The sequence below is a fragment of the bacterium genome (assembly GCA_029210965.1).
Lineage (GTDB): Bacteria > BMS3Abin14 > BMS3Abin14 > BMS3Abin14 > BMS3Abin14 > JALHUC01.
In genome coordinates this window covers 1-57,671 of the sequence record JARGFZ010000011.1, presented here as the reverse complement: position 1 = coordinate 57,671, position 57,671 = coordinate 1, and the positions used below count along the sequence as shown (strand labels likewise).

General features: G+C 53.4%; 49 protein-coding genes, 1 tRNA gene, 1 pseudogene and 1 riboswitch (1 of these 52 running past the window's edge). Of the genes and pseudogenes, 21 read left to right on the top strand and 30 right to left on the bottom strand.

Annotation, left to right across the window (positions count from 1 at the left end):
* From P1S59_06500 to P1S59_06450, 11 genes and pseudogenes are all read right to left on the bottom strand, one after another.
* Nucleotides 1-1,503 carry the 5' portion of a dihydroxyacetone kinase subunit DhaK gene (locus tag P1S59_06500; GenBank protein MDF1525899.1) on the bottom strand. 117 nt of this gene lie to the left of the window's left edge, so 1,503 of the gene's 1,620 nt are visible here — the first part of the coding sequence; its start codon is at nt 1,501-1,503; its stop codon lies beyond the left edge, outside the window.
* A 10-nt stretch (nt 1,504-1,513) separates the two neighbouring features.
* Complete coding sequence (locus tag P1S59_06495) at nt 1,514-2,512, bottom strand: ABC transporter ATP-binding protein (protein MDF1525898.1); 999 nt, start codon at nt 2,510-2,512, stop codon at nt 1,514-1,516.
* Nucleotides 2,505-3,602, bottom strand: coding sequence for an ABC transporter ATP-binding protein (locus tag P1S59_06490; protein ID MDF1525897.1), 1,098 nt, complete (start codon nt 3,600-3,602; stop codon nt 2,505-2,507). The genes P1S59_06495 and P1S59_06490 overlap by 8 nt, the downstream gene beginning before the upstream one ends.
* 3 nt (nt 3,603-3,605) lie before the next feature.
* Nucleotides 3,606-3,806 carry a hypothetical protein gene (locus P1S59_06485; GenBank protein ID MDF1525896.1) on the bottom strand — a complete coding sequence of 67 codons (201 nt, stop codon included), beginning with the start codon at nt 3,804-3,806 and terminating at the stop codon, nt 3,606-3,608.
* Nucleotides 3,803-4,744 (bottom strand): carbohydrate ABC transporter permease, encoded by a 942-nt coding sequence (locus P1S59_06480; GenBank protein ID MDF1525895.1) that lies wholly within the window; start codon nt 4,742-4,744, stop codon nt 3,803-3,805. The genes P1S59_06485 and P1S59_06480 overlap by 4 nt, the downstream gene beginning before the upstream one ends.
* Complete coding sequence (locus P1S59_06475; protein ID MDF1525894.1) at nt 4,741-5,688, bottom strand: sugar ABC transporter permease; 948 nt, start codon at nt 5,686-5,688, stop codon at nt 4,741-4,743. Before P1S59_06475 ends, P1S59_06480 begins: the two co-directional genes overlap by 4 nt.
* Nucleotides 5,689-5,800: 112 nt before the next feature.
* Complete coding sequence (locus P1S59_06470) at nt 5,801-7,123, bottom strand: extracellular solute-binding protein (GenBank protein ID MDF1525893.1); 1,323 nt, start codon at nt 7,121-7,123, stop codon at nt 5,801-5,803.
* Between the two features lie 185 nt (nt 7,124-7,308).
* Complete coding sequence (locus tag P1S59_06465; GenBank protein MDF1525892.1) at nt 7,309-8,361, bottom strand: LacI family DNA-binding transcriptional regulator; 1,053 nt, start codon at nt 8,359-8,361, stop codon at nt 7,309-7,311.
* Nucleotides 8,362-8,650: 289 nt separating this feature from the next.
* A complete protein-coding gene (locus P1S59_06460) occupies nt 8,651-8,998 on the bottom strand; it encodes a GTP-binding protein EngB (GenBank protein ID MDF1525891.1) in 348 nt (115 codons plus the stop codon).
* Nucleotides 8,999-9,124: pseudogene (locus tag P1S59_06455) on the bottom strand (ATP-binding protein).
* 19 nt (nt 9,125-9,143) lie between these two features.
* Nucleotides 9,144-9,455, bottom strand: a complete 312-nt coding sequence (locus P1S59_06450; GenBank protein ID MDF1525890.1) for a hypothetical protein — start codon at nt 9,453-9,455, stop codon at nt 9,144-9,146.
* 92 nt (nt 9,456-9,547) lie between these two features.
* On the opposite strand from P1S59_06450, the gene P1S59_06445 reads away from it, so the two are divergent.
* Entirely contained in the window at nt 9,548-10,327 is a 780-nt protein-coding gene (locus P1S59_06445) for a lysophospholipid acyltransferase family protein (GenBank protein MDF1525889.1), read from the top strand.
* A gap of 374 nt (nt 10,328-10,701) precedes the next feature.
* Here the strand turns inward: P1S59_06445 and P1S59_06440 are convergent, their stop codons facing one another.
* The gene (locus P1S59_06440) at nt 10,702-11,016 is read right to left on the bottom strand and encodes a GIY-YIG nuclease family protein (protein ID MDF1525888.1); all 315 of its coding nucleotides are present in this window, start codon (nt 11,014-11,016) and stop codon (nt 10,702-10,704) included.
* 559 nt (nt 11,017-11,575) lie between these two features.
* On the opposite strand from P1S59_06440, the gene P1S59_06435 reads away from it, so the two are divergent.
* Nucleotides 11,576-12,508, top strand: a complete 933-nt coding sequence (locus tag P1S59_06435) for a reverse transcriptase domain-containing protein (protein MDF1525887.1) — start codon at nt 11,576-11,578, stop codon at nt 12,506-12,508.
* Nucleotides 12,509-12,664: 156 nt separating this feature from the next.
* Nucleotides 12,665-12,961: a group II intron maturase-specific domain-containing protein gene (locus P1S59_06430; protein MDF1525886.1), complete on the top strand. Its 297-nt coding sequence runs from the start codon at nt 12,665-12,667 to the stop codon at nt 12,959-12,961.
* Nucleotides 12,962-13,297: 336 nt separating this feature from the next.
* Here P1S59_06430 and P1S59_06425 read toward each other — a convergent pair whose 3' ends face one another.
* The 7 genes from P1S59_06425 to P1S59_06395 all read right to left on the bottom strand — a co-directional run bounded on the left by P1S59_06425 (nt 13,298) and on the right by P1S59_06395 (nt 22,353).
* Nucleotides 13,298-14,758 carry a sodium:proton antiporter gene (locus tag P1S59_06425; protein ID MDF1525885.1) on the bottom strand — a complete coding sequence of 487 codons (1,461 nt, stop codon included), beginning with the start codon at nt 14,756-14,758 and terminating at the stop codon, nt 13,298-13,300.
* Nucleotides 14,759-14,869: 111 nt separating this feature from the next.
* A riboswitch (Fluoride riboswitch) is annotated at nt 14,870-14,931 on the bottom strand.
* Between the two features lie 64 nt (nt 14,932-14,995).
* Entirely contained in the window at nt 14,996-16,105 is a 1,110-nt protein-coding gene (locus P1S59_06420; GenBank protein ID MDF1525884.1) for a response regulator, read from the bottom strand.
* A gap of 314 nt (nt 16,106-16,419) precedes the next feature.
* Complete coding sequence (locus P1S59_06415) at nt 16,420-17,601, bottom strand: M20 family metallopeptidase (protein MDF1525883.1); 1,182 nt, start codon at nt 17,599-17,601, stop codon at nt 16,420-16,422.
* A gap of 249 nt (nt 17,602-17,850) precedes the next feature.
* A complete protein-coding gene (locus P1S59_06410; GenBank protein ID MDF1525882.1) occupies nt 17,851-18,579 on the bottom strand; it encodes a hypothetical protein in 729 nt (242 codons plus the stop codon).
* Between the two features lie 425 nt (nt 18,580-19,004).
* Entirely contained in the window at nt 19,005-20,921 is a 1,917-nt protein-coding gene (locus tag P1S59_06405) for an ATP-binding protein (GenBank protein ID MDF1525881.1), read from the bottom strand.
* Nucleotides 20,922-21,039: 118 nt separating this feature from the next.
* The gene (locus P1S59_06400; GenBank protein ID MDF1525880.1) at nt 21,040-21,273 is read right to left on the bottom strand and encodes a hypothetical protein; all 234 of its coding nucleotides are present in this window, start codon (nt 21,271-21,273) and stop codon (nt 21,040-21,042) included.
* 21 nt (nt 21,274-21,294) lie between these two features.
* Complete coding sequence (locus tag P1S59_06395; GenBank protein ID MDF1525879.1) at nt 21,295-22,353, bottom strand: hypothetical protein; 1,059 nt, start codon at nt 22,351-22,353, stop codon at nt 21,295-21,297.
* A gap of 330 nt (nt 22,354-22,683) precedes the next feature.
* Here P1S59_06395 and P1S59_06390 point away from each other — a divergent pair, with 330 nt between their 5' ends.
* Nucleotides 22,684-23,652 carry a diguanylate cyclase gene (locus tag P1S59_06390; GenBank protein ID MDF1525878.1) on the top strand — a complete coding sequence of 323 codons (969 nt, stop codon included), beginning with the start codon at nt 22,684-22,686 and terminating at the stop codon, nt 23,650-23,652.
* Between the two features lie 812 nt (nt 23,653-24,464).
* Here the strand turns inward: P1S59_06390 and P1S59_06385 are convergent.
* Nucleotides 24,465-24,665, bottom strand: coding sequence for a hypothetical protein (locus tag P1S59_06385; protein MDF1525877.1), 201 nt, complete (start codon nt 24,663-24,665; stop codon nt 24,465-24,467).
* A gap of 31 nt (nt 24,666-24,696) precedes the next feature.
* Between P1S59_06385 and P1S59_06380 the strand changes: the two genes are divergently transcribed.
* Nucleotides 24,697-25,080, top strand: coding sequence for a response regulator (locus tag P1S59_06380; protein MDF1525876.1), 384 nt, complete (start codon nt 24,697-24,699; stop codon nt 25,078-25,080).
* Nucleotides 25,081-25,460: 380 nt separating this feature from the next.
* On the opposite strand, the gene tkt is transcribed toward P1S59_06380, so the two are convergent.
* The 3 genes from tkt to P1S59_06365 all read right to left on the bottom strand — a co-directional run bounded on the left by tkt (nt 25,461) and on the right by P1S59_06365 (nt 30,781).
* Nucleotides 25,461-27,452, bottom strand: a complete 1,992-nt coding sequence (gene tkt, locus P1S59_06375; GenBank protein MDF1525875.1) for a transketolase — start codon at nt 27,450-27,452, stop codon at nt 25,461-25,463.
* A gap of 402 nt (nt 27,453-27,854) precedes the next feature.
* Nucleotides 27,855-28,664: a DUF3047 domain-containing protein gene (locus P1S59_06370; protein MDF1525874.1), complete on the bottom strand. Its 810-nt coding sequence runs from the start codon at nt 28,662-28,664 to the stop codon at nt 27,855-27,857.
* Nucleotides 28,665-28,672: 8 nt separating this feature from the next.
* Complete coding sequence (locus P1S59_06365; protein MDF1525873.1) at nt 28,673-30,781, bottom strand: thioredoxin domain-containing protein; 2,109 nt, start codon at nt 30,779-30,781, stop codon at nt 28,673-28,675.
* A 541-nt stretch (nt 30,782-31,322) separates the two neighbouring features.
* Between P1S59_06365 and ccsA the strand changes: the two genes are divergently transcribed.
* The 4 genes from ccsA (at nt 31,323) to P1S59_06345 (ending at nt 35,003) form a co-directional block, all read left to right on the top strand.
* A complete protein-coding gene (gene ccsA, locus P1S59_06360; GenBank protein ID MDF1525872.1) occupies nt 31,323-32,111 on the top strand; it encodes a cytochrome c biogenesis protein CcsA in 789 nt (262 codons plus the stop codon).
* Nucleotides 32,112-32,251: 140 nt separating this feature from the next.
* Entirely contained in the window at nt 32,252-33,310 is a 1,059-nt protein-coding gene (locus P1S59_06355; protein MDF1525871.1) for a cytochrome c biogenesis protein ResB, read from the top strand.
* Nucleotides 33,311-33,643: 333 nt separating this feature from the next.
* Nucleotides 33,644-34,306: a GMP/IMP nucleotidase gene (gene yrfG, locus P1S59_06350; protein ID MDF1525870.1), complete on the top strand. Its 663-nt coding sequence runs from the start codon at nt 33,644-33,646 to the stop codon at nt 34,304-34,306.
* A 124-nt stretch (nt 34,307-34,430) separates the two neighbouring features.
* Nucleotides 34,431-35,003 (top strand): hypothetical protein, encoded by a 573-nt coding sequence (locus P1S59_06345; GenBank protein MDF1525869.1) that lies wholly within the window; start codon nt 34,431-34,433, stop codon nt 35,001-35,003.
* A gap of 258 nt (nt 35,004-35,261) precedes the next feature.
* Here P1S59_06345 and P1S59_06340 read toward each other — a convergent pair whose 3' ends face one another.
* Nucleotides 35,262-36,035 (bottom strand): hypothetical protein, encoded by a 774-nt coding sequence (locus P1S59_06340; GenBank protein MDF1525868.1) that lies wholly within the window; start codon nt 36,033-36,035, stop codon nt 35,262-35,264.
* A 464-nt stretch (nt 36,036-36,499) separates the two neighbouring features.
* On the opposite strand from P1S59_06340, the gene P1S59_06335 reads away from it, so the two are divergent.
* The 3 genes from P1S59_06335 to P1S59_06325 all read left to right on the top strand — a co-directional run bounded on the left by P1S59_06335 (nt 36,500) and on the right by P1S59_06325 (nt 39,548).
* Nucleotides 36,500-37,627: a glycosyltransferase family 2 protein gene (locus tag P1S59_06335; GenBank protein MDF1525867.1), complete on the top strand. Its 1,128-nt coding sequence runs from the start codon at nt 36,500-36,502 to the stop codon at nt 37,625-37,627.
* Between the two features lie 1,244 nt (nt 37,628-38,871).
* Nucleotides 38,872-39,264: a fibronectin type III domain-containing protein gene (locus tag P1S59_06330; protein MDF1525866.1), complete on the top strand. Its 393-nt coding sequence runs from the start codon at nt 38,872-38,874 to the stop codon at nt 39,262-39,264.
* 104 nt (nt 39,265-39,368) lie between these two features.
* Nucleotides 39,369-39,548, top strand: coding sequence for a hypothetical protein (locus tag P1S59_06325; protein ID MDF1525865.1), 180 nt, complete (start codon nt 39,369-39,371; stop codon nt 39,546-39,548).
* A gap of 636 nt (nt 39,549-40,184) precedes the next feature.
* Here the strand turns inward: P1S59_06325 and P1S59_06320 are convergent.
* The 3 genes from P1S59_06320 to P1S59_06310 all read right to left on the bottom strand — a co-directional run bounded on the left by P1S59_06320 (nt 40,185) and on the right by P1S59_06310 (nt 43,654).
* A complete protein-coding gene (locus P1S59_06320) occupies nt 40,185-40,520 on the bottom strand; it encodes a winged helix-turn-helix domain-containing protein (GenBank protein ID MDF1525864.1) in 336 nt (111 codons plus the stop codon).
* A 140-nt stretch (nt 40,521-40,660) separates the two neighbouring features.
* Nucleotides 40,661-42,025 (bottom strand): tetrathionate reductase family octaheme c-type cytochrome, encoded by a 1,365-nt coding sequence (locus P1S59_06315; protein ID MDF1525863.1) that lies wholly within the window; start codon nt 42,023-42,025, stop codon nt 40,661-40,663.
* 645 nt (nt 42,026-42,670) lie between these two features.
* On the bottom strand, nt 42,671-43,654 hold the full coding sequence (locus P1S59_06310) for a KamA family radical SAM protein (GenBank protein ID MDF1525862.1): 984 nt from the start codon (nt 43,652-43,654) through the stop codon (nt 42,671-42,673).
* Nucleotides 43,655-44,118: 464 nt separating this feature from the next.
* On the opposite strand from P1S59_06310, the gene P1S59_06305 reads away from it, so the two are divergent.
* Nucleotides 44,119-44,679 (top strand): class I SAM-dependent methyltransferase, encoded by a 561-nt coding sequence (locus P1S59_06305; protein ID MDF1525861.1) that lies wholly within the window; start codon nt 44,119-44,121, stop codon nt 44,677-44,679.
* A gap of 263 nt (nt 44,680-44,942) precedes the next feature.
* Here P1S59_06305 and P1S59_06300 read toward each other — a convergent pair whose 3' ends face one another.
* Both P1S59_06300 and P1S59_06295 read right to left on the bottom strand, forming a co-directional pair.
* A complete protein-coding gene (locus P1S59_06300) occupies nt 44,943-45,341 on the bottom strand; it encodes a hypothetical protein (GenBank protein ID MDF1525860.1) in 399 nt (132 codons plus the stop codon).
* A gap of 484 nt (nt 45,342-45,825) precedes the next feature.
* Nucleotides 45,826-45,912: transfer RNA gene (locus P1S59_06295), tRNA-Leu, on the bottom strand.
* Nucleotides 45,913-46,629: 717 nt separating this feature from the next.
* On the opposite strand from P1S59_06295, the gene P1S59_06290 reads away from it, so the two are divergent.
* The 8 genes from P1S59_06290 (at nt 46,630) to P1S59_06255 (ending at nt 57,381) form a co-directional block, all read left to right on the top strand.
* Nucleotides 46,630-48,057 carry a sigma-54 dependent transcriptional regulator gene (locus tag P1S59_06290; protein MDF1525859.1) on the top strand — a complete coding sequence of 476 codons (1,428 nt, stop codon included), beginning with the start codon at nt 46,630-46,632 and terminating at the stop codon, nt 48,055-48,057.
* A gap of 469 nt (nt 48,058-48,526) precedes the next feature.
* The gene (locus P1S59_06285) at nt 48,527-50,032 is read left to right on the top strand and encodes a sigma-54 dependent transcriptional regulator (protein MDF1525858.1); all 1,506 of its coding nucleotides are present in this window, start codon (nt 48,527-48,529) and stop codon (nt 50,030-50,032) included.
* Nucleotides 50,022-50,636, top strand: a complete 615-nt coding sequence (locus tag P1S59_06280; GenBank protein MDF1525857.1) for a polysaccharide biosynthesis/export family protein — start codon at nt 50,022-50,024, stop codon at nt 50,634-50,636. The genes P1S59_06285 and P1S59_06280 overlap by 11 nt, the downstream gene beginning before the upstream one ends.
* Before the next feature lies 1 nt (nt 50,637).
* Nucleotides 50,638-51,897, top strand: coding sequence for a hypothetical protein (locus P1S59_06275; GenBank protein ID MDF1525856.1), 1,260 nt, complete (start codon nt 50,638-50,640; stop codon nt 51,895-51,897).
* Between the two features lie 49 nt (nt 51,898-51,946).
* Nucleotides 51,947-53,593 (top strand): GNVR domain-containing protein, encoded by a 1,647-nt coding sequence (locus P1S59_06270; GenBank protein MDF1525855.1) that lies wholly within the window; start codon nt 51,947-51,949, stop codon nt 53,591-53,593.
* Nucleotides 53,593-54,396, top strand: coding sequence for a CpsD/CapB family tyrosine-protein kinase (locus P1S59_06265; protein ID MDF1525854.1), 804 nt, complete (start codon nt 53,593-53,595; stop codon nt 54,394-54,396). Before P1S59_06270 ends, P1S59_06265 begins: the two co-directional genes overlap by 1 nt.
* Before the next feature lie 37 nt (nt 54,397-54,433).
* The gene (locus P1S59_06260) at nt 54,434-55,021 is read left to right on the top strand and encodes a transcription termination/antitermination NusG family protein (protein MDF1525853.1); all 588 of its coding nucleotides are present in this window, start codon (nt 54,434-54,436) and stop codon (nt 55,019-55,021) included.
* Between the two features lie 1,037 nt (nt 55,022-56,058).
* Entirely contained in the window at nt 56,059-57,381 is a 1,323-nt protein-coding gene (locus P1S59_06255) for a sugar transferase (protein ID MDF1525852.1), read from the top strand.
* Nucleotides 57,382-57,459: 78 nt separating this feature from the next.
* Here the strand turns inward: P1S59_06255 and P1S59_06250 are convergent.
* A partial coding sequence (locus P1S59_06250; GenBank protein MDF1525851.1) for a hypothetical protein occupies nt 57,460-57,671 on the bottom strand: 212 nt, incomplete at its 5' end.

Genomic DNA, 57,671 nt, shown 5'->3' with positions numbered 1-57,671 from the left:
AGATGTGTGATCGGCACCAGTACGTGCAGCTTTTGCGGCAGCTACGAAGCCTTTGGGAAGAGCATTAAGCGCAGGGGTGAGTGCGTCTATCATGGTCCGGTCACCCAAGTGAGCACCGCCCACCTCCTGTACCCGTGCTAGTCCAGATTTAAGAGCCTGCGCATTTGTCTGCCCTCCAGATGCGGCATCTCCTACAGCTGAGAAAAAGATCGCTAGCAATACCCCGGATGAACCGCCCATAGTCTGACTCAGCTCTAGCCCAATAGCGCGGTATAGTTGCGTCAAATCCGCTTGCGGTAGTCTGGGAATCGCATCTTTCAAAGCTCGTGCAGCCCCCGCCAGAGTCGAACCAGTGTCTCCATCTCCAGATTGTGCATCCAATGCATTCAGTACAGATTCGGCATTGATGAAAACATCACAGCATCGCTTGATGAACGAGGCAGTTGCCGGATTTTCCGAGGGCATTGGCGTAATTGGGGTCAACCCGTCGGGAATGGGATGAACGACCGGGGCGTTAAGGGGCAGGCATCCGGGCCAGGCGGCCATGTCCACCGGGGCTTGCAGTAGTACCAGATCATCGCCACTTACCGGCATGAGCGACACCGAAAATCCGCGCATGTCGAGTGAGGTCATCATGGGAGCTGGGCCAACCAGATACTGGATTCCTTCGATGGTGTCGGATTTGGCTAGTTCTTTAGCTAGAACGGTCATTTCCAGGGGGGTTGTCCCGCCCAGATTGTTGAGCAGTGCAACCAAAGGTGCACTGCCTGCGTGGGGCTTCAGCCTCTCCAACACCAGCGCCATAGCATCACTTGCACTGACGAAATCGACCAACTCTATCCCCGATTCCCCATGAATTCCCAGCCCCAGTTCCGCTTTGCCAGCCTTGATCCGTGCCTCTTTGGGCGAGCCGGGGACGCTACAGGTATCAAGAGACATACCAATACTGCACACGTTGCCAATCACCCTCGTTGCAGCATCACAAACCGTATCAAGATCAGCACCCGCTTCAGCCAATGCGCCAGCAATCTTATGCACAAACAGCGTTCCCGCAACACCACGGGCCTGTGGCAGATCCGGCAGAGCGATGTCATCGTCCACGATCACCATGGCAACTTTGATCCCGTAAGCCCGCGCCCGTTCCGCAGCGAGGCCGAAATTTAACCGGTCACCAGTATAATTTTTGACGATCAGCAAACAACCGGCCGGGCCGGAAATAGCCAGTATACCGGCCAACACAGCATCAACCGAGGGCGAAGCAAAAACATCGCCACACACGGCCGCAGTCAGCATCCCCTTGCCGACATAACCCACATGCGCCGGTTCGTGCCCCGAGCCTCCGCCTGATACCAGTGCTACTTTGGATTTGTCCCAGTCATTGCGTAGCACCACCTTGATATGAGGAAAGCCGTCCAGTCGTGCCAACCGCCCATTCGCCGTGCAAAGGGTGCCATCAATCGCCTCTGTCACAAGGGTTTCTTTACTATTGATAAACTGTGCTATGATAGGCCTCCTAACTTTTTATGCGATCACCATTAGCGCCAAAATAAAGCGGGGATTGCGGGGAAATTTTCAGGCTGCTGCCCGGTTGAATGTGCGTGTGCGCCTCGGTCAGGGTGATCAGGTTCAGATCGTTGATCTTTAGATGTAAGCGGGTTTGATCGCCTAAATGCTCAACTCGCATTGCCTGCGCCTCTTGCCCCTCACCCAGGCGGATATGCTCAGGTCGCAAGCCAGTGTTAACAGCTCCTGCAGGCGCACCAGGAAAAAGATTGGCAGGTAAGATGTTGATTTTCGGCGATCCCAACCGGCTAGCTGCGTAAATGCTAACCGGATCTTCGTAAATTTCGCGCGGAGAGCCAAATTGTACCAACTTCCCACAGTCAAGCACCCCAACGTGAGTAGCCATTGTCATTGCCTCGGTCTGATCGTGGGTGACGTAAAGCATGGTCGCACCAAGGCTGGCCTGAATCCGCTTCAGTTCGATACGCAAGTCCGAACGCAACTTGGCGTCAAGCGAACTGAGCGGCTCGTCCATCAGGTATACGCGCGGGTTACGCACCAAGGCTCGCCCGATCGAAACGCGCTGCATTTCCCCACCCGAGAGCTCGGTTGCCTTGTTGTCAAGTTTGTGGGAAATTTGTAGGGTGTTGGCGACTTCGCCCACCTTGCGCGCAATCTCGTCTACTGGGGTACGCAGTATCGGTGATTTCAGCGGAAAGGCTAAATTTTCGCGCACTGACAGGTGTGGATAAAGTGAATATTGCTGGAAAACCATTGCCACATTGCGCTGTGCTGGGGATTGCGCGACGGCGTCAACACCATCGATCATGATTACACCACTATCTGGCTTATCAAGTCCCGAAACCAGCCGTAAGATAGTGGTCTTCCCCGCGCCGGTCGGCCCAAGAAGTACCACGAAAGAGCCGTCTGGCACAGTCAAGGAAACATCAACCAGCGCCACTTGATGACCGAAGGATTTGCTAATGTTTTGTAGGGACACTTCAGCCATCGCTCAATACTCCTTTATTTCCCTCCGACAGCAGCGCCACACCGGTCTTTTTATCAAAAAGAGTGACGGTCCCAGGGCTGAAAGCCAGCCCCACACTTTCTCCTTCGGATGCAGGTTCTCCAGAAGAAATACGTGATTTTACAGTTCCGTTCTGAGTTTGAAGCGTCACGATCTGAGTTGTTCCCAAGTATTCGGTGGCAATGATATCTCCACGATACTGGCTGTTTTGATCAAAAGAAATATGCTCTGGCCGTACACCGAAGACAATATCTCCTTCGCAACCTTGCAGCTGTACGGGAATCTCAAACGCCTGCCCCGCCATTGTAATAGCTGAATCTCCGACATTGACCGATCCCTGAAGGTGCAAGAAATTCATCGGTGGAGAGCCGATGAACTCGGCCACAAACATCGTTGCAGGCCAGTCGTATATATTCTGCGGTACGCCAAATTGTTCAACGCTGCCGTGATTCATGACCACGATCTTATCACCCATTTGCATCGCTTCAAGCTGGTCGTGTGTGACGTAAACCGTGGTAGCACCCATGCGGTCATGCAGGGCACGAAGCTCTTCGGCCATGCGCTCTCGAAACTCAGCGTCAAGTGCTCCCAAGGGCTCGTCCATCATAAAAGCTTTTGGCTCGCGCACAATGGCGCGGCCAAGGGCAATGCGCTGCCGATCGCCACCGGAAAATCCGCCCACAGGCTTGTCGAGAATGGCCTCGATACCCAGCAACTTAGCGACTTCGGCCAATTTGGTCTTGATCTGTGCTTTGGGCATTCCCTGACTTTTCAGAGGGTAGCTGATATTTTGGCGCACATTCAGGTGTGGATAAAGAGCAAACATCTGGAAAACAAAGGCGATATCGCGGTTGCTGGCACGCTTGAGGCTTACATCTTCGCCATCAATGTAGATTTCCCCCGAGGTCGGCAGTTCCAATCCCGCGATCATGCGCAAGGTGGTGGTTTTACCGCAGCCCGAGGGACCAAGAAGCATGAAAAACTCGCCGTCCTCGATGGTGAAACTCGAAGACTTGACGGCAGTAAAATTACCAAAATCTTTGCGGAGGTTTTTGATGATGATTTGCGCCATGATCTATTCCGGAAAATGGCTGACAATGATGAACATCACTGTGCCAGTTAGTGTAACGATGAATGAATAGGTGAAAGCTACCATCCAGAAGGGCTGCATCAGCATAAACACACCAAGTGCGATTATGATCGTGGCAAGCATCTCCCACGCGCTGCGGCGCAACCGCAGCAAACCGCTAATAAACCAACTGATAAAACCACTCATTTGCGCACCGCCCCGAATGTGATTCCGCGCAGCAGGTGTTTGCGCAGCATGATGGTGAAAATCATGACCGGGAGCAGAAAGATCGTGGCTCCCGCCGCCACCGCCGGCCAGTCCTGACCACCAACCCCGATGATGGTTGGGATAAAGGGTGGTGCCGTTTGCGCGGTGCCCGAAGTGAGCAGTACCGCAAAGGCGTATTCATTCCAGGCAAAAATCAGACAGAAAATCGCTGTCGAAGCAATGCCAGTGGCCGCTTGCGGCAACACAACTTTGTAAAACGCCTGAAAGCGAGTGTAGCCGTCAATCAGCGCCGCTTCTTCGTATTCCAACGGTATTTCATCGATGAAGCCCTTCAAGAGCCACACAGACAAGGATAAATTCACAGCAGTATAAAGCAGGATCATGCCCAGATGGGTGTCGCTGAGGCCAAGTTGGCGATACATCAGGTAAATCGGGATAGCTACTGCCACCGGTGGCATCATGCGCGTTGACAAAATAAAGAACAGCAAATCGTCCTTAATCGGCACCTTAAATCGCGAAAATGCATAAGCGGCAAGAGTGCCTAAAAAAACCGAGAAGAAGGTTGAGCCAAAGCCGATGATGACCGAGTTTAGAAACCTCTGTCCATAGCGCGAAGCACCGGCGATCACCATGCCTTTGTCGCGTACGATCTGCTCATACCATGTCTGCGGCGGTGCTATCGTTGCCTCCATGTCTGGTGAGATCCGGGTCTGAGTGGTAAAAAGGTTAACATAGCCTTCTAACGAGGGCTGAAATACCACCTTTGGTGGATATGCGATTGAATCCGCAGGCGATTTAAATCCTGTTGCGATGACCCACAACAAGGGCAACATTGTAACCAGCGCATAGGTTGTTACCAACAAACCGGCGACCCATTTTTGCCGCTTTGACGGCTCGGTGATGGAATATCCGCTCATCGGTCTTTTACCTTATTCAAAGCTTTGACATAGATTGAAGCCATCCCAAAAACTGTAACGAACAGGATCACAGCATAAGCCGAAGCATAGCCGGTACGCCATTTCTCGAAGGCTTCTCGTTTAAGGTCGATCGAGGTCAGGGTCGTGAGCGAGCCCGGCCCCCCGCCAGTCAATTGGACAACAAGATCAAACATTTTAAAGTTTTCGATGCCGCGAAACAGGACAGCAAGCATTAGGAACGGCAGCACCATTGGCACGGTCAGCGTCCAGAATTGCCGCCATTTGCTGGCGCGGTCGATCTCAGCAGCTTCGTAGATTGAATCGGGGATTGACCGCAGTCCGGCAAGGCAGATCAGCATCACAAACGGGGTCCACATCCATGTGTCGACGATCACGATGGCCCAAGGCGCTAAATTGATTGAACCGATCATCGAGAAAGACGAGGGGTCAATGCCCGAGAAGAACCCAACCACGTAATTAAATAGTCCGATTTGCGGCTGGTAAAGGAACGTCCAGAAGTTACCCACCACGGCAGGCGAAAGCATCATGGGAAGAACGATAATGGTGGTCCAAAGGTCATTGCCCTTGAATTTCTTGTTGATCAGATAAGCCAATGTAAAGCCGATCAGAACCTGGAGCAAGATCGTCCAGAACAAGAAGTGTGCTGTTGCCTGCATCGTTTGCCAGATATCCGGATCGGACAAGATGCGTTCATAATTGCGCAGACCGATCGACTTGATCGGGGCGTTGACGCGATTAACCCGGAAATTGGTAAAGCTCAGTCGGATTGTCCAAATCAGGGGGAAGATATTGATCGCCAGAAGTAAAAAAATGCTTGGCCCCACAAACAACCAGGCGATCGTCCGATCAGAAAGCCCTCGGACCCGCTTGGCAACCCCCGGAGGAGTCGCCCGAGCGATACGGTCTATAGTCTTGTCGGCCATTACGCTGCCCTTGCGTTGAGAAATATTGGCTTGAATCCAGAGATGTGCATCTTTGAACTTGGATCAATCGGAACACCCCGCCCAAGGTATGGGCGGGGATAGAGAGTAAATATCAGAGCTTACCTTCATCTTCGAATATTTCTGTCCAGTCTTTGACAAGACCGTCAAGCGCCTCTTTAGCTGTACCTTGACCCGCGATAACATAATTGTGCACCCGGGCTTGCATAGCTAGAAGTAACGAGGCATAGGACGGCTCGGCCCAAAAGTCCTTGACAATCGACATGGATTTCAAGAACGCCTTGTTGTATGGCTTCTTGCTGGGGAAATCCGGGGCTTCGACTATCGAACGCATTGCTGACGCGCCACCCATCTCAGTCCAACGGGCTTGAGTTTCTGGCTTAGCAAACCACTTGATGTACTCTAACGCAGCATCCATGTGTGCGGTATTGGCAACGACCGAAATACCCTGTCCACCAAGCTGGGCGAATTGACCAGCTGGTCCCGCCGGATTAGCAAAATATCCCGTACGATCTCCGCCGACGTTCGGGTCGGCGTTCACGCCGGGCCAAATGAAAGCAAAGTTCATCTGCATGGCGACCTGACCTGATTTATAGGCGTCTATGTTCTCAGACATGTACCAGTCCGACGAGCCTGGCGGCGTGCCGCTTTCATAAAGCGCCTTGTAATATTCAAGCGCCTTCACTGCACCTGGTGAGTTAACATAGCCTTCAATATCATACGGTTTATTCGGGTTCTCATACTTGAATCCATAGTTATACAGGGCATTTGTTATACCCATGGTGATACCTTCTGATCCACGCTCAGTATAGATCGCAGCACCGTAAACTTTCTTGCCGTCGATTTCGCGTCCTTGGAAGAATTGGGCGATATCTTTGAGCTGCTCAAGGCTGGCAGGGACATCCAAGTCATAGCCGTATTTGGCCTTGAATTGCTTTTGTAGCTCGGGTCGGTTAAACCAGTCCTTGCGATAGGTCCAGCCAACCACATCCGCATAAGCCGGCAGAGCCCAGTAATTCGGTGTATTCTTCGGCCATTCGGCATAACCAGTCACTGTTGCCGGCAGGAAATCATCCATTGAAATGCTGTTAGCCTTGAAGAAGTCATTAAGTTTGACATACTGACCATTTTCAGCTGCGCCGCCAATCCACTGGCTGTCTCCGATCATAAGATCGCACAGATGGCCACCCGAGTTCAGTTCGTTGAGCATGCGGTCGGCAAAATTGGGCCAGGGCACGAACTCAAAATGCATTGTGTTGCCGCTTTTGATTTCAAAATCTTTGCTCATTTCCACTAGTGCGTTAGCCGGATCCCACGACGCCCAGCAAACAGTAAGATCTTCCGCTAAAGCGCTGGTCGCGCCTACGACGCTCATGGCGAACACAGCCGTCGAGATTAGAAATTTAGAAATTCTCATAGCTTCCTCCCAGATCTCTCATAGCTTCCTCCCAGATCATTGATGGCGGATGTTGGCGAAATGCCATTTCCCGCAATATTAATTGCGATATTAAATATAAGTGAGGCATGGTCTACGGTCAATACATAAAAGAGGTGCGTACATCATTTTACAGCGGTTACAATCGTGGTTCAGAACCAATAAAGTTATAAGCTGCTGGTTTTTATATCTTCTGGTAAGTTTTCACGGAGAATGATTTCGATGCGAATGCGCTCTTGTGAAGCTACCGTGCCGATTCGTGTTATACGAGCCTTCAAGACACGAATGGAGCTACGAACTAAATGACCAACATCCTGCGCTATGACAGCGTCCATGGTACTATCAACAAGCCGAGCGCGGGTGTATTGAGTCAGCTCATGGCCAATGATGACATATTTTTGCGGTATTCCATGTGTCTCTATCGCCTGAATGGTTTCCGAAATATCGTGATGCATCAGGTAGATGCCAACGATATCCGGGCTGTTGTGAAAAGCTGTCGCGACAATTTTCTCCGTGCGGACTGCATCCGCGTAGGTTTCCACTGAAGGAAGCACATGCAGCTGTGGCGCGTATTTTGACATAATTGCATCAAAGCCCAACCGGCGCTCCAGACTGTCACGCGACTGCATGGTCTCGGTGATGGCCAGAACCGTACCAGGCTGCTCGCCAATAAATCGCGCGAGAAGTTGTCCGGCGGTGCGCCCTGCAGCCTCGTTATTAATACCCATAAAATAAGCATTTTGAGCGTTGGGTTGGCTGGAAGCTAAGGCAACCACGGCGATACCACGAGCGTCCAATTGCAAAATAGCATCACGCACCTGAGCGGTTTCGGGCGCCATGATAGCCACGCCATCCACATTGTTCGACGACAGGCCTTCAATCTCTTGAGCAATACGGTGTGGATCGTTTGCTAGCACGCGGATTATGGTGACGGTTGTGCGCTCATGCACCATGGTATCATTGGCTTCATTTATTGCCACATGGATCATGTCGGTGAATTCATCGTCATGGTCAGGCAGTAAGAAAACGAGTTTATATTCCGTTCTGCGCGCCAGATTAGCCGCCGAGATGTCGCGCACATAGTTCAGCTCCTTGATCGCAGCAGTGACCCGCTCAACCGTAAGCTGTCGCACCCCTCCTCGCCCATTGATTACCCTGTCCACGGTTGCTAGGCTTACACCTGCCACCCTGGCAAGATCTTTGGTTGTTGGTTTATCCATACACCTCTTCTTTTAAAAAGTTATTTTAATCGTGAGCATGAGGCACGTCAATCATATAGGTGAAGTTGGCGCACCCGCTGAGATCTTTGTGCCATGCCCGGGGTTGTTTAAATCATAGCCAGGAACCTCAAAGGAAGGTGGTTCTATCCAATTTTCAAAACTAGAAGTTTATGGAAATCCAGCCTTCGCATATGTGCCGCCTCCATCAACAAGTGTAACGGCGACTCTTCAATATAGCAGATAGCCGGATTCGTTCAAATTATTTTCTAGAAAATGAATTGTCTCAGCCTCAGGCTGGCCTCCGATCCAGCCCCCGGTACTGAACCGCCTCGGCCAGATGCGGCTGCCGGATATTTTCTTCGCCAGCCAGATCGGCAATCGTCCGTGCCATCTTCAGAATACGGCTGTATGAGCGTGCTGACATACCGAGTTTGTCGACCACCATTTCCAGCAGTTTTTGCCCTTCTTCATCAAGCGGGCAGAACTTGAGGATATGCCGGGCGGCCATGGCGGCTTTGGCGTGCAATCCATAAGGCGCAAGACGCTTTCGCTGGATGCAGCAGGCTGTTTCTACCCGGGCACGGATGGTTGCTGAAGATTCAGCGTCTACCGGATCGGCCAGATCCTTGTGCGGCACCAGTGGGACCTCGATCTGCAAATCGATTCTATCGAGCAGTGGGCCGGAAAGTCGTTGCCGATAACGTTGGATGTCGTGCGGTGTACAAGCACATAAGCTACTGAAATTACTGAGGATTCCGTACTTGCACTCGTTTAGCTTTCAGCTAAACGAGTGTGTCCACCATCCTCCTGGCCGTACCGTCACGCCAATCCATGAGGTTTGAACTGCCCTTACGAACCTCGTCCAGGGTTTCCAGGAACCTTGCCAGCCTGTCCTCCAGGACCATATCGAACCCGTGGCCGATAAGGTCTTCGGCGAACCACTCCGGCCAATGGCTGTCACGATCTCCATTAAGAACCTTTATCTCATAGGAATGATGGGCGGAATCGGTCTGCCCAAGGAGCTTGGCAACCTGGCGGATTTTGTCTTCCCTGCCCATGGAAATACCCCCCTTCTGATCTCCAGGATCTATCATTAACAGTATAGCATCCTTTAAAGACAGCTAAAGAAGCTGCTGATTGAACAAAGGGGATGACCGGAAAATGCAGTTAGTGTATTCATATCCTCATGGAAAGGCTCGTCAAAGGGGATAACTACCAGACCTCCCTGGAGGATGTGAAGTGCCGCAACAGTTGCTGCACCAGCCTGATCTTCCACCTGAGGATGCTTCCCATCTATTTGCGTTCCAGCCGAATGGCTGTAAAGGGCAGGTATGACGGTGAGCAGTGGGCACTGAGCAGTCTGGAGGTTTTCAGGCTCCTGGAAAGTGTGGGGGTCCGGTTTGAGATCGAGAATATGGATATGCTGTACAGCCTTTCAGGGCCATGTGTCTATGTCGGCAACCATATGAGCACCCTTGAGACCATGGTCTTGCCATGCCTCGTTCAACCCGCCCGCAACACTACCTTCATTGTTAAAAAAGCGCTGACAAGGTTCCCGGTATTTGGACCGATAATGCGCTCCAGGGATCCCATCACGGTTGGTAGAAAGGATCCCCGGGAAGATCTCAGAGCGGTCCTTGAGGGAGGACAGAAGCACCTCGACAGCGGTACCTCGGTGATCGTGTTTCCCCAGACAACACGAAGCAGAACTTTCGATCCTGCGCAATTTAACACCATTGGAGTAAAGCTTTCCCGCCGCGCCGGTGTGCCGGTGGTCCCTGTCGCCCTGAAAACAGACGCATGGGGAAAAGGAAGTATCATCAAGGATTTCGGTCCCATTAGGCCGGAAAAGGAGGTGCATATCTGCTTCGGTGAGCCCCTGAGGGTGACCGGTTCCGGCAGGGATGAGCACGAGGAGGTAGTGCGGTTTATTCAGGGGAAGTTGGAGAAGTGGGGGAGTGAATAAAGAACCATCTGACGCGGAAGGACCACCAGAGGGGGAGAGGGGGCGAGAGGGAGAGTGGGCGAAAATTCTCTGTCATTCCGGACACGATGAAATCGTGATCCGGAATCCACTCGTCTTCCAATAAAAACGATTAAAGCTTTTACCGCAGGGTACGCAGCGCGGCCAATTCATGGCCGCATCGTCCCTCGACGCGTTTCACTTGCTCGGGACCCTGAGCCTGTCGAAGGGCAGTGTAAAACTTGAATCTGGGGGGGATTAGAACTGGATATTGCCCTTAACCTGGGACCAGGTCTTGGACTAGGACTTTTTTCTGCACGATCCCTTGTACAACCCTCTGTTAAAACAATCCCTTAAATTGGGTCCATAAATTGCTCTCAGATATCAGTCTTTGACGGTTTGTTATATCCTTTGTCGCCAAAAGGAGTCAGCTTCTCGATCCAGAGCTTTTCAAGAACACGAAGATCTTCAGCAGGGTTATAAGTTGGGTCATCTGCCGGTTCAAGTATCTCCAGTTCATTGAATTGGAAATTCTCGTGCCCAAACTGTTTCCATTCCTTCTGTACAATTCCATTACGGTGGCTGCCCATTTTGAGCTCGACTTTACTGCGATTAAGTATTGCCGGCAGATTAACACTGGATCCGATAAAAATCTTTCCGTTTGCCTTGTTTATTATCTGGAAAACACCCATGGGGAAGGGGTGTATCTTTATATTCTCTGATCTTTGTTTTCCTATCCATTGTTAATCTCCTTCGATCGACGGAACAAATTGGGACAGGTTGTATAAGGTTTCCTCTGCGACCTCTGGTGCGCCAGGTTAAGCCTGGTCAATCCCGTAAGATGAAAGGAGCCCACCGTGTGAATTGCTCGTACGCACATGTAGCCGATGGAGCGGCGTATTGGGGTAACCTGTACGTCGAAGCCTCCTGACGCGAAGGCGCGAGCCGTAGCGCAAGCGAACCCGATTCGGCCTCATTACGCAAAGTGGATGCGGTCAATCTTCCAGAGTTGCTGAAGCCTGTAATCCGCGGGGAAGCAACGAGCGTATGCACCCGTGGGGCATCCCGGGGTGGTTGGGGACGGCGCGTGTCGAAAGATTGATCGAGGAACCTGGGAGGCCCATCGGTTTGGGTGGAACCCAACGCATTTTGCGAAGCCATAAGCGAGATGTCGGGACCGTTTGGGAGTCGGCGGGGTTCATAGTCGTGAGGAAGCGGGGTAATGCCCGTGGAGCGAAGGGACCCTGTCGGGTGCACGCTGGTGGACAAAGAGAGGAGTGCCGCTTCAGCAGAAGCTGCACTACGGACGAATGGGAATGGAAGCTGGACGAACCTCCCAAGTGGGGTGAGCGGCGCGACCTTCCGCCCAAACTCTCCTCCCTGCGACAGAAGCTGTACCAAAAAACCAAGCGGGAGCCGAAGTTCCGGTTCTACGTGCTGTATGACCGGATCTATCGGCGGGATGTGCTGAAGGCGGCCTGGGATCAGGTGCGCGCCAACAAGGGTGCGCCCGTAGTCGATGGCGTGACGATCGCCCAGATCGAGCATGCGGAGGGAGGCCCCGAGGGTCTTGTGGAGGAACTCCACAAGGAGCTTCGTTCCAGGAGGTACCGTCCCCAGGCCGTGCGTCGCGTCTATATACCCAAACCCAACGAAAAGGAACGTCCTCTGGGCATCCCGACCGTGAGGGATCGAGTGGTTCAGACGGCGGCAGTGCTGGTGCTCGAACCGATCTTTGAAGCGGACTTTCTGGATTGTTCGTACGGTTTTCGGCCGGGTCGTTCGGCCCACCAGGCGCTCACCGCGATTCGGGACCATATCCATTCCGGGTTTCGGGAGGTATATGACGCGGACCTGAAAGGTTACTTTGATTCGATTCCGCACGACAAGCTCATGGCGGCGTTGCGCATGCGGATCGTGGACCGGTCGGTCCTGAAGTTGATCCGGATGTGGCTTGAGGCGCCCGTGGTGGAGCAGGACGGCAGTCCCCCTCGGCGCAGCCGCAAGGGAACGCCTCAAGAAGGAGTAATATCCCCTTTGCTGGCAAATATCTTTTTGCACTGGTTCGACACGTTTTTCCATGGTCCGGGAGGTCCGGCGCGGTGGGCGAACGCGAAACTGGTACGGTACGCCGATGACTTTGTAGTCATGGCGCGTTATCAGGGAGTCCGGTTGCAGACGTGAATGAAAAAGGTCCTGGTAGCCCGAATGGGGCTGGAGGTCAACCGTGACAAGACCAGAGTGGTCGATCTGAAGACAGCGAGGTCCAGTCTGTAGTTCCTCGGTTTCACGTTCCGGTACGATCGGGATCTTCGCGGTCGGAGCCACAACTATCTGAACGTGACCCCGTCGAAGAAGGCCGTACTGAAGGAACGCGGGAGGTTGCGGGACATGACCAGCAGTAAAATCTGTTTCCTGCCGATATCGGCGCTCATCCTGATGCTCAACAGACATCGGCGCGGCTGGGCCAACTACTTCGAGTTTGGTTACTCTCGAAAGGTCATGCGTGACTTCAACCGGCACACACAGCATCGTCTGGCCGTCTACCCTGGGCGGCGGAGCCAGCGGCGTTATCGCCCTCCGAAGAACGTGAGCCTCTACCGTCACTTCATTGACCTTGGTCTGGTGAATTTATGAGGCGTATCGCTGGTTCTCTCGCGCATGCCTGCGGCTACTCTACCGTTAAAACAATATCGCTTATTATAGTAACCGGGATCGCTTCCGTCTTCGTTCTATGAACTTCGCCGTGACAAGTCACATGGGTGACAGTTCGCGATGACAAATGAAACGGTATCTAAGTATGAAGGTGTCTAGGTGTCTAGGTGAAAGATTATAACTACGATGCGGTATGCAAGTGCGACTGGATTCCGGGTCTGGGCCAGGAATGTCATACGTTTTCACCGCTTCCCCGATTCTCCCTTTCCCGGTTTCAGAACTTCTCCTGCGTTCTGCGTTCTACATTCTGCATTCTGGCTATTTCCCATACACAACCTCCCACTTCCTCCCGAAGGGTTCTTCCAGAGGTGTGTATTTCAGGTACCGTGTGGGACCGCTGCCGATCGCCGTTTCATCACCTTTTTCCCATATCCTCAGAACGATGGCCGGTATCGGATCGCCGGACTCGGATTCGTGCCAGGACTCCTTCTCCTCGATGACCTTCCACATATGGCCTGTAGCGATTTCCATAATACGCTCACCCACATGGGGAAGGCCCAGACTTTGACGCAGTTCCTTGAAGCTGTAGGGTGAACGTTTACTCTCTTGAAGGATCCGTTCCCCCAGGAACTTGATGCCGATGGCCCCGGTGGGCGCTGTGATAAGGATGGAAAGGACAGCTACGGCCAGAATGACCTCACCACCGGGAAGCCCAGCGGCGAGAGGGATGGCCCCGATGGCCGCCTGCACGGTGGCCTTGGGAATATAGGCGACAACGGCGAACAGCTTTTCCCTGGCGTCCAGTCCGCTGCCCGCGAGAGATATCCAGGTTCCCACACTGCGGGCAGCAAGGCCTGCCAGGATCAGTAGACCCCCGGCAAGACCGGCCTCCCAGGCGACCTTTATGTTCACCTGAGCACCTACAAGGACGAACAGCAGCAGCTCCGCAAAGACCCAGAGGTGCTTGAGCTTGGAGGAGATGATGTGTGCGATTGCCTCCTGTTTTTCAAGGATTATGAATCCCATGGCCATGACGCCAAGGAGTGCGGAGATCGGGAGGATGCCGTGAAGAATATCCTCCACCCATGTCAGGAGAATAGCCACCCCCATAAGGATGATCGTTCTCCGTGGAGGTTTGAGATCGTACCGGCGAAACAGCCGGTAAAGCAGATAACCGACCGCCAGGCCGAGAAGGATGCCGAGAATTATGGAAATGGGAATGGAAGCGGCCTGCCAAACCCAGTTGACCGGTCCCCCACCGTACATCCCCAGGAGTACTGTAAAGATGACAATGACAAAAACATCGTCAATTGCCGATGCCCCCAGAATAAGGGTGGGGATCCCTTTTTCCGAGCCCTTGCCCCTTTCCATGAAATCGATCATGAGGGGGACGACGACAGCGGGGGAAACGGCGCCGAGGATACTCCCAAGAATAGCCGCCTCCGGCCAGGAAAGCCCCAGAAGAGGGGGAGCCAGAAGAGTGATTGCCGTGATCTCGAAAATAGCGGGAACGGCGCTCATGGTCACGGCGTAGGGCCCAACCTTGTGCAGAATGTCCCTTCGCAGCTCAAGGCCTGCACGGAGCAGGATAACAATAAGGGCTATCTTACGGAAATCCCCCGAGACCGCCATCATGTCCGGCCTGAGGATGTCCAGCATATGAGGGCCCACCAGCACACCAACGATAAGCATTCCCACAAGCCCGGGCAAGCGCATCCTGCGAAAAAGGGCGTCGGCCAGTAGACCGGCGAGGACTATGAAGGCAAGGCTGAGGGCCATGAAGGTTTCTCCCCTGCAGTGAACAGTGAAGTGTGAATAGTGAACCGGGAAAATTACATACGGTCAGTTTCTTGTTCACGGTTCACTTTTTTTGCACAAAAAAACCCGTCCCCTGGGACAGGAGTCATCGGCTCTTGCGAGCGGTTGAGGCGAACTCCACCACCGAAAATGTCAGGAATTTTTTAACACATTGTTTTCAGAGCAGTCAACGACAGGGCAAAGGGAAAAAACGGTTTTTCAGAAAGAGTTACGGTGACCGGCGATAACGGCAGCCGGCAGATCGTCTGGTGATGGAACAATGCTGATTGCGGCCCTTTCCATTTCCTTACGGTGGTTTTCACGAACGACCTCTACAAATGCAGGCACCAGATCGGGGTCGAACTGGGTGCCTGCGCACCTTTCGACCTCAGACAGTGCTTGGGGAACGTCCTTTGACCGGCGGTAGTTGCGGTCCGAAACCATGGCGTCGAAGGAGTCGGCCAGGTTTATAATGCGGGCGCCCAATGGGATCTCTTGACCTGAGAGGTTCATGGGATATCCTTCTCCGTCCCATCTTTCATGGTGGTGCAGGATTCCCTTGAGCCCCTTCTCGGAAAGGATGGGCTTGAGGATGAAATATCCTACTTCCGGATGGGTTTTCATGATGTGGAACTCGTCGTTAGACAACCCTGCGTGCTTATTCAGGATGATGTCACTGACACCCATCTTGCCAATGTCGTGCAGTTGGGACGCGAGGGCGATGTCGTAGGATATGTCCGAGTTGATGCCGAGCTTTCTCAAAAGCTGCTCTACCAGGTCAGACACGCGGATGGAGTGGCCCTTGGTGTAGCGGTCTCTTGCCTCGATGGCGTTAATGAAAGATCGAATGGACCGAAGGAATGTTTGCTCCACCCTCTTATCCTTTTCCATTACCTTCTCAACCATCCGGAACTGCTGTACTTTTTCTCTTTTGAGGGCTTCCGTTTTCATGAAGGTCAGGGCGATCCTGGTGGCCAACTCCTCCATGGGAATCGGCTTAAGGATGTAATCGTTGGCGTTGGCTCGCAGAGCTTCAATGCTGTAATTGATGTCATCGGAAGAAGTGATGATGATGACGGGAAGGTCATGCATCCTTTTCCTAACATATTTGAGCAACTCGATGCCGTCCATCTCAGGCATGATAATGTCGGTCAGAATGAGATCAATGGGGCCCGCTGAAAGGTGGTCGATGGCCTCCCTGCCGTTGGAGGCGGTCTGTACCTCCATCCCCCTGGCGCTGAGATAGTCAGATATCGTCCTGAGAAGAAATCCGTCATCCTCAACAAGGAGAATTTTAAGTGCGCGAGTTGAAACGTCTTTTTCAGTCATGTTTTTTTTAATCGTAAGGGTAAAAAGCGAAACAGCTTGCATATTATCATATGTGGCGGCCGGATGAAAAGATTTTGTATGTTAACGGCATACTGTTGTCAAAAGCGTCCCCCGTGTGACTTGTGCCCTTAGCTTAAAAAGTGATCCCGAATGCTATAGAGGCGATGGTTTTCACCACATAGGAAAATGAGGACCCTGAAAAATTCAATGCCAGGGGAGGATCTGAAGACCCGGGATTCAGCAATTAAAAGCGATGAAAATCTTGAAGCTGAGTTATGTGATTAAACTTCTGAGATCTGATAATGAACACCGTGTCACCGCGTCTCCGAGTTGCCGTGTCCTGGTATTCCCCCCAATTCCTGCTCCACCAGGATGCACCAGTAGCGGACCCCTACAGGGATGATCTCATCGTTAAAATCGTAATCAGACCTGTGGCTTTGGGTGTGAGTGCCGTTACCCAGGAAAATGTAACACCCGGGGATCTTTTCAAGGAAATAGGAAAAGTCTTCAGAGGCCATAAGAGGGGAGCAGTTATCGTCCACATTTTCCGCCCCCACAGCCTTCCTGGCAGCCCGGACCGCGGCTTCGGTTTCGGTGAGAGTATTCACGGTGGGCGGGTAACCGGGCATGTAGTTGAAGAAATAGTGGGCATGGTGGGCAGCGCACACTCCGGCTGTTATGCGCTCCATGGCCTCTCTGAGCAATACACCTGTTTCGGTTGACTGATACCGTGTGCAGCCTCTTAGCAGGGCGTCATCCGGAATAATGTTGAAGGTGGTACCCGAGGTGAACTGTGTGATTGATAGCACAACGCTATCAAGAGCTTCGATCTTCCTTGTTACTGCAGTCTGAAGGGAGGTTACCAGTTCAGAAGCGGTGACGATGGGATCCACCCCGGTGTGAGGAAGAGCTGCGTGGGTTCCCTCGCCGTTTACGATGATCTCAAAGTTGTCCGTGGCCGCCATTATGGGTCCGGTGTGGGTGGAGATCCATCCGGCCTCCAGCCCGGAGCGGTTGTGCATCCCGTAGACAGCCTGGATCCCGAACGTCTCTACTATCCCCTCCTTCACCATGAGGCGCCCGCCGCCGCCGCCCTCCTCGGCAGGTTGGAAAATGAAAACCACAGTCCCGTCAAAGTCCCCTCTTTCCGCCAGGTATCGAGCAGCGCCCAGCAGCATAACCATGTGCCCGTCGTGACCGCAGGCGTGCATTATCCCCTTGTTGACGGAGCGATATTCAAGGTCGGACCTTTCCTGTACAGGGAGGGCATCCATGTCGGCCCGCAAAGCGATAGTCCTGGTTGAACTTCCTTTCCTGAGAATGCCAAGGACGCCGGTTTTCGCCCACCCCGTGTGCACCTCCAAACCGTACCTTTCCAGCACCCCGGCCACGGTTTTGGCGGTCCATATTTCTTCAAAGCCCAGCTCCGGGTGTTGGTGCAGGTCGTGCCTGAGGGCGATAAGCTCGGGCACGTATGAGGCAATCGTTTTTTTCATAGATTCCGTGACCCGTTGTTCAGATTTCAAGTTTCGGGTGTCAAGTTTTAGGTTTCAAGTTCCAGAACTTACCCCGATACACAGCCTTTCACGCCAAAGGCGTGATTACTCCGGCACTCCGATACAGTTCTTCCTCCTGGCTCCCGGCTCCTGACTCCAGCTTTTCCACGCCCTCCGCCCTCCACCCTACGCCCTGCTTTTCGCTCTGCTTTTTCCAGACCCCAGACACTAAACACTGCTTTTAGAGCACTACATTCTCGCCAACCGGTCGATTATCCTGAGGGCTTGCGTGATGGAGTTGTGCAGGGAGGCCATGGCGGGATTTTGTTGGATGGTGTAGCCGGCTTTATGAAGATCCTTCATGGTATCGTTGTCGGATAGCCGGATTATCAGGACCCGTCCGTCCTGCATCATGGCTCGCCCATGTTTCTGCAAGGTGTCCTTGGCTCCCCCAGGTTCACCGATCCTGCCAAGCATGATCATGTCAGCACCGTCAGTGGCCATCTTCATACCATGATTGAGCAGGGTGAAAAGTGAGTGCATCTGGGATAGCCGGGGTTCGGCTGAGTCCGTTTTGAGATATGTACGTATCCCGGCCACAGCTTCCAGGATCTGGGCTGCATTCTCCTTAACGTTGTTTAAGAGCGGATCGCTGCCCTTCCCCTCACTTATCAACTGCTTGATTTCCTCACCGTTCACAACCTCCGAAATGATGCGTTCACCCAGGTCGATCATGCTCCAGCCCCGCTTGTTGATCACCCCTTCGAAAACTCCCCCTTTGCCCATCTGGTCAAGTATGACCAGGCTGGCTCCTTCCAGGGTCATCTGGTAGGCCTGGTTGATAAGGGTCTGGAGACTGTAGATCTGAACATCGGATCCCCTTCTGCCAGCCGCCTGGGAATGTTGGATCGCTGCCAACGAAAAAGTTGAAAATAAGGCAGTCAGGACAAAAACTGAAAGGGCAGGTCTGGTTCTCATAACGGTATCCCCAAATACTGTGAAAACTTGAGTTAAGATGAACGTGCAAGGTTGATGACTTCGCAAAAAGTCATCAATGCGCCCCTGTCGGGGCGCCCAAATCAATGACCTGCAGTATAAGTCATTGATTTGTATGGAAAGCGAAAATGACATTTTTCGCTTTCCGTGGAGCAAAAAGCCAATAATGGACTTTTTGCGACCCTATCAAGGTTGGAACCGAAAACAGACATATAAGTATAAACCCTGGACTAAATATTTGAAACAGTGGGGGAAGGGAGTGGGGGAAGGGAATAGAGCAGTGCTTAGTGCGTGGTGCGTAGTGCGTAGTGCGTTGAAAAACAAGAGCACGCATACAGTAGTATCAAAGCATCGTCTTTATATAGACCGCATTTTCAGCTTTTGATCTTGTTCTTTCGCAAAGTCGCTTAGCCGCCAGGTCGCTCGGTCGCCAGGTCGGGAGCCCCCCCCTCTTTCCCGGCCTGCTGAGGGTCGTCAGGTGATTCCCCGGAAATATCTTCCGAGGTGTCCTCAGAAGCTGCCGACGTTGTCACAGGAAGGGTGATGATAAATGTCGCCCCTTGCCCAGGTTTACTTTCGACCCTGATATTTCCACCGTGGTCCTTGATGATCCCGTAGGTCACGGCAAGGCCAAGGCCAGTGCCCTTACCGGCCGCTTTGGTGGTAAAGAAAGGTTCGAAGATCTTCTGACTGACCTCTTCAGGCATCCCCGGACCTGTGTCCGCGACCCTTATCTCGACAACGCCGGCATTGGGGGAACCGCTCGTGACCGTAACGGTTCCCTCTCCCCCGTCCATGGCCTGTTGGGCGTTGATCATGAGGTTCATCAGTACCTGGATGAGCTGGTTGGCGTCCCCCTTCACGTTGGGCAGGCCGTCAGCCAGGTTCTTTTCAAGGGTTATCTGGTTTATGCCCATCTGATGGTCAACGAGGACAAGGGAATCCTCGATAACATCGTTCAGGGTGAGGGGTTTGAGTTCCAGTTTGTCCTGCCGTGCGAACTTCATAAGGTTTTCGATAATGGAGTTGCAGCGCCTGGTCTCCTGCTCGATGATCTTCAGGTTCTTGTAAATAGCGGGGTCGTCTTCCATCTTTTTCAGTGAGAGCTGGGTATAGCCCAGGATCCCGGCCAGGGGGTTCTTTACCTCGTGAGCGATGCCGGCGCTAAGCTGCCCGAAGGCGGACATTTTCTCGGACTGGATGAGAGCGGAATTAGCCTCCTCCAGGGCCCTCTCACGATCGCTAAGTTCGTAAGCCATGTGGTTCACGGACCGGGTGAGGCTTCCGATCTCGTCCCTGGAGGTTGCTTTCAGGGAAACTCCAAACTCTCCCCTTCCGATGTCCTGGGCCGCCTTGGTAAGCCTTATGAGTGGCCGGGTGAGGCCGTAGGACCAGATAAGGGCGATGGTCGCCGCTGTAAGAAGGATGATGAAGGAAATAATAATAAGGTTGTCGATGAGCTTTCTGGTGCTCAGAAACGCCGCCATTTTAGGGATCTGTACTCCCACCATGAGGTCACTGATCTCCACCCGCGCAAATCCCCCGATCATTTCAACCCCATCCACGACATATTCGAAGGTAGCGGCCAGCCTCGATCCTACCGGCAGGTCCTGTTTGTCCGGACGCCAGTTCTCCAGGCTGTGGGTAAGGACCCGCTGAGGGTTCCTGTGGGCTAGAATACGGCCGTCCTTTTCGAGGATGAAAGCCTCGAAAAGGACGGACCGGCTGACTACGGACATGAGCCTTTCCGTACGGATTATGGCTTCCAGAACAAGCTCGGATTCCAGTCCCGGGATCGTTATGGTGCTGACCATGGTCATAAGAGGAAGCGCTTCGCTGAAGGTTGAGTTCCAGATGTACACTTGTTCGGAGTCAAGGTCCAGGGACGTGATCGGGTTCTGGGTGCGGTGAGTGTTGAATTCGTCTTTTGACAGTCCGGCAGATGTTAGTACCTGTTCATCGAGAACGGAGATCTGTTCGATCCCATCCTCATAAAAGGTGAGGGCCAACATCTCCGGAAAGTCCAGCAAGAGGTTATCGAGCATTCTTGATTTTTTGTCCTGGGTTACGCCGACATCGTAGGCCACCCTGGAGATAGTCTTGATCCTTTCATGGTAATTCTGGATCAGGGCGTACGTTTCCTGGGCGGTGTGGATGGTGTTTGAGGAGATGAGGTCGTTGATATAGGCTATCTTGTCTTTGTGGAACAGGTTGGCCATGGTGAAGGTGATCACACCAACTACGATCGCGATCCCAAGGAGAAGAGCAACCAGGATCTTGAACCTGAGCGGTATGAAAAGCTGCTTGCTTATCTGTTTGCTCATCTGTTTGCCTGTTCCTCTCTTTTCTGAATGATCATCCTTCAACTTCCTTCCTCCCCCTCAAGGGAGGTGAACCGTAATGCAGTAGATCAAAAACAGGCCCGCAGTAATTTCGGGTTTCCTAGAATTCCACGTTAACGACCTTGGAAAAATAGTTCACGTTTCCCACTTTGTCCACCGCTTCCACCACGATAACGTTAAACCCGCGTTTTAAAAAGAGGTCATGCACGAACTCCCCACTCTCGTCTATCTTTACAGGAATGCCTCCTACAAAGATCCTGACATCCGGGTCAGTTCTTCCTCTCAGTTCGAATTTGTCGCCATCCTCTACGGTGTCACTATTATAGTTAACCACAAGGGTGGGCAGTTCGAGGTCCTAAATCAAACGAAGGTGCCGTGCACGGCCGAATGCACCCTCTCCGTTGCTGCTGACGGAACTTACTCGCCAGTAATAATCCCCCTGGTTCAGGTTCCCGTGGAAAAATTGGTTATCCTCGAACCTGCCTTCGTAGAAAATATCCTGGTAGCCGGGATCCCTTGCCAGCACAAAGTGGTAACCTTGGACATTGCCGCCCTTGTGCCACCCAAAGGACACTCTGGGTGGGATGTCACGGACGGTAAATGTCTCATCGTTTGCCGGAGAGGTCAGGGCTGGCGCCCGGGGCGGCGGACGGAGGTAAACCAGCGCTTTGCCAGGCTGGATCTTGACGACCTGGTCGGTGCCTACTCCTATTGTCTTTCCATCAATAAGGAAATCAACGGTTCCCTCGTGGACGGTGAGAATGGAGGTGTCATCAGGCCCCACTGACATCTGAAATTGGGATGGCTGATCCTTATTGCCCCTGGAGGGGGCTCGAGCGACAACCCCGGGTGCGATAACCTCAAGGTTGTAATTTTCCTGATCCTGTATCCCTATCCGGCCGTTGAGCTGCCCGTTCACCAGGACTACGGTCATGTGGTTTTCCCGGATGAAAACGTCCCGTTCCAGGCTCCTCAATACGATGAGGGAGTTTTCATGAAGTTCCAGGAAGTTGCCCTTTTTAAAGAAGACGGTGGCGAAGCTTTTTCTAAAGCTCTGGATGGCGTCCCTGTCGTGAAAGGTCATCCCCTTTTCGGCGCCCTGCCACGCTATCTGGTTGGCGCGCTTTGCCTTCACCTGGTTGTTCAAGCTGGAGAGGACAGCGGTGACTGTGTCTCCGTCGCCAAGACCGAACTCTCCTGTGCCTGTGTTTAATCGAAGTTCCCTCGATGCGAGATGATCACTGTAAGGTGAAGAGTCTTGCGCCCCTGGTCTGACAAGGTTCAGAAGTTTAAGACCAGTGGGAAACACCTTATTGAGAGTAAACAGGATCGCCAGGAAGAAAAGCAGGACGAGGGACAGCACAAGTATCGCTTCAACAGCTTTTTTGGTTGTGGTTTTGAAGGAAAACTTCATTTTGTACTCCACAGTGAAAGAAGCTTATCTGCACCTAGATTACAAATCTGTAACATGCTGGCACAGGTTTTTTCCTTTTCATACTTTTGAATTTTCTCGAGTTTTACTTGAAAAATGGTGCTGTTATAAGGTCAAAGGTGTTCGGGCTTTGACCGGGCCAACGTTATCTGACGTTATCAACAGTCCCTGGCGGATTCCGTGGAGTGTTCTCTGGGGTGTTGCCTCACCGGGGGAAAAAAGCTACAAATACTGTAATTGCAGTAATGAAAGAAGGTCAAGTCCGGAACGCAGGCTGCAAAGGGGCATGGGTCCCCTCATGGAAGGAGCATCGTGAAGGGTAAATTCAAGATCCTGGTTGTGGATGACGAGGAGATCATCAGGAGTCTGCTGACGGAGCACCTCACCGACGAAGGGTACAGCGTAGTGGCTGTTCCCAGCGGCGAGGAGGCGCTGGAGGTTTTTAAAAACGATCAGGCACATCTGGTGATCACGGATATCAGGATGGGCGGGATGAGCGGGGTCCAGCTATTAGAGGAAGTCAAAAAACTTGACTCTGATGCCATGGTCATCATGATCACCAGCCACGCCTCTTTAGATTCCGCCATCACCACCCTGCGCGCAGGGGCTTACGATTACATCTTCAAACCGTTCGAGGATCTGGACCTGGTCACCGAGGTCGTCACGCGCGCCATGGACAAGGTCGCCCTGCTCCATCAAAATCGTATGCTCCTGGAGGACCTGGAGCAGAGCAACCTGAGGATGGAGCAGTCCAACGAGGCGCTCAGGGAGCTGGCTATTCGCGACGGGCTTACCGGATTGTTCAACCATCGCCACTTCAAGGATGTTCTGGACAGAGAGCTTACCAGGGCAGAAAGGTACGATCGGCCCCTTTGCATGCTCATGCTGGATGTGGATCAATTTAAGAACTACAACGATACCCACGGGCATCCCGCGGGGGATGAGGTGCTAAAGACCCTGGCTGACATTATTACGACCCGCCTTCGAAACGTGGACACTTCCGCCAGGTACGGTGGGGAGGAGTTTGCGGTTTTGCTTCCTGAAACAGACAGAAAGGCCGGTACCCTGGTGGCTGAGGACATCCGGGCCCAGGTGGAGAACTACCCGTTCCAGGGCAGGGAATCACAGCCCCTTGGAAAAGTTACCGTCAGTCTCGGTGTGGCCGAATTTCCCGCAGACTGCGGGGATGCCTCTTCCGTGGTAGAAAAATCGGATGAAGCTCTCTACCGGGCCAAAAGCCGGGGTCGCAACCGGGTCGTTTGTATCACGCAGCAGGATTGATCCATCGATCTGGCGAAATACCGCCTGATAGGGTGACTCGGTGACGGGGAGACACGGCGTGGGGGCGAGGGAGCCTGGAAGCAAGGAGGTAATGCTCATGTATCCAGGTAACCGGGTATCCAGCCGAGATTGCCGCGCCCACTGAAAAGACACAGGGCTCGCAATGACATACGCTTATGTCATCGCGCTTGTCCACCATAGCTTTCTTGTCCGCCATAGCTCGAAGAGCGACGGTGGAAGCGAAGGTGGAAACCGTCACCTATGTGAAGCGATCTCGGGTTTTTGAGATCCGGGATCTGAGATTTAAAATTCGATTTTCTATCAGGGATACAGGGGATATAGGGGATTGAAAGAGCTAATATGGGCGTATAGGGGTGTCGGAGTGCCGGGGAAAGAGCGCAAACGTCTGGATAAGTCTACGGTGGGCAGTTTTGGGAATTCGGACATTGGATTTTATTTTTTCTCTGCACCCTGCACTTTGCACTCTGCACAGATTTTCCCCATCTCTTTCATCCCCTTCATCCCTGTTAAACTCGCCTTTGTGTTTTGGTATTGGAGGGTTAAAAGAGTTTGACAGGTACTGCAAAAGGGTAAGAGCACCTAGCCCGGACTATTCACGAGGTTCTTTTCCGTTCTGGCGGCGTTGCTGTGTCGTTCGCTTGTGCGGAATACTAAAGTATGCCTCCGCGCTCCCTGGACAGTCGCCTTGCCGGAACGAAAAACTCCTCTCGTGACTATGTCCGGACAACCCCGCATAATTCATGATGTTTATCGTGCCATTCCCATTTATCCATATTTGCCAAACAGTTAGCTCACATCTCATCACCATCATGAATAATGCGGGCTAGCGGGGAGGGAGCAGGGTGAAGGAGTAGATCAAGATCCTCATTGCCGATGACGAGGCAGTCATCAGGAACATGCTGAAGGAGCATCTCACCGACGAGGGGTTCAGCGTTGTTGCTGTCCCCAGCGGTGAAGCGGCCCTGGAGGTTTTCAGGGAGGATCCGAACCACCTGGTGATCACCGATATCAGGATGGGGGGGGATGAGTGGGGTCCAGCTATCAGGGGAGGTCAAAAAACTGGATGAGCATGCCCTGGTCATCATAATCACCAGCCACGCCTCATTAGACAATGCGGTGGCCACTGTCAAGGCCGGCGCCTTCGATTACATCTTCAAACCGTTCCAGGATCTGGAAACAGTCACCGAGGTCGTCAACCGGGGCATGCACAAGATCGCTCTTCTCCATGAGAAACGCGGCCTCATGGAGCATCTTGAGCAGAACAACCTGAAAATGGAGGAGTCCAACCAGGAGCTTAAGGAACTTGTCATTCGAGACGGATTGACGGGGTTGTTCAACCATCGTCGCTTTAAGGAAGTGCTGGACAGGGAGGTGGCCAGGGCAGCAAGGTATGAGCGGTCCCTTTGAGTGAAGAAGGAATAGGGAAGGAGGAATAGGGAAGGGATACATAAGTATCCAGGTATCCAGGTGTCCAGGGTCTAGTGTGTAAAGTGTCTGGAATAATCTCAGATCTCAAATCTCAGATCTCAAAATAAAATTTCTCTCGCTCGTTCGTCACGCCCATCAAAACACTGGCGTAATGACTCACTAGAGGCGCAGAGAACGCAGAGATAATCTGATCGATCAGAGTGAAATTTGAATATAAGGAAATAATTTTCCCCTGCGAACCTTTTTTCAGGTTTTCTCAGCCTGCCCTGAGCTTGTCGAAGGGCGTACCCTGCGGTAAAAAATATCGCATTTATGGTAACCGGTTTTTACCCCAGGTTGAAGCCTTCCTCTGCGTTTAGTCAGTCTTGAAGAAGTTCTTCAACAATTTTCGCAATATTCTCCGCTGTGAACCCGAACTTCTCCATGTTCAGGCCGCCGGGGGCGGAGGAACCGAACCGGTCGATGCCGATGATCCTGCCGTCGGTGCCAGTGTAGCGATCCCAACCGAAAGATGAGGCAGCTTCCACGGCGACTCGGGCGGTTATCTCGCGGGGCAGTACTTCGCGCTTGTAGGATTCGGACTGCCGTTCAAAAAGTTCAAAGCTGGCTACGTTAACGACACGGACGTGGATCCCTTTGGCATCCAGGATCTCCATGGCTTTCAGGGCCGGGTCCACCTCCGAACCGGATGCCATAATGATGGCTCTTTGATCGTACCCGGTCTCGGCGAGGACGTAGGCGCCCTTTTCTATTGCCCTTGCAGATGGGTGGACCGTCCGGTCGATGGCAGGCAGGTTCTGGCGGCTCAGGATCAGTGCGGTGGGTTCATTGGTCTCAAGGGCGATCCTCCAGGCCTCCACTGTCTCCGAAGCGTCGGCTGGCCTGATGTCGATGAGTCCTGGAATGGCCCTTAAGCCAGCCAGTTGTTCAATGGGCTGATGGGTGGGGCCATCCTCCCCGAGCCCTATACTGTCGTGGGTGAAAATAAAAGTGACGGGACATCGGGACAGGACCGAAAGCCTGATGACCGGTTTCATGTAATCCGAGAAGATCATGAAGGTGGCGACGTAAGGGTGCAGCGCGCCGTGGAGGGACATCCCGTTGGCGATGGCAGCCATGCCGTGCTCCCGGACTCCAAAGTGAAAGTTCCTCCCCAGCCTGTTTTCCTTCGAAAAGGTCCCTTCACCTGTGATCATGGTGTTATTGGAAGGGGCCAGATCAGCTGACCCTCCCATGAGCCTGGGCAGTATGGGGGCGAGGGCGTTAATGACCTTCCCCGAGGCCGACCGGGTGGCCATGCTTTGTCCGGACAGGTCGGGAAGGGCTTCCTGCCAGCCCTGGGGCAGTTCGGCGCTCCACATCTGTTTCCACATGGCGGCAAGGTCAGGGTGCTCATTCTGGTAGGCGGAGAAGATCCCCTGCCACGTGGCCTCTTCCTTCTTCCCGGTATCGGCCACCGTTTTAAAATGGGCCGCGGCCTCTTCCGGGACATAAAAAGATCGATCAACAGGCCAGCCCAGCTTCTCCTTGGTGAGGCGGATCTCCTCTTCACCCAGGGGAGATCCGTGGGCATCCGATGTGTCCTGCTTGTTGGGGCTGCCGTAACCGATGTGGGTCCTGACGGCGATGATGGACGGTCTGCTTTCCTCCCCCTGTGCCTTTTCAATGGCTCTGGCGATGGCATCGGTGTCGTTGCCGTCGGCAACTTCCAGAGTGTGCCAGCCGTAAGCTGAAAATCGACCCATTCGGTCTTCGGTAAAGGCGAGGTCGGTGGAACCGTCAATGGAGATGTGGTTGTCATCGTAAAGAACGATGAGCTTGCCCAGCCCCAGATGTCCGGCCAGGGAGCAGGCCTCGGAAGCGACACCCTCCATGAGATCGCCGTCGCTGGCAATAACGTAGGTGAAGTGTTCCAGGACTGCGTAGCCGGGCCTGTTGAACTTTGCGGAAAGGTGCGCTTCGGCAATGGCCATGCCCACTCCGTTGGCTATCCCCTGGCCCAGAGGCCCGGTGGTGACTTCAACGCCCGGAGTCTTGAAATTCTCCGGGTGACCTGGTGTCCTGGATTCCCACTGGCGGAAGCTCTTCAGGTCCTCCATGGACAGGTCGTAACCGGTGAGGTGAAGCAGGGAATATAACAGAGCGGAACCGTGCCCGGCCGAAAGGATGAACCTGTCCCGGTTGGGCCACTGGGGGTTTTTCGGGTTATGACGCATGAACCTGGTCCACAGGACGTAGGACATGGCGGCCGCTCCCATGGGCATGCCGGGGTGGCCGCTGTTGGCTTTTTGAACGGCGTCCATAGACAATGTACGAATTGTGTTAATGGCTAGAATCTCGATATTACTCATGAATTACTCCTTAATTTTCAATAAAAGTGTTGGTTCGGCCGTCAATAGCACGCTATCTACGTCGTAATTTCTCCTCGGTAATCCTCAAATATTTCAGAAGTTAGGGGCGGCCCTCAATAGCACATCATCTGCTGCGTTATCACCCTTCGGAAAGCCTCGACGTATGTCGGCATATACGCCTCCGGTTTCCTCAGGATTCTGGCCTTGCATCTGGACCCTTCCTGGAAGCTTTAAGGTCCGGTGCATTTGGGTTTTGGAATAGGGAATAGAAAATTAATTTCCCTGCTGTCTTCCTAGCAGGAGGGTGGTGGGGTGTCAAGAAGAGCAGAATGCAGAATGTAGAACGTAGAATAACAATAAAGGGCGGCAAAGCGTGGACTGAGGCGTGTTTCTAATCGTTTTTCATTTTTCAACTTCTGTGTTCTGCGTTCTGGGTTCTACATTCTGATCTCGAAATATCTCGATCCAATCGATCCACGACTCGGAAGCTTCCCCCGTGTTGTCCGAGTCGTTCATGAAAGCCAGACCGGCTGTTGCCGGGGGGTCCTCCCCAAACGCCTCACGATAATCCTCCAGGATATTACGCTCCTCGGTAAGCCACTGGCCGGCAAGCGCAAAACCGGATCGCAAGGGGATCATAATGGCTTCTTTGGCGAAGGGGTTGGGTATAAACCGCTGCTGGTGCTCCCGGTTGGCCCATATGTAGTTCAGGCTTGAATAGAAAGGGTATTCCCCGTAAAGGAGTTTCGCCAGCCCGTATTTGAACTTCTTTTTTACCCGGGGATCTTTGGTGTCGTACTTGAAAATGACGTAGATACGCACGGGATAATCGTCCCCCGCCTTTTGCAGGGCGTCCCCTTTGCTGTAAACATTGGAAACTTTCCAGCGCCATCGGATCAGGGGATACTCGTAAACATGGAATTCATTCAGCCAGATCATTCCTGAGGCCGAGCTGCTGCTGTGTGCCTTGACGAAACTCTCCCCGTCCTCCTGCTGATCCAGTGTGTAGGAGCTCATGTTTTCAATATTTCTGAACTTGAGCGGTTTCCACTTTTCCAGGGTATTGAACTCTTCTCTGAACAGAATTGCACCGGAAGGATCACCAAAGACCGGGGCGGGGGACTGCAGCACCCCTGAAGCCAGAATGGCCAGTGCCGCTGCCGCCATGGCGGCGCCCAGGGCTTGTTTTGACATCAGGTTGGAAACGCCCATTTTCACGATCAGGAACCCTTCCTCCTGGCCAAGGTTCTTAACATCTCCTTGGGATCGGTAGTGGGTGCGAGGCATGCGAAGTGTCTGCAGACATAAGCCGCGGCTTTGCCGTCCACGGTTTTCATGTCCGATGCGTAGGGGATAAGTTCCTGAACAACAGGGTCCGGTGCCCCGGGGTCAAACAGTGCAGCGGTGACGGCGGGCAGGTAAGAACGCTGCAGAGTGTGGATGAACTGCTTCGTATCATCCTTGTGAGGGTCTCCAACGATGATAACCTCCGCGGTGCCGTGCTGTGCCATATCAAGAGCGCTTATCATATGGGTAAAGCCGGCGGGGCCGGTTTCTATCTCTGTGGCAAAGGCCCGAAGGGTTTTGTGGGCCGCCTCCTCAAGGTCCTGGCGGGCAGTGAGACGGCTGAAACGGAGCAGACTCATGGCGGCCACTGCATTGCCCGAAGGTATGGCACCGTCGAAGGAGGGCTTCTGGCGGGTAAGGGGGGAGTCGTTATCACCGGGGGTGAGAAAGAAACCGCCGTTTTCAGTATCCCCGAAAAGGTCCACCATCTCTGAGGCAATGCTGAGGGCAAAAGTGAGCAGGTCTGCCCGGTATGTGTACTGGTGCAGTTCCAGAACGCCCCACAGCAGGTAGGCGTGATCATCCAGAAAGGCCGCCACCTCCTCCCCTTCCCTGTAATGTAGATGCAGCAGTCCCCCCTTTTTATCCATCAAGTTGCGCTGGATAAACCCGAGAGCCTTTTCGGCAGCGTCTGCGTAGGAATTTTCCTGAAAAGCTCCGGCGGCTTTTGCCAGCGCCGCTATCATAAGCCCGTTCCAGTCGGTCATGATCTTGTCGTCTCTCATGGGCCTGACGCGAGAATCCCTGGCAGCCATGAGCTTTTCCCTGACCCTGTTCAGGATCTTATCCCGGTTTTGCGTGCTCATTCCCAGACGTCCGGCAGAGTCATGGGCATCAAAGTTCAGGAAGAGGATGTTGCGCCCGGTGGGCTGCCCCGGTCCTGTGAGGAAGTTTCCGGCGTCCGACGTATTGTAGACCTCTTTGACCACCAAAGCCTCTTCCTCGTCCAGGAGTTCGTCGAGTTCCCCGGCAGTCCAGGTGTAGAATTTGCCCTCTTCTCCTTCGCTGTCGGCATCCTCTGCTGAATAAAAGCCCCCGTCCGGGGACTGGAGGTCCCGGAGAACATAGGAGAGGATCTCCTCGGCCGTCTCCCTGAACTGTTTCTCCCCGGTGGCGCCAAAAGCCTCGGTGTAGGTCAAGGCGGCCAGAGCCTGATCGTACAGCATCTTCTCGAAGTGAGGGGCGAACCACCTTTCATCTGTGGAGTAGCGGTGAAGACCGTATCCCATGTGGTCGTAGATCCCGCCCATACGCATGGCATCAAGGGTCTGACGGACCATGGCAAGGGCCTGCTCTTCCCCGGTCCTGCCCCAATACCTCATAAGAAACAGGAGGTTAGAAAAGACGGGGAATTTGGGGGCCGAGCCGAACCCGCCGTGACGGCTGTCGTACTGGTCCGCCAGGGAGAGATAGGTCCTCTCGGAAAGGTGGCCGCCGGGTGATGCTGGCAGGTCAGGGTCCATGAAGGCCTGAATTCCCTCGGATATCTCCCGGGCATTGGAGTACACTTTCTCTCTGTCACCTTCCCAAAGCTCACGGATCTCCGGGATGATCTGCATCATGCCCGGCTGGCCGTAACGATCCTCACGGGGGAAATAGGTGCCAGCAAAGAACGGCTCCCCATCCGGGGTCATGACGATGGTCAGGGGCCAGCCGCCCGAACCTGTCAGGAGTTGACAGACGGTCATGTAGAGGTGATCGACATCGGGACGTTCCTCACGGTCAACCTTTACGCACACGAAGGTCTCGTTCATCAAGGCCGCGACCTCCGGGTCGCTGAAGGACTCCTTTTCCATGACGTGACACCAGTGGCAGGTAGAGTAGCCGATGGACAGGAAGACCGGCTTGTCCTCGGATCGGGCCTTAAGGAAAACTTCCGGGGACCAGGGGTGCCAGTCTACCGGGTTTCCGGCGTGCTGGAGCAGGTAGGGGCTGCCGGATCCGGCCAGCCGGTTCGTTTTTACCTTTCCGGGATTATCCAAAATCACCTCCATGAGAAAGTCATTCAATAGTTTACCTGTATTCTGTAATCATAACCATTGATAGGGCAAACGCCTTTTTAACGCAGAGCGAAGATGGGTCATCGCGCTTGTCCGCCGTAGCCTTTGGCGAAGGAGGAAGCCGATACCATGCGAAGCGATCTCAGGCAAAACCTGTTAACAGGGATGAAGGGGATACAGGGGATGGAAAGAGCTAATATGGACGTATGGGTGTGGCGGAGTGTCGGGGAAAGAGCGCAAACGTCTGGACAAGTCAACGGTGGACAGTTTTTGGAATTTGGACATTATGATAACCTCTGCGCAACTTTGCGTTAAAGCTTTAATCGTTTTTTATTAGAATGCCACTGGATTCCGGGTCCTCGCTTTCACCCCCACCTCGGTCCTCCCCCCTCCGCAGGGGGAGGAAGAGTAAGGAACGGGGCTTATTGTTAGGCTCTGCCCGGAATGACGGAAGTGGTAGATGCGGTTCCCCTTTCTACTTTCCTTTGTTATTATCCTCCTCCGAAAAGGTGGATTCTGACCCATGATAAAAACGACCTTCATCCTCCATAACCTTTCCCTGGGCCTTTATGCGGCAGCGGCGATCTATTCAGCCGCGGCCCTGCTTGTCCGTCGGCTCCCCCTTTTCGTGGGAAGGCTGGCGGCACTTGCAGGTGTTGTGACACAACTGGTCCTTCTCGTTCTGCGCTGGAACGCCGGATCCCACCTGCCTGTCACAGGTCTCTTCGAGACACAGCACTTTCTGGCCCTTTGGGTGGCGGCTGTTGCTGTTTATTTCAGCTTTCGATACCGTGCCGACTCCTTCATGCCGGCGGCTATGGCGCTAACTGTGGCATCCCTGCTTTTTGCAGGCAAGGGTCCCATGAACGTCGCGCCCCTGACCCCCGCCATCGACACGCCTCTTTTCCTGATCCACGTTGCCACTTCTTTTGCCGCCTATGGCTTGTTCGGTATTGCCGCCCTCATGGCGATCTACAGGACTTTCCACTGGCCAGGTTCGCCCCTGGGGAACGAGCGCCGGATGATGGACGAGAGCCTGTATATCGGCTACATACTTTTCACATGGTGCATGATCGCCGGGAGTCTCTGGGCCTATCTGGCATGGGGTTCCTACTGGACATGGAGGATCAAGGGGCTGTGGTCGTGGATCCTGTGGTTCTACTATTCGGGAGTGCTTCATGTCCGGAACCGGCCCAGATGGCAGGGGTGGCCCCTGAACGTTCTTGCAGTGGCCGGCTTTATCCTGGTTCTGTTCACCTATCTGGGTCTGGGACTTCTGTTTACAACCTCCCACCCCCTTCTTCCGGAGTAGGATGCCCCGGAAGGAGAGTTCCACGTTCCACCTTCCGCGTTCCAGGTGTGGGGAGCATAACAGGAAGTGTACTAGTCGTATTGGGAGATCGATGATGTTGAGGAAACCTGGTTGAAATGAATGAACCTGGAACCTGGAACATGAAACCTGGAACTGAAAACCGCCCGCATATAGCGATAGCGGCCAGATTGTGGGCGGTTTTAGTCCACCCGGTGACCTTCGTTGTCCTGTCCATCTTGTGGTGTGTGGACCTGGCCGGGGGCTCCATAGCAGCCTATTTCAACGATCCCCAGTTCTGGCAGAAGATGGACTCCTACCCCTTCAACCTGTGGATGAAACAGGTCGCGCCGAAGACCTTCCCGGTGTCCCTCTGGGTGTATATCCTCGTGGCCCTTTCCTACATCATGGTCATCAGCCTTCTCCTGTGTACCGTCAACTGGTTCGCAAAGAGAAGGAAAAGGCTAAAAGGGTACGGAGAGGTCCTTGTCCACCTGGGGTTTCTTTTGATCTTCGCCGGGTTCGTTCTGGGAAGTTCCCTCGGCACCCGCACGAGGGTTGTCCTTGAAGCTGGCCAGGTGGTGCCGGTAAAGGAGATGGGAGTTTCCCTGAAGCTCAACGATCTCGAGGTCGTACAATCCCCGGGCGGCCGGCCTATGGATACCCTCAGCGATGTGACCGTTTTTGAAGGGGACAGGGAGGTCGCTGCGGGAACTATCAGGACCAACCACCCTCTTCTTCACGGCAGTACAGTCATATACCCTCCTGACGATTACGAACAGGGTGTGACAGGCGGTGTCCTTGGCACCTCCACCTCCGGGGCGATGACAGTCAAAGCAGGTCAGGATGCTTTTCTGAAGGATGGACGCACTCTTTCCATCGGTGGCGTCCTCCAGGAGGGTCAGCGAAGGGGAGGAACTGTTGGCCCGGGGATCCTTCTTCTCCTTCGGGACAGGGGTGGGAGGGTATCCGGTTCAGCCTACCTTTCCAACGCTCCCGGGATGCAAAGTTCGGCTTTGCTGGGAGGTATCCAGATAACCCTGGGTCAGCTCCTTGATTCCCCCCGCGGCGTCTTCAGGGTCCACTACGATCCGGGTGTGTGGCTGGTGATCCTGGGTTCGGTGATCCTGGCTTTGGGGACTGTCTGGGCACTTGCAGGGTTCCTTGGGATCATTCAGGATCCCTCTCGGGATCCTGAATGATCCCAGTGGCTAGTGTCTGGCGTCTAGGGTCTGGAGGGACAGGGCGAAGGGCGGCTCGCCTGACTCGCCAGGTGCGCAGGGCGGAGAGATTAGGTTAACGTCCAACGCCCAATGTCCAACGGTGTCATTGCGAATCACGCCATCGGCGTGATGAAGCAATCTCAGGCATCGGGATCGCTTCACACAGAATGCGGTTCGCGATGACAAACGACAAAGCAGTATCACCCAAAGATGAGGAGAAAAAACAAGTGTGCCCTCATTCCACCTCCCCTATTCCATATTCACCATTCCAGCTTTCCGGAGATCTGAGATCTGAGATTTGAGATATGAGATATGAATAAAACACCCCCCGATTGGAACAACATCGATACGGTCCTGCTGGACATGGACGGGACCCTTCTGGATAAACATTTTGACGACCACTTCTGGGAGGAGTTCGTGCCGGCGCAGTACGCCCTTAAGAACGGTATCTCCGGAGAAGAGGCCGTAGAGGAACTCATGCCCCGCTACAGGTCCCAGGAGGAAACTCTCGACTGGGCCAACCTTGACTTCTGGTCCCATCAACTGGACCTGGACATCCCTGCTCTGAAAAGGAAAATTCAGCACCTGATCGCTATCCATCCCAACGTTATCGAGTTTCTGGAAAGAGTGAAAGCCGCGGGCAAAGAGATTTTCATGGTGACTAACGCCCACGGTAAGACCCTGGACCTTAAAATGGAAAGAACGGCGCTGGCTCATCGGTTCGACGGCATTATCACCTCCCACGAGATAGGCATGCCCAAGGAGGATCCCGCCTTCTGGGACAAACTGCAAAAGGTCGTTCCCTTCAACCCTGAAAGGACCCTCCTTGGCGAGGATACGGAGGCCGTTTTGCGGTCGGCCTACGGATACGGGATTCGCTATCTGGTGTTTGTTTCAAACTCCAGCAGCGCCAGGTCACCCCTGGATTCCGAGAGCTTTTTCTCTGTCCGGGACTTCGGGGAGATCATCCCTTAAAGAATGTAGAACGTAGAACGTAGAATCGATAAGCTGACTGCTGGAACCTGTACCCTGGACCCTGTACCCCTTACTTTCACTTTCTACCTTGAACCTTTCCCCTTTACCCTTTAACCTTTAATTTATGGTTGGCAAACTTCCTTCAAAAACTTTCACCCGCAAGCAGTTGAAGTGGGCTAAAGACCATGAGCTTCTGGTCTACAGGACTATGCATGAAGATCGAAACCGCAAGCAGGTAGATGTCCTTCAAAGGAAGCATTTCGGGGCCTGGCAGGATGTTTTTTCCTCCCTGGATAAATGCCGTGGGAAGGTCATGATCTGTCTTCTTGGCAAGGTCGTGATCGGCTATCAGGCCTTCACGCCTGATGCATCCAAGGGAAGCCCCTTTTCCCAAGACAAGCAGGTCATGAGGTTCACTTTTGTTGTTGTGAGGGAGGATGCCCAGGTAAAGTCCCGGGGGCTGGGGATAGGGATTGAACTCCTCAAGCGTACCCTTGACATCGCCTGGACCAGGGGATACGACGCGGTGTACAGTTATGCTACGGCCTATGAGCTGATGGTAGCCTCCGGTTTTGTTTCCCATGGCGGGGAGAGTATCTTGACCGAGGCCAAGTATGTCCGGGATTTTGACCCGGACCAGGCGCCGTCGCTGTTGTTTGTAATAGAGAAACCGGAAGGGTATATCAGCATATATTAGGTAGGGTTAATGCGGCTCACGATAAGGGCCCATCTGTCCCGCCGATGGCGGGATCGAACGGCTGGACTCTTCTCCTGAGCCTTAATGCCAGTCAAAATCCTACGGACTCGAGCCGTTCGTTACTCCCGCAGCCTCCTAATATATGCTGATATCGGAGTGGGTGAGGGGGCGAAAGGGTGAGGGACGAATGGTCTTGAAACTTGCTATGCCACGTAGATAGCCTTACGCTCCCACGCTCCTCCGTTCCCGTGTCCCTGCTTAAGGTAAAACCGCCGGGACCGTCATCATCCCTCTCGACTTCACACTCAGTGAGAACCGATCGCCCAGGGACCCTTTAAGCCGGTTCAAAGCGGCGAAGGCCTCGTCCGCTTCATTGAAAAGCCCCAGTTCCCCGAAAACATTTCCGTCGGCGTCGGTAATAAGCCTGGGAGTGATCCCGGTATCGGCAGCTTTTTCGAGGAGGATACAGATCTGATCTCCGTACAGGGGAAGGGTCCGCACAGAATACTTCTGCTCCTCCCTCATGGCCGGCATACGGCTCAGCATCACGTCGACGACCAGTCGGGGCGGGGATGTAAGGGTGAACACCTCGAACTCAACGGGGCGGGCAGGGATAATTGTGAGGTGCTGCCCTCCCTCGCATTCATCGAAAATGTCGACACCGGATATAAGCTTGCTTTTCGTGAAAAGGTCCCCGGTGAAAAGGGAACCCTCACTCCTGGTCTTTGAACCCGGCAGACGTATGGCCATTCCCATGGGGTAGAATTCGGTCTCCACCTTCATTCGGGGGAGGTCCTCTCCACTGTCTGGTTGGGGCGAACGGAACTCCAGAACGATCCGTTCAAAATTATGGTGATCCCCCCATCGGATCTGTTCGAGGGTGTACCCTGTTCCGGTCCCCCCTGTGTACTGCAGATTGGAGGCGAATCGGTTGCTCTTGGTGAACGGAAGGGGGCTGCTTGAGTGAACCGGCAAGGCCGCCGCTGTCAAAGCGATAAACAGGACCCCTGTGAATATGTAAAACCTCATCATGTGCTCTCCCCTGATCTGATTGGCTGTTTACACCAATATATCACGGACTGAAGCGAGGAAGAACCGTCTGGGGTGGGGCTGGATGGAGAATGTTGAATGTAGAACGTAGAATATTCTGATCACCGACGCAGAATAAGATCATAAGCTTTCGTCATTCCGGGCAGAGCCTAACAATAAGCCCCGTTCCTTACTCTTCCTCCCCCTGCGGAGGGGGGAGGACCGAGGTGGGGGTGAAAGCGAAGACCCGGAGTCCAGTCGCATTTGTTACACTAGTGCCACTGGATCCCGGATCACGACTTCGTCGCGTCCGGAATGACGAAGAGAGAGGATTTTACTAATCGCGAATCAATAATAATGACTCTGTCCCTTTTGGACATTAGACTTTGGGCTTTGGACCGGGGTTCTAACTGTGCTACCTAGATGCTGTGGAGCTATTTATCACTTTCATTAGCGTCGTGTCTTTTTTGTGGTGGGCGGAGCTTGCCCTTGAGTGGTGGATAGCCGCCAGGGTGGGACTGGACCTGGCCGATCTGCCTCAGCCGTCGGCCAATGTGAGCCTTTCAGTTGTCGTTCCGGCCCGCAACGAGGAAAAGAATATCGAACAGGCTCTGGGGAGTCTCCTTAAGGCCCTTCCAGAGGGCGGGGAGGTGCTTCTCGTCAACGACCGATCAACAGATGGAACCGGGGTCATCGCTCACCGTCTCGCAAGCCAGGATGCCAGACTTAAGGTGATGGACATAACCAAGGTGCCCGAGGGGTGGCTGGGGAAGACCCACGCCATGCAGGCGGGTTACAGTGTGACCACCGGGGAGTTCATCCTTTTCACCGATGCGGATGTCGTGTTCCAGCCGGGCTGCCTGGCGCGGGCAGTCCAGTTTTGCAAAAGTGAGGGGATAGACCACCTGGTGGCCACGCCCCTTATGGTCACAAAGAGTTTCTGGGAACGGGTTTTTGTATTACATTTTGCCATCTTGCTTATGTCCCGGTTCAGGATCTGGAGAGCATCCATCCAGGGTTCAAGCTTTTTTGCCGGTATCGGGGCCTTCAACCTGGTCAGACGAACAGCCTATGAAAAAGCCGGTACCCACTCGGCCATCAAGGGAGAGGTGGTGGACGATCTTCTCCTGGGTCGCCTTATCAAAAGGTCCGGGGGGAAACAGTATGTCGTCTCCGGAGAGCGCTGCCTGCAGGTCAGGTGGCACGAGGGGTTAGGGGGCCTCATAAAAGGTCTGGAGAAGAACGCATTTGCGGGCTTCGATTACAGTCCGGTTCTTACGGTGATCGGCTGCATTGCCCTGATACTGATAACCGCAGTACCAGGACTTTTACCCTTCCTTCATGTGATCCTTCCGGAAAGCGGGATCAATATCCCTTCTGTGGCAGCCGGTGCGGGGGTATGGGTTTCCTTCGCTTTCCTTTATGCCCTGGCTTCTCGAGGTATGGGGGTCAGCAGATTCTATTTTCTGACCTTCCCTGCCGGTACGATCCTTCTCGTATGGACCATCATCCGTTCCCTGGTTCTCTACTATGTCCATGGGGGGGTGAAATGGAGGGGAACGGTTTATCAAAGAAAGGAAGGAGGAAGAAAATAACGAATAGTGAAGGAGGAAGGTGGAAGGTGGAAGAACGGCAAGTGCAGTAGTGCATAATATTCATGCACGAAAGCCTCACCATAGGTGCGGGTGCACTTTTGCACTGAATTTCGTGTCTTCCCCCCTGATTTAACGTTTTCCTTCCGTCTTCGTCATGCGACTTGCGTGACTGCGCCATGACAAGCTGCGGCCCTCTGCGGTGCGACCATGATCGGTCGCTCTGCGAAACTCTGCGTTAAAGCTTTAGTCTCTTTTTATAAAGAGCGGGATCGCTTCACATGGGTGACGGTTTCCTCCTTCGCCAAAGGCTACGGCGGACAAGCGCGATGACCCGTCTTCGCTTTCAGCTACGACGTGGCAAGCAAGTGCGACTGGACTCCGAGTCTTCCCTTTCACCCCCACCTCGGTCCTCCTCTCAGGAGTCCTCTTCCGAAATCTTCCCCTCCCTCGAGGGGAGGGGATTGAGGGGAGGGTGAAATCCTATCCTACATTCTGAAGCCCCCCTCAGCCGTCTTCGCATTAAGCTACGCCGTGCCAAGCAGGGGGAGGAAGAGTAAAGAAATGGACTGTTGATCGGCCCGGAATGACGTTGTTTGTGGTAGGTAATCTGATACTTGATCAAAGGGTGGTTTTGACAGGATTTACATGATTAACAGGGTTTTTTACCAAACCTGGTCCTGTAGATCCTGTTGATCCTGTCCAGAAAAAGGTATTCTCAGTGTCCTCAGCCTGCCCTGAGCTTGTCGAAGGGCGAGAGACAGCACCTGTCGCTTTCATAGAAACCACGTTTTTGGCTTTGAATCTTGTCCTTTCGCTCAGTCGCTCAGCCTGCCACGGTGAAGTCCGAAGGACGAAGACGGGTCGCCAAGTCAAGGGTTTCTCCTGCGTTCAGCGTTCTGCATTCTGCGTTCCCATTTTCCACCTTCCTCCTTCATCTTCCCCCCTTCCTCCTCTCCAACTTTGACACCTTTTCAAGTTTTCTATGAAAAAATTGCGGGTCTCCCCATGGATCGATCCGAGTCTGTAGCCCTTTAAATTACTAAAAAAGTTACGCTTTCGTAACCTGTTGTTACTTTGATTTTCTGAAAACCCCTAATATCCAAGGGATCCCGAAAACTGACAATTTGTCAGTTTCCATATTCAGTAACCCCTCTGAAGTTGGCACACCTATTGAATTTAGTGACCGCGATAACAGTATGCATATTCCATCCTCAAAATGGGGTTGAAAAAAGGAGAGAACGAAGATGAAAACGGAGATCGCCAGAAAAAATTGCAGGTTAAAAGCTCTGATCACAGGTACGCTGATATTCCTTGTCAGCCTGTCCCTCATGGGCTGCGGCGATGTGGCCAGTGTTGGGGGTATCGATACCGGAGGTGGGGGGACAAACAGCCTCATGCTCAGCTGGGCAGCTCCCACCACCAACGAGGATGGCAGTCCCCTTGATGATCTGGCCGGGTACAAACTTCACTACGGGACACAGCCTGGACAGTATACCCAGGTTGTCACGGTTGGTTCCTATACGACGGCGGAGATCGGTGATCTTGGAACCGGGACCTATTATCTCACTGTCACGGCTTACGACATTTACGGCAACGAGAGCGACTTTTCCAACGAGATCAACTACACCTTCAATTAAATAAACCCAGTCTGCAGTTAAAAACGGGACCGCAGTTTTCTTTCACCGCGTGTCCCGTTCGTGTGTCAAAAATCTGAAATGTAAAAAAAGTAAAGGAGATTATCATGACAAAGTATACCATCGCGCTGATTATGCTCTTGTTTTTTCCATGCTTTGCTCAGGGCGCAAGCGTAACCCTTAGCTGGAACCCGCCGGTTTTTTCCTGTGACGGGTCTACCCTGGACGATCTGGCCGGGTACGTTGTTCTCTGGGGTACGACCCCTGGAGGCCCCTATCTCAATTAGCATAACGTTGATGATGCCCTGGCTACTTCAGCCAGTATCAACGTGGGTTCGGTAGAAAACATCACCCTGTACTTCACCAGCGTATCAGTGGACAGTTCGGGTAACCGATCTGACGATAATGGCGGATGCGGCCCCAGCAACGAGGTCGCCATTTCCTTTGGCGCAGTTCCACCCAGTCCTCCGACGGGTTTTACAGGTACGATCCAATAAGCACAGATCTTCAATACAAGATGCAATATGCGGGGCGGCCCTTACGGCGGCCCCTCTTTCATTTTCGGGGAGCATGCCGGAATCCAGCCATTCAGGCCGCGGCGACTTGTCACGTCGTAGCTAAAAGCGAAGACGGAAGTTCGACATGTGGGGGCATAGCATTGCCATCAGCGACGCCCCAAGAACGAAGACGGGTGGCATCTCTATAATAACAGACATTGTTTGAACGCAGAGGTCGTCACGCCTCTGGCGTGACAGGCTTCGGGCGCAGCTTGCCACCCATAGCCTTGGCGATGGGTGGAGGAAGGCTTTAGTCTGTTTTAAAACTGACGTCATGCCGGAAGCCAAACAGGTATGTGAACCCGGGAACCAGGACCAGAAAAAGCAGTTGGAAACAGAATGTGCAGTTAAGAAAGGGGTGGGGCGTTACTTTGTTACAAGGGACAGAAGTTCGCTGTCCTTCTTTATCTTGTCGATCACGACTTCACGCATAAGCCCGAAAGCCGCTAGAATTTTAGGGTTTGACACCGAAAAGACCAGACCTTCAGATGTGCGTTCTCCTTTAATGATGCCTTTACGGCGCATGAAGGAGGTCTGCTGAGTAAGGGTGACCTTGTCCAGTTCGGTTATCTCAAGAAGTTTCTTGTAAGTTATTTTCTTGTCCCAGATCGATTCCAGTATGAGGAGCCGCTTGGGGTTACCGAAGGTTTTACAGGCTTCGGCCTGAATATTTCTCAGCTCTTCCAACTTGAACTCGGGCATGTGTTTATTCTCCCAGGTTGATATAGGAGTATTATCTGTCTCTTCGATGATTTATACACTTAAGTGCACTGTTAATAAAGTTATGAAAAAAGGGGGGAGAAATAAACCTCCCCCCCTTTTGCTTTATCAGTTTACGTGGATCAGTTCATGGGGTCCTTTTTGTAACCGAGGGCCTTCCAGTCCATCCGTCCCTCGTCACCGTGACAATCAAGACAATCCAGTGAATCTTCAGCTGGCGCTACCATGTGATTGATCTTCCAGTACATGACCGTATTGGTCCAGCCGTACTCGCCGCTATAGGGCTGTCCTACGGCTTCCATGCCCAGCCTGGCGGTCTGGTTCCAGTCGTAGGTCTTCCAGTAACCGCCCTTGCCGAACAGTTTGGGAACGATGAGGGTCTTGTTCTTGAGGTCGTACTGCTGGCGTCCTTCCATGACCTTGAAGGGGAAGATCTTTGAGTCCTTATCCTTCTTTTTCCCGATGGGCCAGCTTAGAGAGGTAACCTCTTCGGGATCGATCTTGTCGCCCAGGGTGTAGACCCCAGCCTGTCCATTATACCAGGCATAGGCGGGCACGATGTTTTTAGCCCAGCGGAAGCTGCCCTTCTTCTTTTGATATGTGGGCATGCCGTTGGCGTCGGTTTCAGGATCCCTGTCCTCGCCGGCTGTTGACCAGTCCCAGAATACCTTGGTGGGGAACTCTCGGGCAAAGCTGGGTATGTGACAGGTCTGGCAAGCCACCCTGGAAATGTGTTTGTTGAGGCGACCTTCACTGTGGGGTACCCCATCGTGACAGGCGGAGCAGTCCAGGTGGTTGAAACCGCTGGGGGAAACCACCAGGGCGTTGCCCTTGATCTGATGGTCTTTAGCTTCGTGGCAGCCCTGACAGCTCATGTCCTGCCCATCAGGAGACATGTGAACATCCAGATCCAGGGAGGGGCTGCCCATGGAGCTGTCCAGATCCCCATGCTTGACCTTGTCACCGCCGCCGCCGTAGAAGTGGCAGGATCCGCAATTGATCCGTGATGGGGTGCCAACGTTCCGGGCTACCTTAAGCAGATCCACGTCGTCATTGGGCATGCCTGCGCCCATGGGGTTTTTCTTGTAGCTGCCGGTAGTGTCGTGGCACACGAGGCAGTCCACCCTTGTTTTGTCGGTGAAGTCGAAAGAAGCGTCCTTCCAGCCGTATCCGATGTGACAGCTGGTGCATCGGGGTTCGTTGGAGGTCACCGCGACGCAGAAGTTATTGATGACGTTCTTCTTCCCTCTGTCCACGGTGCCGCTGCCTTCGATCTTCTGCTTAACGGTCCAGGTCCAGTGGGATGTCTTCATGACATCCATGGCCTGATCATCGTGGCACTGGAGGCATGCCTTGGTCACCTCAGGGCCGCTGGCAAAGGGGCCTTCGATCTTGCTGTGATCGTAGGCTGCCCAGCCTGCTGCCGGTACGAGGAGAACCGATAATACGGCCAGTACCGAAACGGTTCGTACTATTTTTGTGTACATGAGCCTTTCTCCTTTCTGGCTATGCTGCAGTATTGTTTTGCTAATTAGATAAATTAAAAAGTTAATTAAACAATTAACTATTGGCGTTTTTATCCTATGCAGGGAATGATTGTCAAGAAGTTTCACAAGGTTAAAAGCCGTGATCCGCGATCCGCTTGCCGCGGCGTAGCTGAAAGCGAAGACGGGTGAACTGTGATCCGTGAACCGTGATCGGTAGAAGTGAAAGTAGAAGTAGAAATGGAGGGGGGGAAGGAAAACAGGGCGCAGGGCGTTTAGAGCCGGAGCCAGAATCCAGGAGCCAGTAGCCAGGAGGAGAGGCAGGGCGAAGGGAGGGGTGCGTACCCTGCGTTAAAGCTTTTATCGTACTTTATAGGAATACCACCCGTCTTCGTTCTTGGGGCGTCGCTGATGGCAATGCTATGCCCCCACATGTCGAACTTCCGTCTTCGCATTCAGCTTCCGTCGTCGCCTTGGCTATGCCGTGACCGGTCGCCGTGACAGGCTGGCTATTCAAGTTTTCACCTGGATACCTAGTTACAGTTCTTCCGCCTTTCCCCCGTGTCTCCGCGTCATCGCGTCTCCGCGTCAGGCGGTCTTTCCCTGACACTCCGATACCCCGATACTCCGACACCCCCATACCGTTCCTCAGTCCGGGTATGGCACCACCTTCCCGTCCCATGTGATAATGGCCTGCTCCGGGGTGCCTGGAAAGAGGATCGAAGTGTGGGTCGGGAAGACTTTTCCCTGGCCGTCAGGCAGGTCCACAACAAAGGTGGGCAAGGCCATGGGAGAGGTTCTTCTGTGCAGTTCTTCCATGATCCTGACACCTGTCATGAGAGGGGTGCTAAAGTGCCTGGTTCCCCTGACTGCATCCATCTGGAACAGATAGTAGGGTCTTACCCTCATCAGGAGCAGTTCCCTGAAAAGTTTTTCCAATGTATCGGGGTCGTCGTTGATGCCCCCCAGAAGGACGGTCTGGTTACCCAGAGGGATCCCGGCATCGGCAAGAACTCTGCAGGCTTCCCTGGACTGGGTGGTTATCTCGGCGGGGTGATTAAAGTGGGTATGAATGTACAGGGGCGAAAAGCCGCCGAGCAAGGCTGCAAGATCAGCCGATACCCTTTCCGGATATGCGGCCGGGACTCGTGTTCCGATCCGAAGGATCTCCACATGGGGGATATCCCTGATCTCTGAAAGGATCTGATCCAGCCGTTCATTTTCCAGCATGAGGGGGTCGCCGCCCGATAGAAGCACGTCTCTGATCCCGGGATGCTTTTTTATGTAATCGATCCCCTCCCGAACTGTTTCATCAGTAACGCGCAGTGACCGGCCTACTTTTCTTTTCCTGGTGCAGAACCGGCAATAGATAGGGCAGCGATCGGATATGAGCAGGAGCACTCTGTCCTGGTAGCGATGGGTCAGGTTTGGTACAGGGGAGTAAAGATCCTCGCCCACGGGATCTTCAGCCATCATCTCATTGTCGGGCGATAACTCCTCAATGTCGGGCATCACCTGCCTGACGATCGGTGTTCCAGCGATACTGGCCAGTTCATTGTAGTAGTCGTTTATCAGTGCAGGGTATCTGGCCGTGACCTTCTTAATATCTTTCTTCAAATCTTTAGTAAGCATGTTTATCCGGGATTATTTTTTTCAGATCTGCTTGCCATAGCGATTGCAGGCAGAAGTTTTATCCATATTCGAAATTCGGCCAGCCTCTCCCTGTAGCAGAATTTCGAATCTCGGGGTTGACTTTACTTCAAGAATGAGCAATTTACCATAGTCCCCTGTAGTGGTCGGACCATTTGACAGGATGTTTAACCGCAGAGAGTTTTGAGTAATTAAAGGTGCACAGTAGTATGTGCAGGGGACGTTGGCTTACCTGAATATCCTTTATTATCGGTATCCTGACTGCTTTCTCTCCGGATAAATTATCAGTGCCATACGAACTCGGCGGGTTCGCTCGTTCGGTTTCGCCCTAGTCCCGGGATGAAGCAGCTTCTCATAAAGGACTTGCGAAGGGTGACCGGCAGGCACTATACTTTCCTTATCCTAATAGTTTCGAGGTTTGCAAATTGGTGATCAGTGCTCGTGACTTGACCAAACTTGAATCCCCTGAGCGAAAGTCTCTCCAGAACATAGACGATTTCCTTGGTCTGGTGCGCAGCTTGCGTTGGCGGACCTGTGCGGATATCGGGTGCGGGATTGGGTACTACACACTTCCCATTGCCGAACAGTGGAGAAATTCACGTAAGGTTATCGCCGTGGATCGCAGTACACCCGTGCTGGAGGAACTGGATAAGCGTGTGGACAATCTGGAACTGACCAATGTCCAGATCCTCCAGACCGTGAGCGACAGGATCCCTATCGAGGATGCGTCCATTGACCTTGTTAACCTCGGTAACGTTTATCATGAGGTTAAAGGACGCCTGGCTTTCCTCAAGGAGGTCCACCGGATCCTGAAACCTGGGGGTACCCTGCTTCTCATCGACTGGGACCCGGAGGAGGATCTGGGAGTAGGCCCCCCCATCGGCGATCGTATATCCAGGGAGCACGTTCTGCAGAACCTGGGGTTTGCCGGGTTCGTCAATGTGAAAGACCACTTCGTGTTCGTTGGTCACTACGCGCTGACAGCGAAGAGGGTGGGACGTAAGTAGAGGATCGGAATAAAGAAGGAGGAATGTGGAATTGTGAAGTAGAGCAAGCGGCGCAGAGCCGCTTTGTTTTTGTAATTTTCTCCCACCTTCCACTTTCCTCATTCACTTTTCGGTTTGAATTTAAAGCTCGCAGGGTCGTTGCTTTCACCTATCACTCGTAACGGCTTACCCATCACCAGACTTTACCCCGTGTCTCCCCTTCACCGTGTCGAAAGCCTGTCACGCCAGAGGCGTGATGTCGCCGATTTCCTCATTGCCGATCCTCATTTGAGGATAGACTTGACCACCCGCTCCCACTCCTCCGGTTCGTGAGTCAGCCACGCCATGTTTCCATGAGGATCACCTACTCCTTTGATCTTCAGTGAGAGCACAGGAATGTTATAGGCCATATCACCATACCGGTCCATAAGGGTGACCTCGGCGATGGTTTCCCTTGGCAATGTGATGGCCCGGCGCGGGAACCAGGGGAGAAAAATAACCCGGCTGTCTGAAACTGCCAGGACACCGCTGGTCCTGGGGGGCAGGTTGGGACCTGGGAAGTCAGCTCCAAGGAAACTGACGTTGTCGGTCATCTTGAGGATGTTCTCGCCTGCCAGAGCATTTTTGGTTGCTTTAACGGCGCTCTTGCGGAGGAGAGCAGCCATGCCCTTGAGGCCAAGCATAAGAAGGACCCAGCCTCCACCAGCGACAGCTATTATGATAAGGAATGTATTCATGGGAGGAAGATAGCAGATGAGGCTTCAGAATGCAGTACCTGGAATTCAGGCGACATGGAGACAGGAATAACATCGTGTGTGCGTGGAGCGTGTATTTGTAATACCATCAGATCTAACTCATTCTAGCCATACGCACCTACGAGCATTCCCAACCTGGGATCTGGAATTTCAAAATATGTAGACTCCATAACGGGTGATATTATTTTGGCAGGTGGCGAAGACAGGACGGAAGGAGCATCCGACTGACCGACCTGGTGAAAGGGCGAAACTACAGAATGTAGAACACAGAACGAAGATGGGTCATCGCGCTTGTCCGCCGTAGCCTTGCTGGATCGGCGAAGGCGGGTTCTCATCCGGGCTGACTTGAAATGGCCTGCCACGAGCAAATAAAAAAACTCGCCATATCATGGCGAGCTTTTTATGCGTCGAGTGGTGCCGAAGCCCGGAATCGAACCGGGATGGGGTTACCCCCGGGGGATTTTGAGTCCCCTGCGTCTACCAGTTCCGCCACTCCGGCACGGGCGCTATTATAGGAAAGATCGAGGGAAGTGGGAAGAAGAAAGCAGGGGAAACAACAGTTCCTGTGAAAACGGTTAAAGCTGATTTACCATAGCGCTGCCATTTGTAGACAGCACCACAGGGTATAACCTGAAAGGTTAAACATGAAAATTCTTCCACTTTTTACCGTCATTCCGGACGCGATGAAGTCGTGAGCCGGAATCCATGCCGCACCTGTCATTGCGAGGAGCGTCGTGAGGGGCGAGGGCGACGCGGCAATCCCGGTGCCGAGATCGCTTCATCACGCTGTGGACGTGATTCGCGATGACAGAAACGGTTGTCATTCCGGACCGAATAATAGTCACCTTTCCATATCCTTCCACCCCCTGGTGAGGGGGCTAATATTGTCCACATCCATCTTCTTCCCCCTCCCTCCATTGCCCATTGCCTGGTGCCTATTGCCCCATTTCCATTATTTTCTCAGTGACCTCTGTGAGCTCTGTGGTGAATAAGCCTTCCGGGTTTTGGCGTGAGATCGCCCATACACGCATTATCCTGAAAATCCATAAAAATGAAATTGTAAGATAAATCATGTAATATTGTTTACAAATAGGATGCTTTTTTACACAATAGCCCGTAAGTTTATAGTATTTTACTAATTCTAACAGAGGTGAAACGTACTGTAGGCTTTCTTCCCATGCCAAACGACCCGCAAATCAGAAAAGTTAACGCCGTCATGGTCATCGAGGATGATCCGATGGTACGAAAACTTCTTCAGGCAGGTCTTGAAGAAGGCGGTCGAAAGCTGTTCATGGCTGCGAGCTGTGAAGAAGCCTTTGCCCAGATCGATTCGGGATCAGTGCCGGAGATAATCCTCCTGGACCTTTCTCTGCCGGGGATGGGCGGTATAGAGTTCCTGAAGGTCGTTCGTCAACGTTACCCTTTGATCAGGGCTATCGTCCTGTCAGCTGACGATGGAGTGGACACCATCGTTGAAGCCATGAGGCTGGGGGCGCTGGATTTTATTCCTAAGCCGTTCAAGCTGGAAAATGTGCGTATCGCAGTTAACGAGGCGCTTCAGTATCGCCAGCTCCAGGTGGAGATCGACCGGGGCCAGCAGCGCAACGCTTTTCACGACGATGCGTGTTTCCTGTACACAAGCAGCGCCATGGCGTCGATCATGGAAACTATTCAGCGGGTCGCCTCCACCACTGTTCCGGTGCTCATAACCGGGGCGAGCGGGGTGGGTAAGGAGTTGGTGGCTCGGGAGATCCATCAGCGTTCGGACCGGAGAAATGGTCCCTTTGTGAAGGTGAACTGCGCGGCCTTGCCTGCTAATTTGCTGGAGGGAGAGCTTTTCGGGTTTGAGAAGGGTGCCTTTACGGGCGCGGTTAAATCCAAACCGGCCAAATTCGAAAGGGCAAACGACGGTACATTTTTTTTAGACGAGATCGGCGAACTGGAACTGGAACTCCAGTCAAAACTCCTTCACGTTCTCCAGGATGGGAGTTTTACAAGGCTTGGCAGCAACAGGATGCTCAAATCCAGGGCGAGGATGGTTGTCGCCACCAACCGTAATATAGAGAGTGCGGTCAATAAGGGTGAGTTTCGTTCCGATCTGTATTATCGGCTCAACGTCATCCGGATCCACGTTCCTCCCCTGTGTGAGCGCCCCTCGGACATCATGGTCCTTGCCGACCATTTCCTTCATCGCACCAATCAGAAGTTCGGAAAGAGTGTGGAATTTGACGATGAGACAAGATATTATCTCCTGAGGCACCGGTGGCCTGGTAACGTCAGAGAGCTTGAAAACGCTGTGAGCAGATACGTGGTTCTGGGTAAGCTGGGCAGCGGGTTTGAACTTGCCGGAGCGCCCCGGATCGAACTTCCTGAATCTGTTGAAAAGCCGGACAGTACCCTGGATCCTGATGTGGGATCAGCTCCAGAGAAAATCGAAGGTTCTGAAGTAAACCAGAAGCACCCTCACGAGGGCATGCCCCTGAAAGAGATAGCCCGAATTGCGGCCCGCAAAGCGGAGAGGAAGGCTATCCTCAGTGTTCTTGAGGCCACCCGGTGGAACCGATCCAGGGCGGCCCTGATCCTCAAGATCAGTTACAAGGCTCTCCTCTACAAGATCAAGGATTGTGGTATTGTGATACCCTAGCAGCGTGTCGGGAAACCGTCCCACGCTGCTAGATATGTTTGCCGGAAGGCGTGTCCTTTAATAAAGGTGATTCTAACTGCTTAATTTACCCGGCCTTTTAAGAACGCTATTTTCCGGCAAACTCCAGCTAGGAGCCTGAATGGGGTTCTCCGACAGGCTCCTAGTTTTTGGGTAAAATTGTTCCTAGTGGGAAAATATTTACACATATATACATAAGTATATCTCATTACACCCCTTTCACGACTATCAAGTAGGACCCAGCTTCCCTCATAAGCCCCCTTTCCAAGCCATATGTAAAAGTTTTCACTATAGTGGCATACATCTTGCCTTATAATCATCTCCAACTGCTACCTGCTCGGATGAAAACGGAAGATTATAACCGGATAAAACTCGGAAAGGAGAGATCCTGAAATTGAGGATACTCGTGGCGGGGCCACAAAAAGAGACGGCTGAGTATAGATCCTGGATAATGGAAAAGTTTCCCGGGGAGATCCAACTGCTGGAGAACTTTGATCATCTGGACTCCACACTGGGGAGCAGCGTCTGGAATCTCTTGATCCTCGACCACACCAACTGCGATTTCCGGGTTGAGGAGCTCATCCGGTCATTGAAAATGGAGCATCCGACCCTCCCTGTCATCGTCATCTGTGGAGATACCGCCCAGGACGCTATCGAGGTCATGCGGCTGGGTGTTGCGGATTACCTGATAAAGCCGGTGAGAAAGGACCGTTTATTCTCAAGTGTTCAGGGGATCCTGGATGTTGACCGCCGCAAAAGGGGGCCAGAGGAAGCACTGGAGTCTGGTTCTAAAGAGGAGGAGAACGATCGGGAGCCTCTTCCATATGAGGTTATTTTTGAAGGGTCCGCAAAAATGGCCGCTGTGGGTCAGGTGGTGGACAAGATCCTGGATGTTGATCTCCCGGTTCTTATTACGGGGGAAAGCGGGACCGGCAAGGAGATCGTAGCCAAATACATCCACGGTAAATCCAGTCGCAAGGGCCCTTTCATCAAGGTGAACTGCGCTGCCATTCCTTCGGAATTGCTTGAAAGTGAACTTTTCGGATATGAACGCGGCGCTTTTACGGGCGCCTATCGCCGCAAGCCCGGGAAGTTCGAAGCGGCTGATGGGGGGGTTCTGTTCCTGGACGAGATCAGCGAACTTTTCTATCCCCTTCAGTCCAAGCTGCTCCACGTTCTTCAGGATGGGACGGTTACCACACTGGGTTCCACAAGGGAAGTGAAGGTAGATGTCCGTATCATTGTTGCCACCAATCAGGACCTTGAAGAGTGCGTTCAAAGAGGATCTTTCCGTGACGACCTGTTCTTCCGTCTCAACGTTGTCCATATCAATGTGCCTCCGCTCCGCGAACGTCTCAGGCAGCTGGAAACTCTTATCGACTATTTCAGGGACAAGTTCGCGCGGCAGTACAACAAAACTCCGGTCCACCTGGACGACGACGCGAAAAACTTTCTTTTCAACTATCGGTGGCCCGGCAACATACGGGAACTGGAGAACACCATTCGTCGGGCAACGGTATTGGGAGGCGCAAACCTCCGGGGGCACATGAACGGTCTGGATCAGATAACGACAGCCCAGCATCCGGATCAATTTCCGGTTCCTTACAACAAAGCCGATCTTCCAGGCGCCTATCCACCAGGCACCCTTCCACCAGGCACTCTTCCAAAAGACACCTATCCAAAAAGCACTAATCCAACAAATAACCCTTTTCCAGCAGACGCTGCCCTGGATCAAAGCTCTCCCAAAATCTCTGGTAACGATGAAAACACAGTTTTCCCCAATGGTCTTAACCTGAAGGAGATCGCCAAGGAGGCTGCTCTTGCTGCCGAAAGGGAGGCCATTGCCAGGGTTCTGCAGCAGACGCGTTGGAACAGGAAAAAAACGGCGCAGATCCTCAGTGTCAGTTACAAGACTCTGCTCACCAAGATCAAGGAGACGGGACTCGATGAAAACTAGAAAGGGAAAAGCGGCACTGGCAGCCTTACTGACCCTGTTCTTTTGCGGAGCATTACTTGTGAGTGTCCCGTCTGCCACTTTTGGCAAGGAGAAAGTTCCGGCGGCACGTAATAAACCCGCTGGGGATTACCAGCTGGGAGCCGGCGACCTCATCCAGGTAGTCGTCTGGAAAAATGAAGAGGTTTCAGGAGAGTTTCGGGTTCGGCCTGACGGCAAATTCTCCATGCCCCTTATCGGAGACATCCTTGCCCAGGGCAACACCACCGATGGCACCAGCATGCAGATCGAGCAGAAACTAAAGCTTTTCATCGAAGCACCCTATGTGAGCATCATTGTTGTGGAGGCTGCCTCCAACCGGATCTACATTCTGGGGGAGGTGACCAACCCTGGAACCTACGCCATTGATGGATCCCTGACGGCGCTCCAGGCTCTGGCCCTGGCGGGCGGTTTTACCGAGTTCGCCAGCAGGGAGAAAATGGTCCTGGTCAGGGGGGTGGGTGAGAGCCAGAGGAATATCCCCTTGAGCTACACGAAGATGCTCAGGGAACCGGATGTTAAGTTCAACCCGGTTTTAGAGCGCGGGGACACGCTGGTTGTTCCGTGAGATGAAGAATAAATGCAAAGCCGGCAGGGGCATGACCATGTGCCTGGTGTGTGCGATGGTTTTGGGAGTGGCTGATATGGCGACAGCTCTGGATTTTCAGCTTTTGGGTCGCAGCAGGTTGACTGTGAGCGACAACATCGACCGGGCGCCTGTTGGCCAGGAAATAGAGGGGTACCTGCTCACAATGGAAGGTGATCTCAATATTTCGGGGGAGCCGGGCACAGGTACGGTGAACTTCCTCGCGGGAGGGGGAGTGGAGACCCGGAAGAGTGATGATTTCAGCAATTCGGACAATTACCGTTTCCGGCTGAACATGAGGTTCCCCTGGGCCACCACAGGTTATGTGGAAGGGTCGGCGAACTTCTCGGAAGAGACGGAAAATCCGGAGCTTGGGGACATCAACCAGGGGAGGCTTCGAACCAGGAGATCCAATGTGAGTGTTGGCGCCGGGCGAAGGTCTTCACAGACCTTCCAGTGGCACGGAAATGTCGATGCCAGAACCCAGCGCAATATCGATCTTGACCTGGAGGAAACCCGGGGAGGCCTTGGTTGGGGCCTGACTTTGAACCGGAGACGTTCCCTCACTATTGATGTAGGATATCACGAAGGTTCGGATGCCGTGGAGGCAGACTCCTGGACCGGATCTTCCCTGAGTTTCAATATGACGAATCAAACGGATCGATCGACCTCCACAGGCTACCGTCTCGATTGGGAAAGCTCGCAGCTGGAAAGATCTGATGGAGCGAGGGAACATTCCAATATGGTCAGTGTGGTAGCCCTTTACGTTGTTGAAATGTCCACCGACTGGACCTTCACCAGCGAAGTGGGGGTGGACGGGATCAAGCCCATCGTGGATGAAAGGCGTTGGGAGCCCAGGGTTGAATTAGGTGTTACGGGCTTGCCGGACAGGCGTGTTCAGTTCGACAGCTCCCTGTCTGTTTTCTCTTCTATTCGGGACCCGGAAGAAGGGGATGTTGCCTGGACCAGGGCAGGCCAGATCCAGGCTGGTCTGATGTGGAACCTTACCAGCGCCTATTCTGTGGAACCTCGCATTCAGTACCGTTATGCCGAGGTGTACGGCAACGCTGCCGCTGACAGGACAGACATAACCTGGTTTTTTGAGTTGGCAATGAGCTGGTCGCCCTCAAGGACCTTGAGCCTGGAGGCTGCCGCTGTGAGCGAAACGATAGACAGTACGGAGGCCTTCCGGGATCTTTCCGAAAACAGGCTGGACCTCACGCTGTCGGCGGCTTTCTTTTAAGGGAAGTTATCAGGACATGAAACCGGAAATGAGATGAAGGAACTTTTAGATGCCCCCTGAAGAGTCAACGAACGAACTGCAAAGGGTCTTCGAGATCGCCTGGAGACGCAAGTGGATCATCCTGGTCCCCTTTGTGTCTATTTTCCTCCTGGTGACCTTGTGGGCCCTCTATCAGCCCAACTTGTACAGGAGCAGCTCTTCCATGTTCGTGGAGGCCCAGGAGGTTCCCGCTGACTATGTGCGGTCAACCATAACCGACGACATCCAGACACGCATGAGATCCATCAACCAGCGGCTGACCAGCCGGACAAAGCTGCTCACCGTTATTAAGAAGCTCGATCTTTACCCCGAGCTCGTGGAAAAGGGTGCTCCCAGCGAGGTGCTCGTGGCCGCCATGCAGAAGGACCTGGAGGTGGAGATTCCCACCAACCGGAGGGACGCCAACTTCTTCGTGGTCCACTTTGTCCACCGTGACGCCACCAAGGCCATGCTGGCGGTCTCCAACCTGGTATCCCTGTTCGTGGAAGAGAGCCTGCAGGTCCGGGAGCTCCAGGCCGAGGGCACCACGAAGTTCATCGAAGATGAGTTGGAAAAGCTCAAAACCATCCTCGAGGAGCAGGAGCAGGCGGTGCAGAGCTACAAGGCGAGGTACATGGGGGAGCTTCCCGATCAGCTGGACGCAAACCTCAGGATGCTCGACAACCTCCAGCTTCAGCTTACCAGCAACCAGGAGTCCCAGCGTGAGCTGGACGGCAGGCTCATGATGCTGGAGCAGGAGATAAGCCGCCTGGAGGGGGAAATGGATGCGGCCAACTCCATTTCCACAGGGGAAGGGGAGGCTCCCGTCACCAGCACGACCCTTAACCAGTTGGTCGCCCGGCGGGACGCCCTTCGTCAGCGCATCGCCAACATGGAGTCCATGTACACAGACCAGCACCCCGACCTTCTGGCCGCGCGCCGGGAACTGTCTCGCGTGGAGAACAGTCTGAAGTCGGCCAGGGAGGAACTGGCCATGGTTCAGCCCTCCTCCCGGGCCCCGGTGATTGTAGCACCTGGCCCCGGGTACTCCATGGAGCTTAACAACCTTCGCCGCCAGCTCACCGAGATCAGGCCCCGTCTGGCTTCCCTTCAGCAGGAGGAGACGGCACTGCACGGGAGGATCACCCAGTACCAGCGGCGCGTCGAGGCGGCGCCCCGGAGAGAGCAGCAGCTGACCCAGCTAACCAGGGATTACGAGAACACCAAGACGAGCTACGAGGACCTTCTCAACAAGAGGATGGAAGCCCAGATGTCCGAGAACCTGGAAAAGCGCCAGAAAGGCGAGAAGTTCCAGATTTTAGACGCGGCCAATTTTCCGGAAAAACCGTACCTTCCCAACCGACCCAAAATCATGGCCATGGGTTTTGCCGGGGGCATGGGCGCCGGCATGGGGCTGGCCCTTCTCCTCGAAGCGCTTTTTCCGGCCTTTTACTCTTTAAAACAGGTGCAGCTGCAGGTAAGCGACATGCCCATCGCCTTTGCCATCCCGCACATCTCCAGCCAGGCAGAGCGTACCCGGAGCAGGCGCAGGGCAGCGGTGGGGTTGCTCCTTTTCGTGGGAGTCTCTGGTTTGTCGATCTATCTCCTCAACCGCTATGTGGTTGACCTGGGAGAGTTCATGAATGTGGTCAAAACCAACGTGAAGGGGATGCTGTAATGGGTGATCACGATCTGGGCAAAGCTGTGTCCGAGACCATCAAGCTATATAACCTGGGCGGCGACAGTTACGAAAGCGGCGGCCGGGTTATCGCGAACATTGACAAGAAGCGTATTGATGAACGGCTGGTGGTATATCATCGCCCCCGTTCCATGGAGAGCGAGTATTTCCGGTTTTTAAAGTCGCGCGTGGAGCAGGAGTTTGGAAGCGGCGATAAGGGAGCAAAGGGCAGGGTGATCATGGTCACCGGTCCCAACCTTGGTGCCGGGAAGACCACCTGTGCCATCAATCTGGCCCTTGCCTTTGCCCGCTCCCACGGGGGGCAGACCCTCTTCATGGATGTGGACTCGCGCCGGGCCATGAGCAGGAAGTACCTGGGGATCATGGAAGAAAACCTGCCGGGCTTTACCGATGTTCTGAACATGAAGGCAAGGGCCGGCCAGGTGCTAGTCAACAGCGGCATGTTCGACATGGTCTACTTCCCTTCGGGGCAGTTCAGTGAATCGTTCCTGGACCACCTCAGCAGCCAGGAGCTGGCAGTGCTCCTGGACAACCTTCGCCGAAGGTTCAAGTACATCATCATTGACGCGCCCCCCGCCTTCCCCATGCCTGAAGCGGCAGTCATTGCCCCGCATTGTGACGGAGTTTTTATCGTTCTGAGGGCTGGCCGGGACGGCCAGGGGGACCTCATCCAGGCTCAGGAAGCGCTGGAAGGGGCCAACATCATGGGGGTTATCCTCAACGCCGTTAAAAAAACCCCGGGGCAGAGGTATGGGGCCTACGGATATTACGGCAAACGTTAATTTCACAGCTGCGGAATTAACGTCTGGGAGAAAGCAGATGAGCGATAACAACAAAAATAAATACGCTCTGACTCAAGATCCTGAGGAAGAATCAGGTCTTCCAGCCATTTTTTCCCCGGAGACTGATGGGAAAAAATGGTACGTGGTGCGGAGCAAGCCCCGGTACGAGGCGGTTTGTGTGGGTGAGCTGTCAAAGGCCGGGTTCGAGGCCCTTTGCCCCATGGGGATGGACTACCGCTGGCGCCGCCGACGGCAGGAGACTGTTCCCCTGTTTCCAGGCTACGTTTTCAGCCGGTTTCGCTACGAGGATGACTTTCACAAGGTCCGGTGGCTGCGGGGTGTCCTTCACCTGGTGCAGTTCGGTGAGGCGCCGCCCCCTGCGGTGGATGACGATATCATGCGGTTTTTCGCTGAGAATATGAACGAAGATGGAATAATTGAAACAGATCCGGGACTTCTGCCCGGCGACAAGGTTGAGTTTCTCACTGAGTCCATGAGGGGCCTGGTGGGCACGGTTCTCAGGATCGATTCGGCCGAGAAGAGAGTCCACGTGCTCATGGACCTGCTCTATCAGGCGACGATCAAGGTGCCTATCTATCAGGTTCAGCAGGTTCAGGCTTTATAGAAAGGGTTTGAAGCCGAAACCTCAAGCAGCAGGGTCTAACAGCAGTGAAGCTGATGGAAGTTTATAGAAACACCACATAGCAGTACGTAGTCACCAGGTTAGAAAGATTTGAATTTACTGCAACATACCATTTTTTCCAGGCCGGCGGGTGCACGGTATGGCGGAGCCATGCCTGCCAAAGGCACCAGCCTTTGACAGGAGTCCAAAGCCCAACGTCCAAAGTCCAAAGAGGGAAGTACGGGGTATTGTCATTGCGAGGCTATCGATTGCGCCGAAGCAATCCCGGGATCACTTCGCACGGGAAATGGCTCGCAATGACATTCGCTTTAGTCATCGCGCTTGTCCACCATAGCTTTCTTGTCCGCCATAGCTCGAAGAGCGACGGTGGAAGCGAAGGTGGAATCCGTCCCCTGTGTGACTTGTCCGCCATAGCTCAAAGAGCGACGGTGGAAGCGATCCCGGTTACTATAAAAGGCGACGTTGTTTTAACGCAGAGGACGCAAAGGACGCAGAGGAAACCGGTAAACTTGGTAAACGCCAGTTACAATGAGGGCGATGTTTTTAACCACTGAGTTTTCGCGCCTCTGGCGTGACGAGCATAGACAGGCGGAGAAAATCTGATTCTGGGAAAACCTCCTCAAATGTCATTCCGGGCGAAGACCCGGAATCCACATCCAAAATTACGGTAGCCAGGAATTTTGGATGGGTAAAATATTACATATATTGCCACTCACACCTGACTATAGGTAATTGTTTTCCCACTTTGAGGTTGCAGTATTAAGTTGTTGAATTCAATCCAGATCCGCAGGTTTCCAACCCATTGATATTAAGGGTTTTTATTGAGATGAGTAATTTCCGGATGTTGGCATGCTTCTTGTTAATAGAATAGGACAAACCGGTCTTGGGGTGCAGGATCTACGAGATGAGATTTAGGGGAAGTTTAAGCGGTTCCTGTTCGGGACGATCCCCAAACTTCAGCACGAATTTCAGTAAGAATTTCAGTAAGAACCTTATTACAGAAAGTGGACCTATCTAAAATGGCTTTGGGTATTCTCAAAAAGGTGTTCGGAAACGGAAACGGCCAGGGAGGCGAACTCCTGCTGCCGGCCGACCAGTTCCGAACCCTGATCCTGCACGAGTGCGCCCGATGCGACCGGAATGCCCACGCTTTTTCCCTCATTCATATCGACCTGCGGGGCAGTAACGGTGATAATGTTAAGAGCCGGGGTCCTGCTGTCCGCCAGTTGTCAAGAACCCTGGTTCAGCGCATGCGCACCACCGACGAGATCGGGTGGCTGGACGGGCACAGTATCGGTGTCTTCCTCCCCGAGACCGGCATGGACGGTGCCCGAAGTCTTGCCAGGGATGCCTGCCAGGGGTTCGCCCACCAGATTTATATCTATCCGTGGCTCAGCAATTTTGGCGATGATATTGATGGCGGCAACTCCCGTCGCAGAGATAATGGCAGGGAAGACAGAAGATGTTCGGAAGAGGGTTCTTTTGAGGGCATCGGCGAAAGTGCTGACAGGGAAGAGCAGTTGACCCTTCATAACGAAAAAACCGCTAAGAATGATACTGCGAGCGAAGCGGCAGTTAATAAGAGTCGTTCGGATTCAACGAAAACTATCGAGGAGTTGGTCATGCCTGACCGCGCTCCTGCATGGAAAAGGGTCTACGACATTATCGGCTCAACGGTACTGCTCATAGCCTTTTCACCGCTTTTAGCCGTGGTAGCTCTTTACATCAAGATCGTATCCCCAGGGCCGGTGTTCTTCCGGCAGGAAAGGATCGGTTACCTTGGCCGCCCCTTCACCATGATCAAGTTCCGCACCATGAGGATGGATTCCGACAACATCAGCGTACACAAGGACTACCTCAAGGAGCTCATCAGCACCGACGGCAAGGCCATGACGAAGCTTGATACCGGAAAAGACAACCGGTTGATCCCTTTTGCCGGGATCCTGCGGAGAGGCTGCATCGACGAACTCCCACAACTGATTAACGTTTTCAAGGGCGATATGAGCCTGGTGGGCCCGAGACCTTGTCTGGATTACGAGGCCCGGGAGTTTGCTCTGTGGCAGCGCAAGCGTTTTCATACCGTTCCTGGTATGACCGGACTGTGGCAGGTGTCGGGTAAGAACCGCCTGACTTTCAAGGAGATGATGCGCCTTGATATCAGGTACGCAAACCGGAAGAACGCGGCCATGGATTTGGCCATATCGTTCAAAACAGTTCCGGCCATATTGGGACAGGTTAAGGATGCGGTGTCTTCAAAGCTTGCCACTGCTTCCCCTGAGCCAGAAGTTCGCATCTCGCGTAAGTGGTCCATAAACGACCTTATCCGCCAGATGTTCCTGTAGAAAAAACTTTCCGCAACCAGATGCATCCGGGATCGCTTCGTCCCGCCCCCTGGCGGGCGGGATGGGGCGGTGAATAATTCATGATCCGTAATCCGTAATCCGTGATCCGCGTGCCACGGCGACACGGTGATACAGGTCATTGCGAGGAGTCGCACCGCTGGTGGACGACGCGGCAATCCCGGTTAAAACAGTTCCCGCAACAACGATGATTTCACCACAGATGGGATGAAGTAGGCCGGTACCACCTGTCAACGGGATGCTAAAATAGCTCCCAACTTTTAACGGGGTCC

What these genes read in the sequence shown, in the direction of transcription:
- P1S59_06495 (MDF1525898.1), bottom strand. Translation starts at nt 2,512, where the DNA reads ATGGCTGAAGTGTCCCTACAAAACATTAGCAAATCCTTCGGTCATCAA.
- P1S59_06490 (MDF1525897.1), bottom strand. Translation starts at nt 3,602, where the DNA reads ATGGCGCAAATCATCATCAAAAACCTCCGCAAAGATTTTGGTAATTTT.
- P1S59_06485 (MDF1525896.1), bottom strand. Translation starts at nt 3,806, where the DNA reads ATGAGTGGTTTTATCAGTTGGTTTATTAGCGGTTTGCTGCGGTTGCGC.
- P1S59_06480 (MDF1525895.1), bottom strand. Translation starts at nt 4,744, where the DNA reads ATGAGCGGATATTCCATCACCGAGCCGTCAAAGCGGCAAAAATGGGTC.
- P1S59_06475 (MDF1525894.1), bottom strand. Translation starts at nt 5,688, where the DNA reads ATGGCCGACAAGACTATAGACCGTATCGCTCGGGCGACTCCTCCGGGG.
- P1S59_06470 (MDF1525893.1), bottom strand. Translation starts at nt 7,123, where the DNA reads ATGAGAATTTCTAAATTTCTAATCTCGACGGCTGTGTTCGCCATGAGC.
- P1S59_06465 (MDF1525892.1), bottom strand. Translation starts at nt 8,361, where the DNA reads ATGGATAAACCAACAACCAAAGATCTTGCCAGGGTGGCAGGTGTAAGC.
- P1S59_06450 (MDF1525890.1), bottom strand. Translation starts at nt 9,455, where the DNA reads ATGATAGATCCTGGAGATCAGAAGGGGGGTATTTCCATGGGCAGGGAA.
- P1S59_06445 (MDF1525889.1), top strand. Translation starts at nt 9,548, where the DNA reads ATGGAAAGGCTCGTCAAAGGGGATAACTACCAGACCTCCCTGGAGGAT.
- P1S59_06440 (MDF1525888.1), bottom strand. Translation starts at nt 11,016, where the DNA reads ATGGGTGTTTTCCAGATAATAAACAAGGCAAACGGAAAGATTTTTATC.
- P1S59_06425 (MDF1525885.1), bottom strand. Translation starts at nt 14,758, where the DNA reads ATGGCCCTCAGCCTTGCCTTCATAGTCCTCGCCGGTCTACTGGCCGAC.
- P1S59_06420 (MDF1525884.1), bottom strand. Translation starts at nt 16,105, where the DNA reads ATGACTGAAAAAGACGTTTCAACTCGCGCACTTAAAATTCTCCTTGTT.
- P1S59_06415 (MDF1525883.1), bottom strand. Translation starts at nt 17,601, where the DNA reads ATGAAAAAAACGATTGCCTCATACGTGCCCGAGCTTATCGCCCTCAGG.
- P1S59_06410 (MDF1525882.1), bottom strand. Translation starts at nt 18,579, where the DNA reads ATGAGAACCAGACCTGCCCTTTCAGTTTTTGTCCTGACTGCCTTATTT.
- P1S59_06405 (MDF1525881.1), bottom strand. Translation starts at nt 20,921, where the DNA reads ATGAGCAAACAGATAAGCAAGCAGCTTTTCATACCGCTCAGGTTCAAG.
- P1S59_06395 (MDF1525879.1), bottom strand. Translation starts at nt 22,353, where the DNA reads ATGAAGTTTTCCTTCAAAACCACAACCAAAAAAGCTGTTGAAGCGATA.
- P1S59_06380 (MDF1525876.1), top strand. Translation starts at nt 24,697, where the DNA reads ATGAGTGGGGTCCAGCTATCAGGGGAGGTCAAAAAACTGGATGAGCAT.
- tkt (MDF1525875.1), bottom strand. Translation starts at nt 27,452, where the DNA reads ATGAGTAATATCGAGATTCTAGCCATTAACACAATTCGTACATTGTCT.
- P1S59_06370 (MDF1525874.1), bottom strand. Translation starts at nt 28,664, where the DNA reads ATGGGCGTTTCCAACCTGATGTCAAAACAAGCCCTGGGCGCCGCCATG.
- ccsA (MDF1525872.1), top strand. Translation starts at nt 31,323, where the DNA reads ATGATAAAAACGACCTTCATCCTCCATAACCTTTCCCTGGGCCTTTAT.
- P1S59_06355 (MDF1525871.1), top strand. Translation starts at nt 32,252, where the DNA reads ATGAAACCTGGAACTGAAAACCGCCCGCATATAGCGATAGCGGCCAGA.
- yrfG (MDF1525870.1), top strand. Translation starts at nt 33,644, where the DNA reads ATGAATAAAACACCCCCCGATTGGAACAACATCGATACGGTCCTGCTG.
- P1S59_06345 (MDF1525869.1), top strand. Translation starts at nt 34,431, where the DNA reads ATGGTTGGCAAACTTCCTTCAAAAACTTTCACCCGCAAGCAGTTGAAG.
- P1S59_06340 (MDF1525868.1), bottom strand. Translation starts at nt 36,035, where the DNA reads ATGATGAGGTTTTACATATTCACAGGGGTCCTGTTTATCGCTTTGACA.
- P1S59_06330 (MDF1525866.1), top strand. Translation starts at nt 38,872, where the DNA reads ATGAAAACGGAGATCGCCAGAAAAAATTGCAGGTTAAAAGCTCTGATC.
- P1S59_06325 (MDF1525865.1), top strand. Translation starts at nt 39,369, where the DNA reads ATGACAAAGTATACCATCGCGCTGATTATGCTCTTGTTTTTTCCATGC.
- P1S59_06320 (MDF1525864.1), bottom strand. Translation starts at nt 40,520, where the DNA reads ATGCCCGAGTTCAAGTTGGAAGAGCTGAGAAATATTCAGGCCGAAGCC.
- P1S59_06315 (MDF1525863.1), bottom strand. Translation starts at nt 42,025, where the DNA reads ATGTACACAAAAATAGTACGAACCGTTTCGGTACTGGCCGTATTATCG.
- P1S59_06310 (MDF1525862.1), bottom strand. Translation starts at nt 43,654, where the DNA reads ATGCTTACTAAAGATTTGAAGAAAGATATTAAGAAGGTCACGGCCAGA.
- P1S59_06300 (MDF1525860.1), bottom strand. Translation starts at nt 45,341, where the DNA reads ATGCTTGGCCTCAAGGGCATGGCTGCTCTCCTCCGCAAGAGCGCCGTT.
- P1S59_06290 (MDF1525859.1), top strand. Translation starts at nt 46,630, where the DNA reads ATGGTCATCGAGGATGATCCGATGGTACGAAAACTTCTTCAGGCAGGT.
- P1S59_06285 (MDF1525858.1), top strand. Translation starts at nt 48,527, where the DNA reads ATGGAAAAGTTTCCCGGGGAGATCCAACTGCTGGAGAACTTTGATCAT.
- P1S59_06280 (MDF1525857.1), top strand. Translation starts at nt 50,022, where the DNA reads ATGAAAACTAGAAAGGGAAAAGCGGCACTGGCAGCCTTACTGACCCTG.
- P1S59_06275 (MDF1525856.1), top strand. Translation starts at nt 50,638, where the DNA reads ATGAAGAATAAATGCAAAGCCGGCAGGGGCATGACCATGTGCCTGGTG.
- P1S59_06270 (MDF1525855.1), top strand. Translation starts at nt 51,947, where the DNA reads ATGCCCCCTGAAGAGTCAACGAACGAACTGCAAAGGGTCTTCGAGATC.
- P1S59_06265 (MDF1525854.1), top strand. Translation starts at nt 53,593, where the DNA reads ATGGGTGATCACGATCTGGGCAAAGCTGTGTCCGAGACCATCAAGCTA.
- P1S59_06260 (MDF1525853.1), top strand. Translation starts at nt 54,434, where the DNA reads ATGAGCGATAACAACAAAAATAAATACGCTCTGACTCAAGATCCTGAG.
- P1S59_06255 (MDF1525852.1), top strand. Translation starts at nt 56,059, where the DNA reads ATGGCTTTGGGTATTCTCAAAAAGGTGTTCGGAAACGGAAACGGCCAG.